This window comes from Pelagimonas varians, from assembly GCF_003208435.1.
GTDB classification, from domain to species: Bacteria; Pseudomonadota; Alphaproteobacteria; order Rhodobacterales; family Rhodobacteraceae; genus Pelagimonas; species Pelagimonas varians.
Map to the genome: position 1 here is coordinate 1 of NZ_QKMF01000020.1, position 57671 is coordinate 57671.

Annotated in this window: 51 protein-coding genes (1 of these 51 running past the window's edge); 20 read left to right on the forward strand and 31 right to left on the reverse strand. The window is 54.8% G+C overall.

What is annotated here, in order from left to right:
- The first annotated feature begins 96 nt into the window (after positions 1-96).
- The 6 genes from C8N36_RS20025 (at position 97) to C8N36_RS20050 (ending at position 7001) form a co-directional block, all read left to right on the forward strand.
- Positions 97-783 carry an adenylate kinase gene (locus C8N36_RS20025; RefSeq protein ID WP_097806497.1) on the forward strand — a complete coding sequence of 229 codons (687 nt, stop codon included), beginning with the start codon at positions 97-99 and terminating at the stop codon, positions 781-783.
- A gap of 94 nt (positions 784-877) precedes the next feature.
- Positions 878-1165, forward strand: a complete 288-nt coding sequence (locus C8N36_RS20030; protein ID WP_097806498.1) for a DUF4212 domain-containing protein — start codon at positions 878-880, stop codon at positions 1163-1165.
- 5 nt (positions 1166-1170) lie between these two features.
- Entirely contained in the window at positions 1171-2955 is a 1785-nt protein-coding gene (locus tag C8N36_RS20035) for a sodium:solute symporter family protein (RefSeq protein ID WP_097806499.1), read from the forward strand.
- A gap of 200 nt (positions 2956-3155) precedes the next feature.
- A complete protein-coding gene (locus tag C8N36_RS20040) occupies positions 3156-4979 on the forward strand; it encodes a DUF294 nucleotidyltransferase-like domain-containing protein (protein ID WP_097806500.1) in 1824 nt (607 codons plus the stop codon).
- 110 nt (positions 4980-5089) lie between these two features.
- Entirely contained in the window at positions 5090-5590 is a 501-nt protein-coding gene (locus C8N36_RS20045) for a hypothetical protein (RefSeq protein ID WP_097806501.1), read from the forward strand.
- A gap of 1 nt (position 5591) precedes the next feature.
- Positions 5592-7001: a 3'-5' exonuclease gene (locus tag C8N36_RS20050; RefSeq protein ID WP_097806502.1), complete on the forward strand. Its 1410-nt coding sequence runs from the start codon at positions 5592-5594 to the stop codon at positions 6999-7001.
- A 66-nt stretch (positions 7002-7067) separates the two neighbouring features.
- Here C8N36_RS20050 and C8N36_RS20055 read toward each other — a convergent pair whose 3' ends face one another.
- The 10 genes from C8N36_RS20055 to rocF all read right to left on the reverse strand — a co-directional run bounded on the left by C8N36_RS20055 (position 7068) and on the right by rocF (position 17579).
- Positions 7068-7829 carry an SDR family oxidoreductase gene (locus tag C8N36_RS20055; protein WP_097806503.1) on the reverse strand — a complete coding sequence of 254 codons (762 nt, stop codon included), beginning with the start codon at positions 7827-7829 and terminating at the stop codon, positions 7068-7070.
- Between the two features lie 51 nt (positions 7830-7880).
- The gene (locus C8N36_RS20060; protein WP_097806504.1) at positions 7881-9197 is read right to left on the reverse strand and encodes a TRAP transporter large permease; all 1317 of its coding nucleotides are present in this window, start codon (positions 9195-9197) and stop codon (positions 7881-7883) included.
- Positions 9194-9787 carry a TRAP transporter small permease gene (locus tag C8N36_RS20065; protein WP_176527120.1) on the reverse strand — a complete coding sequence of 198 codons (594 nt, stop codon included), beginning with the start codon at positions 9785-9787 and terminating at the stop codon, positions 9194-9196. Before C8N36_RS20065 ends, C8N36_RS20060 begins: the two co-directional genes overlap by 4 nt.
- A 119-nt stretch (positions 9788-9906) precedes the next feature.
- Positions 9907-10734, reverse strand: a complete 828-nt coding sequence (locus C8N36_RS20070) for an HTD2 family dehydratase (RefSeq protein ID WP_097806505.1) — start codon at positions 10732-10734, stop codon at positions 9907-9909.
- Positions 10735-10739: 5 nt separating this feature from the next.
- Positions 10740-11780: an aromatic ring-hydroxylating dioxygenase subunit alpha gene (locus tag C8N36_RS20075; protein ID WP_097806506.1), complete on the reverse strand. Its 1041-nt coding sequence runs from the start codon at positions 11778-11780 to the stop codon at positions 10740-10742.
- A 121-nt stretch (positions 11781-11901) separates the two neighbouring features.
- Positions 11902-12135, reverse strand: a complete 234-nt coding sequence (locus C8N36_RS20080) for a hypothetical protein (RefSeq protein ID WP_097806507.1) — start codon at positions 12133-12135, stop codon at positions 11902-11904.
- Positions 12136-12327: 192 nt separating this feature from the next.
- A complete protein-coding gene (locus C8N36_RS20085) occupies positions 12328-14874 on the reverse strand; it encodes a hybrid sensor histidine kinase/response regulator (RefSeq protein ID WP_097806508.1) in 2547 nt (848 codons plus the stop codon).
- A 115-nt stretch (positions 14875-14989) separates the two neighbouring features.
- Positions 14990-15517, reverse strand: coding sequence for a DUF2478 domain-containing protein (locus C8N36_RS20090; protein WP_097806509.1), 528 nt, complete (start codon positions 15515-15517; stop codon positions 14990-14992).
- Between the two features lie 74 nt (positions 15518-15591).
- The gene (locus C8N36_RS20095) at positions 15592-16641 is read right to left on the reverse strand and encodes an ornithine cyclodeaminase (RefSeq protein WP_097806510.1); all 1050 of its coding nucleotides are present in this window, start codon (positions 16639-16641) and stop codon (positions 15592-15594) included.
- Between the two features lie 8 nt (positions 16642-16649).
- The gene (gene rocF / locus C8N36_RS20100) at positions 16650-17579 is read right to left on the reverse strand and encodes an arginase (protein ID WP_097806511.1); all 930 of its coding nucleotides are present in this window, start codon (positions 17577-17579) and stop codon (positions 16650-16652) included.
- A gap of 211 nt (positions 17580-17790) precedes the next feature.
- On the opposite strand from rocF, the gene C8N36_RS20105 reads away from it, so the two are divergent.
- Together C8N36_RS20105 and C8N36_RS20110 are read left to right on the forward strand one after the other, a co-directional pair.
- Positions 17791-18216 (forward strand): Lrp/AsnC family transcriptional regulator, encoded by a 426-nt coding sequence (locus C8N36_RS20105; RefSeq protein ID WP_097806512.1) that lies wholly within the window; start codon positions 17791-17793, stop codon positions 18214-18216.
- Positions 18217-18436: 220 nt separating this feature from the next.
- Positions 18437-20359, forward strand: coding sequence for a DUF3604 domain-containing protein (locus C8N36_RS20110; RefSeq protein WP_097806513.1), 1923 nt, complete (start codon positions 18437-18439; stop codon positions 20357-20359).
- Positions 20360-20505: 146 nt separating this feature from the next.
- Here C8N36_RS20110 and C8N36_RS20115 read toward each other — a convergent pair whose 3' ends face one another.
- Positions 20506-21081, reverse strand: coding sequence for a Crp/Fnr family transcriptional regulator (locus C8N36_RS20115; RefSeq protein ID WP_097806514.1), 576 nt, complete (start codon positions 21079-21081; stop codon positions 20506-20508).
- Positions 21082-21159: 78 nt separating this feature from the next.
- Between C8N36_RS20115 and C8N36_RS20120 the strand changes: the two genes are divergently transcribed.
- A complete protein-coding gene (locus C8N36_RS20120) occupies positions 21160-21708 on the forward strand; it encodes a hypothetical protein (protein WP_110767969.1) in 549 nt (182 codons plus the stop codon).
- 936 nt (positions 21709-22644) lie between these two features.
- Positions 22645-22893 carry a peptidase gene (locus C8N36_RS20125; protein WP_097806516.1) on the forward strand — a complete coding sequence of 83 codons (249 nt, stop codon included), beginning with the start codon at positions 22645-22647 and terminating at the stop codon, positions 22891-22893.
- A 216-nt stretch (positions 22894-23109) separates the two neighbouring features.
- On the opposite strand, the gene C8N36_RS20130 is transcribed toward C8N36_RS20125, so the two are convergent.
- Complete coding sequence (locus C8N36_RS20130; protein WP_170125937.1) at positions 23110-23562, reverse strand: DUF302 domain-containing protein; 453 nt, start codon at positions 23560-23562, stop codon at positions 23110-23112.
- 103 nt (positions 23563-23665) lie between these two features.
- Between C8N36_RS20130 and C8N36_RS20135 the strand changes: the two genes are divergently transcribed.
- Complete coding sequence (locus C8N36_RS20135; protein ID WP_170125938.1) at positions 23666-25159, forward strand: winged helix-turn-helix domain-containing tetratricopeptide repeat protein; 1494 nt, start codon at positions 23666-23668, stop codon at positions 25157-25159.
- Between the two features lie 291 nt (positions 25160-25450).
- Here the strand turns inward: C8N36_RS20135 and C8N36_RS20140 are convergent, their stop codons facing one another.
- The gene (locus C8N36_RS20140) at positions 25451-25837 is read right to left on the reverse strand and encodes a DUF302 domain-containing protein (protein WP_097806518.1); all 387 of its coding nucleotides are present in this window, start codon (positions 25835-25837) and stop codon (positions 25451-25453) included.
- A 450-nt stretch (positions 25838-26287) separates the two neighbouring features.
- Between C8N36_RS20140 and C8N36_RS20145 the strand changes: the two genes are divergently transcribed.
- Positions 26288-26980 carry a nitroreductase family protein gene (locus C8N36_RS20145; protein WP_097806519.1) on the forward strand — a complete coding sequence of 231 codons (693 nt, stop codon included), beginning with the start codon at positions 26288-26290 and terminating at the stop codon, positions 26978-26980.
- A 349-nt stretch (positions 26981-27329) separates the two neighbouring features.
- On the opposite strand, the gene C8N36_RS20150 is transcribed toward C8N36_RS20145, so the two are convergent.
- Positions 27330-28976 (reverse strand): sulfatase-like hydrolase/transferase, encoded by a 1647-nt coding sequence (locus tag C8N36_RS20150; protein WP_097806520.1) that lies wholly within the window; start codon positions 28974-28976, stop codon positions 27330-27332.
- Positions 28973-29482, reverse strand: coding sequence for a MarR family winged helix-turn-helix transcriptional regulator (locus C8N36_RS20155; RefSeq protein ID WP_170125939.1), 510 nt, complete (start codon positions 29480-29482; stop codon positions 28973-28975). Before C8N36_RS20155 ends, C8N36_RS20150 begins: the two co-directional genes overlap by 4 nt.
- Before the next feature lie 139 nt (positions 29483-29621).
- On the opposite strand from C8N36_RS20155, the gene C8N36_RS20160 reads away from it, so the two are divergent.
- The 6 genes from C8N36_RS20160 to C8N36_RS20195 all read left to right on the forward strand — a co-directional run bounded on the left by C8N36_RS20160 (position 29622) and on the right by C8N36_RS20195 (position 38023).
- Positions 29622-30677, forward strand: coding sequence for a TAXI family TRAP transporter solute-binding subunit (locus C8N36_RS20160; RefSeq protein WP_097806522.1), 1056 nt, complete (start codon positions 29622-29624; stop codon positions 30675-30677).
- Positions 30678-30734: 57 nt separating this feature from the next.
- The gene (locus C8N36_RS20165; RefSeq protein ID WP_097806523.1) at positions 30735-33035 is read left to right on the forward strand and encodes a TRAP transporter permease; all 2301 of its coding nucleotides are present in this window, start codon (positions 30735-30737) and stop codon (positions 33033-33035) included.
- A 1214-nt stretch (positions 33036-34249) separates the two neighbouring features.
- Positions 34250-35197, forward strand: coding sequence for a homocysteine S-methyltransferase family protein (locus C8N36_RS20175; RefSeq protein ID WP_097806525.1), 948 nt, complete (start codon positions 34250-34252; stop codon positions 35195-35197).
- A 24-nt stretch (positions 35198-35221) separates the two neighbouring features.
- Positions 35222-35851: an MSMEG_1061 family FMN-dependent PPOX-type flavoprotein gene (locus C8N36_RS20180; RefSeq protein ID WP_097806526.1), complete on the forward strand. Its 630-nt coding sequence runs from the start codon at positions 35222-35224 to the stop codon at positions 35849-35851.
- 220 nt (positions 35852-36071) lie between these two features.
- Entirely contained in the window at positions 36072-36590 is a 519-nt protein-coding gene (locus C8N36_RS20185) for a hypothetical protein (RefSeq protein ID WP_097806527.1), read from the forward strand.
- A gap of 1241 nt (positions 36591-37831) precedes the next feature.
- The gene (locus C8N36_RS20195) at positions 37832-38023 is read left to right on the forward strand and encodes a site-specific integrase (protein WP_097806528.1); all 192 of its coding nucleotides are present in this window, start codon (positions 37832-37834) and stop codon (positions 38021-38023) included.
- Positions 38024-38135: 112 nt separating this feature from the next.
- On the opposite strand, the gene C8N36_RS20200 is transcribed toward C8N36_RS20195, so the two are convergent.
- The 5 genes from C8N36_RS20200 to C8N36_RS20220 form a co-directional block, all read right to left on the reverse strand.
- Positions 38136-38993, reverse strand: coding sequence for an alpha/beta fold hydrolase (locus C8N36_RS20200; protein WP_097806529.1), 858 nt, complete (start codon positions 38991-38993; stop codon positions 38136-38138).
- Positions 38993-39817 (reverse strand): sulfite exporter TauE/SafE family protein, encoded by an 825-nt coding sequence (locus C8N36_RS20205; protein ID WP_097806530.1) that lies wholly within the window; start codon positions 39815-39817, stop codon positions 38993-38995. The genes C8N36_RS20200 and C8N36_RS20205 overlap by 1 nt, the downstream gene beginning before the upstream one ends.
- Positions 39814-41301: a tripartite tricarboxylate transporter permease gene (locus C8N36_RS20210; protein WP_097806531.1), complete on the reverse strand. Its 1488-nt coding sequence runs from the start codon at positions 41299-41301 to the stop codon at positions 39814-39816. The genes C8N36_RS20205 and C8N36_RS20210 overlap by 4 nt, the downstream gene beginning before the upstream one ends.
- A gap of 7 nt (positions 41302-41308) precedes the next feature.
- On the reverse strand, positions 41309-41767 hold the full coding sequence (locus tag C8N36_RS20215) for a tripartite tricarboxylate transporter TctB family protein (protein ID WP_097806532.1): 459 nt from the start codon (positions 41765-41767) through the stop codon (positions 41309-41311).
- 68 nt (positions 41768-41835) lie between these two features.
- Positions 41836-42786: a tripartite tricarboxylate transporter substrate binding protein gene (locus C8N36_RS20220; protein ID WP_097806533.1), complete on the reverse strand. Its 951-nt coding sequence runs from the start codon at positions 42784-42786 to the stop codon at positions 41836-41838.
- A 42-nt stretch (positions 42787-42828) separates the two neighbouring features.
- Here C8N36_RS20220 and C8N36_RS20225 point away from each other — a divergent pair, with 42 nt between their 5' ends.
- A complete protein-coding gene (locus C8N36_RS20225; RefSeq protein WP_097806534.1) occupies positions 42829-43923 on the forward strand; it encodes a LacI family DNA-binding transcriptional regulator in 1095 nt (364 codons plus the stop codon).
- A gap of 1479 nt (positions 43924-45402) precedes the next feature.
- Here the strand turns inward: C8N36_RS20225 and C8N36_RS20235 are convergent.
- The 11 genes from C8N36_RS20235 to C8N36_RS20285 all read right to left on the reverse strand — a co-directional run bounded on the left by C8N36_RS20235 (position 45403) and on the right by C8N36_RS20285 (position 57538).
- The gene (locus C8N36_RS20235) at positions 45403-46953 is read right to left on the reverse strand and encodes an acyl-CoA dehydrogenase family protein (protein ID WP_097806536.1); all 1551 of its coding nucleotides are present in this window, start codon (positions 46951-46953) and stop codon (positions 45403-45405) included.
- Positions 46954-46956: 3 nt separating this feature from the next.
- Positions 46957-47421 (reverse strand): DUF3237 domain-containing protein, encoded by a 465-nt coding sequence (locus C8N36_RS20240; protein WP_097806537.1) that lies wholly within the window; start codon positions 47419-47421, stop codon positions 46957-46959.
- On the reverse strand, positions 47421-48293 hold the full coding sequence (locus C8N36_RS20245; protein WP_097806538.1) for an amidohydrolase family protein: 873 nt from the start codon (positions 48291-48293) through the stop codon (positions 47421-47423). The genes C8N36_RS20240 and C8N36_RS20245 overlap by 1 nt, the downstream gene beginning before the upstream one ends.
- An 11-nt stretch (positions 48294-48304) precedes the next feature.
- On the reverse strand, positions 48305-50122 hold the full coding sequence (locus C8N36_RS20250; RefSeq protein ID WP_097806539.1) for a feruloyl-CoA synthase: 1818 nt from the start codon (positions 50120-50122) through the stop codon (positions 48305-48307).
- Positions 50123-50124: 2 nt separating this feature from the next.
- On the reverse strand, positions 50125-50607 hold the full coding sequence (locus tag C8N36_RS20255; RefSeq protein WP_097806540.1) for a MarR family winged helix-turn-helix transcriptional regulator: 483 nt from the start codon (positions 50605-50607) through the stop codon (positions 50125-50127).
- Between the two features lie 4 nt (positions 50608-50611).
- Positions 50612-51379 carry a crotonase/enoyl-CoA hydratase family protein gene (locus tag C8N36_RS20260; RefSeq protein ID WP_097806541.1) on the reverse strand — a complete coding sequence of 256 codons (768 nt, stop codon included), beginning with the start codon at positions 51377-51379 and terminating at the stop codon, positions 50612-50614.
- Between the two features lie 11 nt (positions 51380-51390).
- Positions 51391-52155 carry an SDR family NAD(P)-dependent oxidoreductase gene (locus C8N36_RS20265; RefSeq protein ID WP_097806542.1) on the reverse strand — a complete coding sequence of 255 codons (765 nt, stop codon included), beginning with the start codon at positions 52153-52155 and terminating at the stop codon, positions 51391-51393.
- Between the two features lie 49 nt (positions 52156-52204).
- Complete coding sequence (locus tag C8N36_RS20270; protein WP_097806543.1) at positions 52205-53518, reverse strand: TRAP transporter large permease; 1314 nt, start codon at positions 53516-53518, stop codon at positions 52205-52207.
- Positions 53515-54090 carry a TRAP transporter small permease gene (locus tag C8N36_RS20275; RefSeq protein ID WP_097806544.1) on the reverse strand — a complete coding sequence of 192 codons (576 nt, stop codon included), beginning with the start codon at positions 54088-54090 and terminating at the stop codon, positions 53515-53517. Before C8N36_RS20275 ends, C8N36_RS20270 begins: the two co-directional genes overlap by 4 nt.
- Before the next feature lie 76 nt (positions 54091-54166).
- Positions 54167-55207, reverse strand: coding sequence for a TRAP transporter substrate-binding protein (locus C8N36_RS20280; protein WP_097806545.1), 1041 nt, complete (start codon positions 55205-55207; stop codon positions 54167-54169).
- Positions 55208-55603: 396 nt separating this feature from the next.
- Positions 55604-57538, reverse strand: a complete 1935-nt coding sequence (locus C8N36_RS20285) for an FAD-dependent monooxygenase (RefSeq protein ID WP_097806546.1) — start codon at positions 57536-57538, stop codon at positions 55604-55606.
- 95 nt (positions 57539-57633) lie between these two features.
- Here C8N36_RS20285 and C8N36_RS20290 point away from each other — a divergent pair, with 95 nt between their 5' ends.
- Positions 57634-57671, forward strand: the 5' portion of a protein-coding gene (locus C8N36_RS20290; protein ID WP_097806547.1) for a MarR family winged helix-turn-helix transcriptional regulator. The gene runs 400 nt beyond the window's last position; 38 of the gene's 438 nt are visible here — the first part of the coding sequence; it begins with the start codon at positions 57634-57636; the stop codon falls past the right edge of the window.

Below are 57671 nucleotides of genomic sequence, written 5' to 3' on the forward strand. Positions count from 1 at the left end.
AACGACTTTGGCGCGCTCGGCGACACATCAACCCTCGCCGATCCGTCCGTCGTCGACGACCTCGTCGAAAATCGCATGAACCGGGAGAGCTGAACCATGACAACTGGTACAACGACTCTCGCCGCTCCTGTGTTGATCTTGCTTGGCCCCCCCGGGGCCGGCAAAGGCACCCAAGCGCGGATGCTTGAAGAAACCTTCGGCTTGATCCAACTGTCGACCGGCGATTTGCTGCGGGCTGCGGTTGCGGCCGGCACCGATGCAGGCAAACGCGCCAAAGCGGTGATGGAAGCGGGCGAATTGGTCAGCGACGACATCGTCATTGCCATCCTGCGCGACCGTTTGAATGACAGTGATTGCGCCAAGGGGGTCATCCTTGACGGCTTTCCACGCACCACCGTCCAAGCCGAAGCCCTTGATCGCCTGCTGGAAGATTCCGGCCAGCGCATCAACGCTGCAATCAGCCTTGAGGTTGACGACGCCGCGATGGTGACACGGATTTCGGGACGCTACACCTGCGGCGCATGCGGCGAAGGCTACCACGACAGCTTCAAGCAGCCAAAGACCAGCGGCACCTGTGACAATTGCGGCGGTACGGATTTCAAACGCCGTGCTGACGACAATGCCGAAACAGTGGCCAGCCGCCTTGAGGCATACCACGCCCAGACTGCTCCATTGATTGACTATTACCAAACCCAAGGCGCGCTCAAAAGCGTTCCAGCCATGGGAGCTATCGACGATATCGCTTCAGCAATGAGCGCAATTGTTAAAGAGGCTGTTGCCTAAGGCACAGCCATCTGGCGCCCCTTCCCCATCCGGGGCGCAATTCATGCCCTACCCCCTAGCGGGGGTAGGCAAACGGAGGAAGAGGAGGACCCGCATGACGGATCACACATCTCACAACGCGCAAGACGCCAGTAAGTCCGATAAGGGCTATTGGGAAGCAAACGTGCGTATCATTCTGATTAGCTTGGTTATCTGGGCTCTTGTCAGTTTCGGCTTTGGCATTTTGCTGCGCCCTGCCCTTGCTGGTATCAGCGTTGGCGGCACTGACCTTGGCTTTTGGTTTGCTCAGCAAGGCTCGATCATTGTCTTTTTGGCTCTGATCTTTTTCTACGCCTGGCGCATGAACAAACTCGACCGTGAATACGGCGTCGAAGAGGAATAAGCGTAATGGATCAGTTTACAATCAACCTGCTGTTTGTTGGCGCGTCCTTTGCGCTCTACATCGGCATCGCGATCTGGGCCCGCGCGGGCTCCACATCGGAATTCTACGCGGCTGGCCGCGGCATTCACCCCGTCACCAACGGTATGGCGACAGCCGCTGACTGGATGTCGGCAGCCTCGTTCATCGGTATGGCCGGTCTCATCGCTTTCACCGGTTATGACAACTCGACCTTCTTGATGGGTTGGACTGGTGGCTATGTTCTGCTGGCTCTGCTTCTTGCCCCTTACCTGCGTAAGTTCGGCAAATTCACCGTGTCGGAATTCATCGGCGACCGTTTCTACAGCCCCACCGCACGCGTTGTGGCCGTGATCTGTCTGATCGTTGCATCGACCACATACGTTATCGGTCAGATGACCGGTGTTGGCGTTGCCTTTGGTCGTTTCTTGGAAGTTTCAAACACAACCGGTCTGCTGATCGGTGCATGTGTGGTTTTCGCTTACGCTGTTTTCGGCGGCATGAAGGGTGTAACTTACACTCAGGTTGCTCAGTACTGCGTATTGATCATGGCCTACACCATCCCTGCGATCTTCATCTCCCTGCAGCTGACCGGCAACCCCGTTCCAGCTTTGGGTCTGTTTGGTGATCACGTTGCTTCTGGTGAGCCTCTCTTGCAGAAACTCGACGCTATTGTGGCCGAGCTTGGCTTTGCCGAGTACACGCAGCATCACTCCGACACGCTCAACATGGTGCTCTTCACCCTGTCGCTGATGATCGGTACTGCGGGTCTGCCCCACGTCATCATGCGTTTCTTTACTGTACCAAAAGTATCTGACGCACGTTGGTCTGCTGGTTGGGCACTGGTCTTCATTGCCCTGCTTTATCTGACAGCCCCTGCGGTTGGTGCCATGGCCCGTTTGAACATCACTGAACTGATGTGGCCAAATGGAACATCTGGTGATCCTGTGTCCGTCGAAATGATCGACGGCGAGCAGCAGTATGACTGGATGGCGACTTGGGAGAAAACCGGCCTTTTGGGTTGGGAAGACAAGAACGGTGACGGCCGTATTGCTTACTTCAACGACAAAAACGCCGACCAAGTTGCCAAAATGGAAGCTGCTGGCTGGGGTTCCGAAAACGAGCTGACCAACTTCAACCGCGATATTCTGGTTCTAGCGAACCCTGAAATTGCGAACCTGCCTGGCTGGGTTATTGGTCTGGTTGCCGCGGGTGGTCTTGCGGCTGCTCTGTCAACGGCTGCTGGTTTGCTTCTGGCGATTTCGTCTGCGGTTTCGCATGACTTGATCAAAGGTTCGATCAACCCGTCCATCTCGGAAAAAGGCGAACTGCTGTCGGCACGTATTGCCATGGGTGTTGCCATTGCGGTTGCGACTTGGCTCGGTCTGAACCCTCCAGGCTTTGCGGCGCAAACTGTTGCCTTGGCCTTTGGTCTGGCGGCGGCGTCTATCTTCCCTGCACTGATGATGGGCATCTTTACAAAGGTGAACAACAAAGGCGCGGTTGCTGGTATGCTGGCAGGTCTCATTGTGACCCTGATCTACATCTTCTTGCACAAAGGTTGGTTCTTTGTTGCAGGCACCAACAGCTTTACAGATGCAGATCCTTTGCTGGGTACAATCAAATCGACTTCGTTCGGTGCGGTTGGCGCAATGATCAACTTCTGTGTGGCCTTCACAGTCTCCAAGTTCTCTACACCTATCCCGAAAGAGATCGAAGAACTGGTCGAAAGCGTGCGTATCCCACGCGGTGCTGGCGAAGCCGTGGACCACTAAAATATGATTGCCCTGCTGTTTCCCATTCAGTCGGGCAATTCATAACCAATCGGGGCACCCACGCGGTGCCCCGATTTTTTTGATCAAACGGTACGAATGACAAAGGTTGTTCTTGCCAACCTTGCTCCAAATCAAGGCAGCAATTAACCAATGCCGCGTAGAAACGCATGTAACTGAATTCTATAAAATGAGCCTGATTGATGCCTCTGGACACTGCCGCCCTTGCCCGTTTTCTCAGCGCTGTGCATCCCTATGATGCCCTGCCCCAAGAGGCGCTCACTGCATTGCTGCCCCGCTTTGAAACGCGGCTGTATTCTGCGGGCGATGAAATTTATACCTTGGGCGCAGAGCTGGAAGGATTGTACCTGATCCATGAAGGTCAGGTTGAAATCCGCGACGAAAACGATGTAGCGGTGTCGCTCTTGGGCCGACGTAATTCCTTTGGCGAACGCGGGCTGCTGCGCGAAGGCGTGTCTGTCACATCAGCGCGGGCCCTCGACGACAGCCTTATGGTAATTTTGCCCCGCGATGCATTTCATGACCTTCTGAAACAAGAAGAAGCCGCGCGCAAATTCTTTGACCGCACCCGCACCACCAAACCGCGCAAAGCCGATCTGGCCACCAGCCGGGTTGAAACCTTGATGGCGACCAACCCGCTAACCTGCGCCCCGGACGCAACAGTCCAAGAGGCGGCAGTCTTAATGCGGGACACCCGCGTGTCCTCAGTCTGCATCACGATTGATGGGCAACTCCAAGGCATTGCAACGATCCGCGACGTATCTGGCAAAGTCGTTGCCGGTGCCTTGCCCTTTGACACCCCTATATCCCAGATCATGACGGCCAATCCGTTGACCTTGCCACCGTCGGCCATTGGCTCGGATGTCTTGCACATGATGATGGAACGCCGCTTTGGCCATGTTCCGGTGACCGACGCAGGCAAACTGGTTGGCATCGTGACACAAACCGATCTGACCCGATTTCAAGCCGTCAGTTCTGCAGAGCTTGTCTCGGAAATTGCCCATGCCAGAACCGCCGCTGAAATGGCTGTTGTGACCGCCCGCATTCCGCAATTGTTGTTGCAACTGGTGGCGGGCGGCAACCGCCACGAAGTTGTAACCCGCCTGATCACGGATATCGCCGACACGGCGACCCGGCGCCTTCTAGCCTTGGCCGAAGAGCAATTCGGCCCCGCCCCTGTGCCTTACTTGTGGTTGGCTTGCGGCAGTCAGGGGCGCCAAGAACAAGCCGGCGTATCCGATCAAGACAATTGCCTGATCCTGGACGACGCTGTCACCGATGAACAGATGGCGTATTTCACACGGATGGCCGATTTTGTCTGTACCGGTCTGGACACCTGCGGCTACATCTTTTGCCCCGGCGACATGATGGCCACCAACCCGCGTTGGTGCCAACCTGCCCGCGTCTGGCGTGACTATTTCCGCAAGTGGATCAACAAACCCGACTCCGAAGCGCAAATGCTTGCCTCGGTGATGTTTGACCTGCGGCCCATCGGCGGCGCTGTGTCCTTGTTTGAGGACCTACAAGAAGAGACACTTAAGGCGGCTGCCAAGAACTCGATCTTTGTGGCCCATATGCTGAGCAACTCGCTCAAACACACTCCGCCCTTGGGTCTGCTGCGCGGTTTCGCAACCATTCGGTCGGGCGAGCATAAGAACCAGTTGGACTTGAAACACAATGGCGTGGTGCCGGTGGTTGATCTGGGCCGGATCTACGCCTTGCAAAGCAAACTACCAGAGGCCAATACCCGCGCCCGTCTGGAAGGGGCAATGGCCGCAGGTGTGTTGAGCCAATCGGGCGGGCAAGATTTGCTTGATGCCTATGACCTGATTGCGGAGTCGCGGTTGGAACATCAAGCTGCGCAAGTTAAGGCTGGACAGGCACCGGACAACTATCTGGCACCGGCGGACCTGTCCGACTTTGAACGCAGCCACCTGCGCGACGCCTTTGTGGTGGTAAAATCGCTTCAGTCTGCAGTTGGACATGGAAAAGGGATGCTTGGGTGAGGCAGCCAAAATTCCATACATGGAATTTGAAAAACTCTTGCAAGAGTTTTGGCAGCGCATCCGGCGAGGGAACGACATAAAACACCCGTAGGGTGTGTTGGGGAGAGAACATGTTTTTGGAATTGATCGCGGTCTTTGTTGCCGGGTTTGCTGGCGCGGGCGCAATAATGCTACTCAACAAAACGACCGGTGGGCGTTTGCCAAAGTGGCTTATCCCGCTCGGTGCTGGCGCTGCCATGTTGGCCGCTGGGATATCCAATGAATACAGTTGGTATAGCCGGACATCAGATAGTCTTCCCGATGGGATCACCATCGCCCAAACCATAGACAACAAAGCCTTTTGGCGACCTTGGACATATGTTTTTCCAATGACCGACCGCTTTATTGCCGCCGATACCGGCAATATGGTCGCCAACACCGAAGAACCGGGGTTGTATTTGGCCGATCTGTATTTCTTTGGCCGCTGGAAGACCGTTCAAGTTGTCGAAATCATGGCTGATTGCAACAGCAACCGCCGTGCAGATCCAGCCATGGGCGATGGATCAGAGCCGGTTTGGCGCGATGTCGGCCCTGATGATCCGATTGTCAAAACCATTTGCAACGGAGGCTGATATGTTTACCAAACTCAGCCTTCGACTACGGATCTTCTTGTTTTTCTGCCTGATCGCTTTGGGCGGCACCACCTTGGTTTTGATTGCTCTTTGGCTAGGTCATGGCCGTGCCACTTCGACAACTGTGACCGATGGGTTCGTCTTTGCCGGTGTGATTGCAGTGCTTGGAACCGTCGGTTTAACCGCCGGTATCTGGCTTTTGTTCGATGAAAACGTCGCCAAACCGATTGAAAAGCTGGCTGCGGAAATGCGCACTCGTGCCCATGCCGGTGTCGGAAGCCATGTCGACACCGATGCCGCCCGCTACCTCGGGGATCTGGCCCCTGCGGCCAGTGCCGTGACAACAGCGCTCTCCGACACGGCCCTGTTGACAGCCCAAAAGGTTGCCTCGGAAACGGAACGGCTGGCCAATGAAAAAGCCCGGCTCACCGCGCTGCTGACGGAAATTCCGGTGGCGATGATCCTTGTAAACCCGCGCGATCAAATTGTGCTCTACGATGGGCAGGCCGCCGAGGTGTTATCGCAGTTGGGGACCCCGCGCCTCAACGCCTCCATGAGCGACTATTTCGACAATAATTCGATTGGCGTAGCTCGTGCAAAACTGAATAAAACCGGCAAGGAAGTCAGCTTTTGCGCTCAGGGCCGACACCATGACCAAAGCTTTGACGCGCGGATGAAGCCGATGCAAGGCGGCGGCTACATGCTTATGATTGACGCGGAACATGTGAATATCTCCCCCGAAGCTTCGCGGCCTTTGGTCTATGATTTCGACCTTATGGAGGGCCAAGATCTGGGGACAGGCGCGGACACACCGTTGCGTCATCTGACATATGCCGTCTTTGATACCGAAACCACCGGTTTGCTTCCACACAAGGACGACATCGTCCAAATCGGTGCCGTGCGCGTCCTCAACTGCCGTATTGTTGCGGGTGAGCGGATCAACCAACTGGTCAATCCGGGCCGCCCGATCCCGCCAGCCTCCACCAAAGTGCACCATGTGACGGATGCAATGGTGGCAGATGCACCGGACATCGGAACGGCTGGGGCCATGTTTCACCGGTTTGCCAGCGGTTCGGTGATTGTGGCGCACAATGCCCCCTTCGATATGGCGTTCTTGCACCGCGACAAAGACCGCATGGGCGTTGATTGGGATCATCCGATTTTGGACACTGTGCTGTTGTCAGCAGTCCTGTTCGGGGCCTCGCAAACCCACACGCTGGACGCCTTGTGCGAGCGTCTGGATGTGACCATTCCGCCAGAACTGCGCCACACAGCGCTTGGAGATGCCCAAGCCACCGCCGAAGTGCTGGTACGGATGCTGCCAATGCTGGAAGCGCGCGGGTTGGTCACCTTTGGTGACGTTCTTGAAGAAACCAAACGCCATGGCCGCTTGCTGGAAGATTTGAACTAACAGGCAAACATCTACGGGACGGTGGGTGGGGCGACGCTTTGCAAAAGCCAGCGCCTCCCCCGTCATTTAACGCTGCGGCAGCCGAACCGCGCCGTCCAAGCGGATGGTGGTTCCGTTCAGATAAGCATTTTCACAAATCTGGCAAACCATCTGCGCATATTCAGCCGGATCACCCAAGCGGTGCGGGAACGGAATATTCGCAACAATGCCCGCTGTGACCTCATCGGGTAGCCCTTCCATCATCGGAGTGCGAAACAACCCCGGTGCAATGGCCATAACCCGAACACCTTGCGCAGCCATTTCGCGCGCTGCTGGCAGGCACATGGACGCGATTGCCCCTTTCGACGCAGAATAGGCCGACTGACCAAATTGCCCGTCTTCATAGGCGATCGAGGCCGTGTTAATCACCACGCCGCGCTCTCCGCCGTCAAGCGTCTCCTGTTCCATCATGGCGCGGGCCGCGTAGGACATGACATTATACGTCCCGATCAGGTTAACCCGAATGGTGGCTTCGAAGGCATCGACAGACAAGACACCCTCGCGGCCTACAATCCGTTTCGCCGGTGCAATACCAGCGCAGTTGACCGCAATCCGCGGTTTTCCCAACTGGTCGATCACTGTGTCAAACGCAGCCGCAACGGAGGCCTGATCGCCCACATCAGTATGAATGGCGATTCCACCGATTTGCATAGCCATCTTTACGCCGCCTTCGGCATCAAAATCCAAAATCGCAACTTTGGCCCCTTCGGCTGACAAACGCTGCGCTGTTGCTGCGCCCAAACCGCTGGCCCCGCCGGTGACAACGGCCACTTGCCCTTTGATGTCCATGAAAACCTCCCTTTTTTCGTTCCGTCACGAGGGCTGAGCCCCCTTGCCACCCTAGCCAGGTAACAAAAACAAAGTGATTGCTGGGAACGCCACCATAAGCGCCACCCGCAGCAAATCTGTGCCCACAAACCATAACACCGATTTATAGGTCTGTATCATTGACGTTCCGCCATCCATCGCATTGATGACAAAAAGATTCATCCCTACCGGCGGAGTAATCAAGCCAACTTCGACCACAATCAGCACCAAAATACCGAACCAAATGGCCACTTGCTCGGGGCTTAGACCGAAATCCAGCGCCGAAATAACCGGAAAGAATATTGGAATGGTCAACAGGATCATCGATAGGCTGTCCATAAAGCAGCCAAAAATGAGATATAGCACCAAGATCGCCGCCAAGACCAAGACCGGTGACAGCCCCAAATCCACCACCCAAAGCGACAGTTCTTGCGGAACGCGGGTGCGCGCCAAAAAGCCGTTATAAAACGCCGCGCCCAATACGATGAAAAAAATCATGGCCGAGGAACGCGCCGTATCCGCGAAACTGGCAAACAGCGTCCGCCAATTCAAACCGCCATTGGCAAAGGCCACCAATCCGGTTCCCATCGCGCCGACAGCAGCGCCTTCGGTTGGGGTAAAGACCCCGCCGTAAATCCCGCCCACAACCGTCACAAACACTAACAACACCGGCCAAACCGCCCGCAACGCCCGGAACCGTTCTGCATAAGGCACCGCCGGGCGCACTCCGGCGGCGGTTGGATTTAGCCGCACATAGATCGAGATCGCGATCATATAGCCCAGCGCCGCCAACAAGCCCGGTACAAAGGCCGCTAGAAACAGCTTGGCGATATTTTGTTCGGTCAAAATCGCATAGATCACCAAAATCACCGACGGCGGGATCAAAATTCCCAATGTGCCACCTGCGGCCAATGTGGCCGTGGCAAAGCCGCCATCATAGCCATAGCGTTTCAGCTCTGGCAGGGCGACACGGCCCATGGTGGCGGCCGTCGCCAGAGACGATCCGCAGATCGAACCAAAGCCCGCACAGGCCCCGATTGCTGCCATGGCCACTCCGCCCTTGCGGTGGCCCAACCAGCTTTCGGCGGCGCGAAACAAGGCTTGGCTCATCCCGCCCAAAGTCGCAAAATACCCCATCAGTAGAAACATCGGCACAATCGACAGCGAATAGTTTGAAAATGTCGAATAGCTTTCGCTTTTCAGCCGCGCCAACGCGAGGTTGGGTTTGCCTGTCAGCACCCACATTCCGACGAAGCCGGCAATAAACATCGCCAGCCCGATCGGCACCCGTAAAAAGATCATCACCAGCAATGCCGGAAAGGAATATAGGCCAAGTTCAAGCGGGGTCATACATTCGCCTCTGAATGGAGCGGCACCACATCCCGGCCCAGCGCAAGCTCTGCCAAACGAAGCACGGCCATATAGATCGCCGTTAGCGCCGCCAAAACGGCCCCAATCAAGCTGGCCCCATAGGCCCACCATATCGGCATCTGCAAAAGCTGCGTGGTTTGCCCGGACCGAAGTTTGCGTTCAAACCCTGCCTCTAGCTGAACAGCAATCACAACCAAAGCGACGGCGAACAACAGCTCGCCTATAAATACCAAAGTCCGGTTGGCGGGCATCGGCAAGGCATTGGCCACAATATCGACGGCAGCATGGCCGCTGGTGACTTGGCAGTACGGAAGAAACGCAAAGATACAAAACGCCATCCCTGCTTCGACCAGTTCAAAGTCCCCCTGTATCGCGCCAATCCCTAAATCACGGGCCCTTGCGGTAAATCCGGGCATCAAAGCCACCATGATATCGGAGTAGAGCGCGGTGCCAATCGCCCGCCCCGATACGGACAGGCAGGTCATGACAATCAAAGCCAGCAACACCAGCCCGCCCAGCACCGCCATAGCCCAAGCCACCGATGTAACGCCTTTATGGATGCGTCTCATATTTTCGTCTCCGGCTTTGCCGCCTTGCTCATCCAATTTGGGCAAGTTTATTCAGCGCCGTGAATGGCCAAAGCCTGCCTCGGGGTCAATGCCCCAAGCGCTAACAGGTCACGATAGGTTCAAAACGAGGCCTCTGCCTGCATAGCCAACGCACCATCCGCCCGGCGCGCCCAAAGACGGCGCTGCGTGCCCACGCCATTGGCTTCGATATGAAAGGCAGACATGCCCGAAATCGGGGCCAATCCGCGAAAGGAAAAACTCTTGGGCAGTTTGCCCGCGTCACGGGCAGCAAGATCGACCAACAGTGTGGCTGTAAGCGGACCGTGAAAGACCAACCCGTCGTAACCTTCGGTCTGGCGGGCGTAGTCCACATCGTAGTGAATGCGGTGCCCATTAAACGTTAGGGCTGAATAGCGAAACAGCAGCACTTGGCTGGGCTGGACGGTTTCACAGACATGGGCACCGCCGGGGGCAGGTTTGGCAACCGGTGCCGGCGCATCCGGTGCAGGGTCTTCGCGGTAGACAATGTCATGCTCTTCGCTCAGTGCAAGACCGTCGCCTTGGAACAGCTCATGGCGGACGGTTACGAAACACAGCGCACCGCTGCGGCCAGACTTTTGCGCAACATTGACAACGGTCGACCGTTTCAAAGTCTCCACACCGAGCAGCAAAGGCGCATGGAACGTAAACCGCCCCCCTGCCCACATGCGGCGCGGCAGATCGACAGGAGGAAGAAAGCCCCCCTTTTGCGGATGACCATCGCGGCCCAGCGCCGCCATCGGTTTCGCCTCCAGGAAATAGAGCCAATGCCAAAGCGGCGGCAGCGGGCTATGCGTGCTAAAACGATCATCGCGCCCCATAGTGGCTGCCATGAACTGAGCAGGTCCAAGACCAAGCACTTCACAGCGCTCTTCGGTCTTACCAATCCAGTCAGAGAAATCTCCCATGCGTCTTATCCGTTCATCTGGGCGTCTACCTGCGCCTCTTCGTTGATCATGGCCTGTAACTGTCGGCGAAACCGCAGTTGCCCGCCGTCAATCGGCAAATCGATATGCGGCGAGGTCTTTTCGTCCATGCCAATCTGCACCGCGTCCAACACGGCCCGATCTTCTTCAAAGGCCTTACGCACGTCCTCGGACATCATGGCACTCAGTGCCTCATCATCAGGCCGGATGTTGCGAAGTTGGAACCAGTAGTACCGCGTCTCGCCCTCTGATGTGGGCGTCATGAAGTTATAGCTGTCCATAATGAACGTATCGGGATGCAGCGGGCCCTCTGGGCCGCCCGTCCCCGCAGGGGTGAACACAGCACGGATCAATGCATGTGAGGGATAGCGCACCTCATAGTGCTGTAACCGGTCAACCTTTCCGCCAAAGGGCAATACTTTGGCATAGAACGGAGCTGCGTCCACATCCATCATCCAGCGATGCACAATGACGCCGCTTTCTGTCTTGGTCACCCGCAGCGGGGTGTCCTTGGTTGCAGCTTGTGCAAAACTGCCCTCATGCACCCAAGCGACATGGGTCGGGTCCAACAGGTTGTCCGTCATATAAAGATAGTTGCAGGCCAGCTCCATCGCTGCGCCGCGGTTGATCCCCCAATCGGGATTGTCGAAATTCTCGATTTCGAAGATCTCGGACGGGTCAGCGATGGTGGCATTGCCCATCCAGATCCAGACCAGCCCATATTTTTCATGCACCGGATAGGCACGCACCTTTGCCTGTGACGGGATACGGCCCGTACCCGGTGCCCAGACACATTGCCCAGCGCAATCGAAGGTCAGCCCGTGATACCCGCATTCCACAGTATCCCCTTTGATCCGCCCCTTGGACAGCGGCAGTTTGCGGTGGGGGCAGGCATCTTCCAGAGCAATCACTTCACCCGCTTGTGTGCGGAAAACACAGATCTTTTCGCCTAGCATTTTGATTTGCGCCAAATCGCGTGTCACCTCGTCGGCCCATGCCGCCACATACCAAGCGTTCTTAAGAAACATTGTATTCCCCTGTCAGTGTCAGGGGCGACTTTGGCGTGCCATTTTGCAAAGGTCAAAGCCCGTCTTCCCCCCCCTGTCGCCGCAATAGCGCAAAGCGTTACCGACGGCCCAAGGCAAAGGTTTAATCAGATAGAGATTTGGAAATGCGGTCCAACTGCTGCGATATCAGCATCAAGTGTGTCACCTGCCCACCCGACACCTCACCTGCCAATGCGATAGCCGCATTTTCAATCATGCGGGCAGCATCCATTAAATCGGTCGCTACATCTTTCACTGCCCCTACAACATCTTTTACACCTGCGTCAGCTTCCTGAGCGTCTTCACCCAGAAGGGAGTTTGGGGCCTTTGCGTGCATTTCATGTCCCGTAAGTCGTTTAACCGCGTCCTATGGAAATCAGTTGGGTGACCGTGCGAGGCACAGACAGAACCAATCCCCTATAGTTTGAGTAGCGGTGAAAAATTATTCCATCAAGAATAAAATACACGCATAAGGTGCATTTTTTCAATTCGTAATGCTTTAAGAATATTTCCTATGCTAAATAGTCGCTTACTCGGAGTGACCGCGCGTCGACAAAAGCCCTTCGATTGCTCTTAACAGATCACGTTTTTGCACTGGCTTCATCAACCGCACGTCCTGAGGACGTAGGCCGTTTCCATGAACCGTCGCCTCATTTGCGTAGCCTGACATGAAAGCCACAGGCAAATCTGGTTGGATCTCCCGCAGCTCCCGCGCCAGCATTGTCCCTTGCAAACGTCCGGGCATGACAATGTCGGTCAACAACATGTCAAAACCGGGGTCTGCCTCAAACACGGCTTTCGCGGCATCCCCCGAGGATGTTGCCCTAACCTGATACCCTGCCCGTGTCAGGATTTGCACGAGAACTTCAAGAACATCGGATTGGTCTTCGGCAACCAATATGCGCGCGCCCGATGCGTGCTGGGCGGCCCCATTGGACACAACTGCCGCTTCCGGGATATCTTGCACGTCGGTGACAGGGAAAAACAACTTGAAGGTGGTTCCAACTCCCGGCTCGGAATAGACGCGGACCGCACCGCCTGATTGCTGCATAAACCCCTGCACCATGGACAAACCCAACCCTGAACCAGCCCCCGGAGCTTTGGTGGTGTAAAACGGCTCAAACACAAAGGCGAGCACTTTGGGATCAATCCCCGAACCTGTGTCGGATACAGCCAGCAAGACATAGCATCCCGGCTCCAAGGCATCTGTGCCCGGCCCCCCATAATCATGGTCAATCCGCACATTGGCGGTTTCCAATGTCAGCTGTCCACCATCAGGCATAGCGTCACGGGCATTCAAAATCAGGTTGAGCAATGCGCTTTCAGTTGAGGCGCGGTCTGCCTCAACGGGCCATAGCCCCTCCAACAGAGGCGTTTCGATATTGATTGTGGCAGGCAATGTCCGCCCGGCCCAATTTTTGGTTTCGCCCACAATCTCGTTGAGGTCGATGGCCTGCGTTTCCAGTTGGGACCGTCTGGCAAAAGCCAGCATTTTGCGCGTCAGGTCTGCACCCCGAAGGGCCGCCCCGACACCGCCATTTATCATTTGAAGATGATCTTTGTCCTCGATCTCTTCGCCGAGCAGTTCGAGATTTCCAATGATAACCGCCAACAGGTTATTGAAATCATGGGCAACCCCGCCGGTGAGCTGTCCGATACTCTCCATCTTCTGGGCCTGTGTTGTCAGGGCGCTTTGCTCTCTGAGTTGGCCTTGTGCCAACACTTCGGCGGTGACATCCAAAATGATGCTGTCAGTACGAATGCACGTGTCATCAATGCGTACCGAGTTGCCATGATAATCAAGCCACTTCACCGTTCCGTCTTTGGTTGTGACTCTGCACCGGCGCTGCAACTTTCCAAGCGCATGCGTCGCAGCGCTCAAGTCAGCGATTAGCGCGTCCCTTTTGTCAGGGTCCAAGGTGGAAAAGATCAACTCAGGGTCTTCGATGATCTCCTGATTTGAATACCCCCAGATTTCCGCACAGTAGTCACTGACATAAACCAGTCTTGGCGGCGTCCCTTTCTTTTTTTCGGCCACCATAACGGCACCGGGCAGGTTGGAGGCAATGGCCGCCAGCCACTGTTCTGCATTGGACTTCCCGCGCTCCGACCGCCGTATTTCCGACATATCCACATGCACACCCACCAAACGTACAAAATCACCGCTCGGTCCGCGTTCAGTCACCCAATGGGCTTGGAACTCATTGATGCTCCCGTCCGGCATCACACCGCGAAATTCGATTTGATCTTGATCGCTGCCGTCAACGACGACCGATTTGATCGCCTCCATGAGCTTTGACTGGTCCATGGGATGAATTCGTTCGATCCAAACAGGCAGGGGCACATCCCTCGCCGCACCGTTCAACTTGAACAACCGCATCATCCCTTGATCAAAACTGACCCCCTGTGCGGTCTTGCTGAATTCAAACACCCCCATCCGGCCGGTTTGGGTCACCATGTTCAGGCGGTAGGCAAGTTCAGTCGCCCGTTTTTTGGTGGCATAGACGTAGTCGGACACAGCGATAACCGCAGCTGATGCCAATAGAACAATCGTGCCAAACACCAAACAGACCAGCAGGTCCGGCACAGGTTCGTCCGTGTACAAAACGGCCTGAGCGACTGTGGCAAGACCATGCCCCAAAGCCAAAGCGCCCACCCCGGCAAAAACCGCATACCGAGAGATGTCGTTGTCCCGTGCCCCCTGATGCAACCGATGCGCCAGAAAGCCAAAAAACACAACGCTCAGATACAAGCTGGCGCTGAACAGCGGCACGTCAGAGGCATCCAGCATCAGCACAAAGATGCTGGCCGTTGCCGCAATGAACGCGCCAAGCGCGCCGCCCAGATAGCCCGCAAAAAACAATGGGCCCAATCCTGCTTCGAAATGCATTGAACCGGTCGAGACTTGCGACGTGTTGGTTGATATCAAGACAAAGACACTGCCAAAAACCAACCCGATCAACAGCTGTTTCAGGGCTGGTTTCTGCTCAAGAGTGAGTGAAGAACGGATTGCGTATAATCCAACACCGCTGAGAGACAGGAACGAAAAATCCTGCAACACTTGAAACAATAACATGCAAGAACCCTTCTTCAATGTAGTCAGGCTAGCGAAAAAATCCTTTTTGGCAAATACTTCAGGGGGAATCCAAGTTTAAACATTCAACCTTGGCCAATCCCCCCTTCCAAAGAAATCATTTGCGGTGCGCGTCCAAGCACCACGCGACAATTGCATCGACATCCGCGGGCAAAGCTTCTGCCAAACCGGCGGAAAATTCGGCAAAGGCTGTTTTATTGTCAGCGCCGCCGCTCATCCCGACCAAAACCGGAATATCTTGTTCCAGTGCGGTCGCAATGGCCGTGCGGAATCCGCGACCTTCGGATTCTTCCGGGCCGAATTTGTTTAAGACAAACAAATCCGCTTTGTCGCTCAAGCCCGTGCAGGCCTCCGCCTCGACGGAAGCGACGGCATCCGCAATGGCGGCGGGATTTAACCGGCACCCTGTTGACCCCTGCCCCAAAGATTGAGTGATCCGAATTGTTTTGTCCGACGGCAAGACCCGGACATCCATGTCACAATGATGGCTGCCTTCCGGTTGATCTTGCAGCACCTTGATGATGCCGCTCAATCGCAATCCCTCTTCTTCGAGGCGTGCAGCGGCCTGCGAGATAAGTCGATCCGTTTCGCCGCGCCCCTCAGCGCCTACTGTTCCGATTTTCATAGCGCACCTTTTGGCTTGATGAATTGGGGGCAGCCTACGCCTGCATTCCCATCCATGCCATGCGGCGGTTTGCACTAGGGGTTCGACCGTTGCAGCATTCCGAACAAATCGCGCGGATCATCGGGATCAGCCAGCATATCCAGTTGCGTATAGAAACCCGTCCCTTGTATCGCCCCCAAGATATAGCGCAGTGCGCTAAAATCCTCGATGGCAAAGCCGACGCTGTCAAACAGGGTGATTTGCTTGTCATCCCTGCGGCCCTTGGTTGCTCCGCTGATCACTTGCCATAGCTCGGTGATCGGATGGGTTTGATCCAGCTGTTGGATTTCGCCTTCGATCCATGTTTGCGGCGGGTATTCGACAAAGATGTCTGCCCGCAGCAGGATATCGCGGTGCAATTCGGTTTTACCCGGGCAATCGCCGCCTATGGCGTTGATATGCACCCCCGCCCCAATCATGTTGTCGGTCAGGATGGTCGCGTTTTGCTTGTCTGCTGTGCAGGTCGTGATGATCTGTGCGCCTTCCATGGCCTGTTCGCCCGACGTGCACGGCACCACCTTCAATCCAAGGCCAGCCAAATTCCGCGCGCATTTGGCAGTTGCCGCCGGATCATTGTCATACAAACGAACCTCGGTGATGCCGCAGATCGCCTTGAACGCCAGACACTGGAATTCCGACTGTGCACCATTGCCGATCATCGCCATGCATTTCGCCCCCCTCGGGGCCAAGTGCCGAGCAGCCATAGCGCTGGTCGCGGCTGTGCGCAGCGCCGTCAACAAGGTCATTTCAGACAGCAGTTTCGGATAGCCGGTGTCAACATCGGCCAGCAGCCCAAAGGCCGTGACCGTTTGCAAGCCGTCGCGCGTATTCTTCGGATGGCCATTAACGTATTTGAAGCCGTACATCTCGCCGTCAGATGTCGGCATCAATTCAATCACCCCGACATCGGAATGCGACGCGACACGCGGGGTTTTGTCAAACAGCTCCCAGCGTTTGAAATCTGCCTCGATGGCGGTTGCCAAATCGCGCAGGACGGTTTCAATGCCGATGTGATGGACCAGACCCATCATATGTTCGACTGATACAAACGGGACGAATGCAAGTTCGGAAGGTTGCGGTGCCATATCGGGCCTCAATAGCTGCGGGTGACGCGGTCAAGAACGCGGCGGCCAAACAGGCTTGCCGTGAGATCAACCATCAGGCGCGCGGTGCGGCCTTTGTCATCCAGAAACGGGTTAAGCTCGACCAGATCGAGCGATGTGACGCGGCCGCTGTCATGGAGCAGTTCCATCACGTGATGGGCTTCACGGAATGTGGCACCGCCGGGGACCGTGGTTCCGACTGCAGGCGCGATATCAGGTTCCAGAAAATCCACATCCAAGCTGACGTGCAAAACCCCGTTAGCGGCAACGACACGGTCTAAAAACGCCCGCAGCAGCGGTGCAATTCCGATTTCATCGATGGCCCGCATATCATGCGCTGTCACAGCCGTAGCTTGCAGCAATCGCCGTTCCTCACCGTCAACGGAACGCAGCCCCATAATACAGACATTGGCCGGATCGACAGGGGCTGGCACTGGCCTACCAAGATAGCAATCAAACCCCGACATGCCGCAGGCATAGGCCAGCGGTGTGCCGTGCAAATTGCCACTGGGAGACGACCCGAGAGAGTTAAAATCCGCATGCGCATCCAGCCAGAGCACAAACTGCGGCCGCCCCTGCTCTGCCGCGGCAGCAGCATGGCCAGTCACTGTCCCAGCTGACAGCGCGTGATCCCCCCCCAAATAAATCGGGATGTCCTTGCCCGCTGCCAAGGTTTTTGCCTGCTTGTGCAAAGCGCGCGTCCAACCAGCAACAGTTTCAACCTGTTTGAGATGGCCGTAGCCGGTTTCGACCGGCGCGACATCTTCGGGTACTGCGTTTCCCAAATCGGTGACTGTGTGGCCGAGCGTCTCAAGCTCTTGTGCCAAACCGGCTGTTCGATAGGCATCAGGCCCCATCAAACATCCGCGGCGTCCGGCCCCTGCTTCGATGGGGGCTCCGAGCAGTGCAATACGGCTCATGCCTCTGTCCCAGCTGCGCTTTGGGTGAGGTTCGGGGCAATCATTTCCAAAGTCCAAGGCGTATGACGTAGACGCTGGCGCATGTCTCATTCCTAATACTGATTGAAGATACATCAAAATAGCACAGGAAAATTAGCAAATTATATAGACAAGAAGCACATATCTACCATTCACAATTGACACTATGTGTATTCCCACCTAACAGATCGCCATGCAAAACCTTGATGACCTTGATCGCCGCCTGATTTCTATCCTTCGTGAAGACGGGCGTGCCCCCATCTCAAAATTGGCCACTATTCTGGGTGTGACACGGACCACAGTGCAGGCACGGCTTGATCGGCTGCTAGACAGCGGGGCCGTGCTGGGCTTTACCATTCGGGCCCGTAAGGAACATGGTCCCGACGGTGTCCACGCCATCATGATGATTGAAGTTTCAGGCCATTCAACCAGCGCGGTTATTCGCCGTTTGCGCGGGCTTCAAGAATTGCGGCAACTGCATTCCACCAATGGAAAATGGGATCTGGTTGCACAGCTCACCGCTGACAGCCTACCCGATTTTGACAGGGTGCTGCGCGAAGTCCGGCAGGTCGAAGGCATAACCAATAGCGAAACCTCGATTTTACTTAGCTCAGCGTGACGCGGCGCAAAACACTGGGAATACCCGCCCACCGCCCGTTTGGATCGCGGCCCTAGCGGGCCCAAATGGCTTTTTTCGAACCAAACCAATTGCCAGAAAAATGCTGTCAGAATACCGTGCAAGCAAGACCTATCAAAAAATCGGGCGGATGCTTCCAAAGCAGCTCGCCCATTGCCATGGATCTAGAAGACATCAAATTTATACTCTTCGGGGAAAACCAATGAAAAAACTGCTTTTGGCCACGGCCGCGATCCTGACGATTCCACACATCGCCAGCGCTGGGGATTCAACCAGCTTGGACGGGTTGCCTCCGGTTTTCTCACCGCGTCCGTATTCGCCCTATGCTGAACGGGCCTTTCCCGAACACGTCTATTTTGGCGACACGCATGTGCATACCGGCCTGTCAGGCGATGCCGGCGGCGGCGGCACCCGATTGATGCCGCGTGATGCCTATCGTTTTGCACGCGGCGAAGAGGTCACTTCAAACACCGGTCAGCAGGTTAAACTGCGCACACCCTTTGATTTCTACATGATTACCGACCATTCCGATGGCATGGGGGCGATCACGGACATGATCGCCGGCACCCCGAACATATTGGCTGATCCGGACGGCAAAAAGTTTCACGAAGGCTTTAGCGCCGGTGGCCAGCAAGCACAGGAAGCCGCCACCGAGCTGGTTCGACAGTTTTCACAAGGGGAGCTGTCCGAAGCCCTGAACTATCAACCGGGAAACCCCGCCTATAAACGTGTCTGGGACGGGATTATCCAAGCCGCTGAAGAATTCAACGATCCGGGCCATTTCACCACCTTTATCGCCTATGAGTGGACGTCGCTGGAAAAAGGAAACAACCTGCATCGCAACGTGATTTTTCGCGATGGGCCTGAACGGGCCGGACAAATTGTGCCCTATACCACCACACCGCCACTCGGCAGCCCAGATCCCAAAGATTTATGGAAATGGCTGGAAAACTACGAAGCCGCAACTGGCGGCGATGTGACCGCGATCCCGCATAACGGCAATCTTTCCAATGGTATGATGTTTGCCTTGCAAGACGATTTCAATGGCGGGGCCGCCTATGATGCCGACTATGCCCAGCAGCGCAACAAATGGGAACGCCTGTACGAGGCCACTCAAATCAAGGGTGACGGAGAGGCCCATCCAATGCTGTCCCCAGATGACGAGTTCGCCGATTTCGAAACGTGGGATTGGGCAAATCTGGATGCCTCCGAAGCCAAAACCCCCGAGATGTTGCCGGGCGAATATGTCCGGTCCGGTTTGCAACGTGGATTTCAGCTTGAAAACACATTGGGCATCAACCCGTTCAAATTCGGCCTTGTTGGTGCGTCCGACACGCATACGGGGCTTTCGACACCGGACAACGACAACTTTTTCGGCAAATTTACGGCCTATGAGCCAAGTGAGCATCGCGCAAATCACCTGTCGAAACGCAATGAAGCACTCGATATCGAATATCATTCCTGGCGGTATATCACCGGCGGTTTGACCGCCGTTTGGGCCACAGCCAACACCCGCGGTGCCATTTTTGACGCGATGGAGCGGCGCGAAGTCTATTCCACCACGGGTCCACGCATAAGAGTGCGTTTCTTTGGCGGATGGGATTTCACGGCGGACGATGCGAACCGGCGCGATCTGGCCGTGGTTGGATACACCAAAGGCGTGCCAATGGGGGCCGATTTACACCCCAGCACATCGCAAGCACCTTCATTCTTGGTCTACGCGCTTCGGGATCCACAAGGCGCAAATTTGGACCGCGTGCAAATCGTCAAAGGATGGCTGGATGCAGATGGTAGCCCGCGCGAACAAGTGTACGATGTCGCATGGTCTGACAATCGGGTGCCGGGCAGCGACGGCAAGTTGCCTGCCGTCGGGAACACCGTTGACCTGTCCGTTCCATACTGGACCAACACAATTGGGGCAGCCGAACTGGGAACCGTGTGGCAAGATCCTGATTTTGATCCGTCACTACAAGCGTTCTACTACGCCCGTGTGATCGAAATTCCGACTCCGCGTTGGACGGCGTATGATGCTGTGAAATTCAATCTCACTTTGCCAGAAAAGATCCCTTTGACCGTGCAGGAACGCGCCTATTCCTCCCCGATCTGGTTCAACCCAGAACCCTGAACTGTTCCGGCTCTGTCGGACTGTATGCGGCCGCACCTTTGGGGCGGTCGTCCAAGCTGCACTTATTCAATCGAAAATATTCCAGCCAGCACAGACTTCGAACCGGATGCGCCCTGTTCAGATACTTGGGCACCGTCGCCCGTGTTCTATCTGTGTTTGTCGCTGGCGCGTAAGCGGCTCATTGTGACCGGCGTGATCCCCAAAAATGATGCAATCAATGAATGTGTAAAAATATCTTCATAGCCGGGAAAAGTTTGGCGAAACCAGTTTAGCCGCTCAGCCCCGCCAAGGGCTGCGAGGCACCACTCTCGGTCGGCTTTATCGCTTAAGGCGTCACGCAAAACACCATTGGCCCAATTCCGGATCGGCTCGGACGAGATCATCAGGTTTGAGAGCAGTTCATTGTCGATCCGAACAACCGAAGCATCCGTCGTTGCCACAATAGACACGAGAGACATACCGAGCCGCGTTCGGGCAATATTTGGCGTGACGACAACGGGGCCCACATAAAATCCGACACAAATCTCTTTGCCCTCCTGGTCACAAATACTGCTTGCCAAACACCCTTCCAATAGAATGAATTCGTCTGTTTCGGGCTGCCCTTGCTGTGTCAGGTACGAGCCTTTGTTCAATTGCTTGCCTGTCCAATCAGACGCAAAACCGCCCGCCCCAGCCATGTAACCAAGATCGGACGATTGTGTAAGAAAGGTTCGTAGATCCATCTTGGCGTACCTTATCAAATGATAATGCGACTGACTGCGTCAACGACCATGTGTGGCACAGCACAAGGAGATTGCAAAATGCCGAAAAGAATTCAGTTCAAACACATCGGATGGATCGCGATTGGTGCGGGCGTAACAGGCGTATCAATCTATCTGCTTATGATCAATGTAACGCTCGCCCATATCGAAGCTGTCTCTGGCCAGATCCCTTTTGACATGCGCCCTTTCGGGTATGCCCCCGCAGATGCCGCGATGATGCTTGATGCCTTGGGTGCCGATGGCCGCAAATACTATCTCAGCCACCAGATCTTGCTGGATACCATTTATCCGGCCATGCTCGCGCTGACTTTGATCGCTACCATTTGTTGGTTTGGCCAACGCATGCCAAAAAGCAAACTTGTGCGCGCAGGCATCGCCGCTTCGGTTGGGGCCGCTCTGTTCGATTATGTCGAAAACCTTGGTATCGCGGCTATGATTTTGAACTGGCCAGACATTTCCGCACCACTTGTTTTTTCGGCGAGCGCAGCGACAATTGTAAAGTCGTGTCTTACAACTGTGGCTGTTTCAATGGCGTTTCTCATCGGAATAATCTGGACGCGATTGCCAAAAGAAGACCTAGGGCGATAGGCAGCCAACGGCACATTCATCCGCTTGGCCGGCGTTCGACCCACAAAAAGGCTGCACTCAAGCTCGTGTCAAAGCCGGCACCCATCACACCCAGCGTAGCAGCCGGTATTGGTCCGATGAGTATCACAAAAGGCTGCGTCGGGATGGCTTCAAAGTCTCCCCTCCCATGCATGGAAACATGCTCTTGCAGGCAATAGATGGCGGCAAGGGTAATTGGTCAGTGCTGCCATCTGGACCTGACAATTCGATCACGTAGATATCGGCACGTTCTGTTTCCAACCAAAGCATTCCGTCCGGAATAATCGAGACGGCTCACCTGAACAGCCATGAAATTTTTCATCGTCGCAGCGGTCGCTTCAAAATTCGCTCCACCCGGTTTTTTCGTCGTGTTTTTGAACAGATTTGCGCTGTGTCGATGGTAGTGTCCTAGGATAGTCCAGAAATGGATGGGGGCCGCAACAAGCGATCCCCACAAATATCGGCGCGCAGCATTGAGCCGCGCCATCGGTCGCAATGGACACACTTCGGTTTCCTCCCCGAGCACAGGGTCGCAGGCACAAGTCAGAGCGGTTTCCATTCGAATTTTGAGGTCAACCTTGTTGAATGTGACTGGGAACTAACCCGGTATGCCCCACCATTCGTGGCCTCGCTTCTTTTGAAGGCTGTCTAGTGCGGTCTGAATGGCAGCACAAAAACCCGAAAATTGGAGTGGCATTAACCCCTCTCGCCGTCCTGAAGCTTTGCGGCGCACAGGGTTCGCTTTTCCCGGATCGGCGGGTTTTTCAATTTCTGCTTTGGGGTGACATGTGAGCACCTGTATCTCCGCAAGGCAGATTTGAGCCCAAGGCACCCGATATTGCAGGGCGCTTCGAAAGTCGCTAACAGTGGATTTAGCAGAACGCCGGGTCAACGGCGCTGTTTACACCGAGACCTTCTATGACATTCTCAAAGATGGCTGCCTATGAGCAGCCACTCAAGTGGCTGGCTGTTGCGCTGGGGCTTATGAGCACCGTTTCTATCGTTCAAGACTGGCAGCTTGCTGCAATGATGTTTGGATTGCCGTTCTGTTTGATATGGATTTATTGTGCATGGCTACGCACCGAGCCACAGCTGAAGTACATCAACATAGTTTTCACGCTGCTTTATATTTACGGGATAGCGCGATATTTTTTGATTGACGGATGACACTTGAGATTGGTGCCCCGTGTGAAAATGCACGTGAGCCAGATCCGCTTCGCTGCCATCTGCCCAACACTACACTGTAAGACACACAAAACCCTGATGATCATACGCGGTTTCAGCGCCTTCCCGCGATATTGAGGGGCTGCTGCGCTGGCTCTGTCCTGCGCAGCAGCGCGATGATAGCGCGGCATGCTGTCCGCGCCCATCGCGCATTCCCAGCTATAGCCCGGCTGCGATGGCCGAAAACTTTTCTAGCGCGCCCTGCATCCGTAGAACGGCCGGATTGTCGGAGGCTAAACCATGCGACGGTGCAATCGCCGTCGGTTCATCATATGTGGCCCATGTCTGTCCATTCACGTCTTCGAAAAACAAAATCCGCAAAGGCAGGTAGAGTGCCATGGTTTGCCCCTGTTGCAGCGCCGTCGCCCCGATTTTAGGACTGCCAAACAGAACAACTGTCGTTGGGCGCAAGGTTTCCCCGACCGACGCATTGCCCTGTGCAAAATCGACGATTGTGAATACCCGCGCTCCGGCGGCTTCTACGGCACCTGTCAACCTTTCAACAGATGTCTCAACGCTTGCATTGCTGGCGATATTGATGCGCTCTGCCATGGCTGTACTCGCTGCAAGACCAATGAGGATTGCGGTTCCAAGTGTTCTGAAGTTTCCCATTTCCATCTCCGATATGTTTCAATGCTCGATTATTGCCGGATCTACGGTCATAGTGCTTGGGCGGGGCTGGCCCGTTTCTGGAGGATTTTGGGAGGATCGACTTTTGGATACTGCTCATCCCGAGATTTGGCGCTTTGAACCGTTTGTTTTGAACATGGCCGCCTCCGAATTGACCCGCGATGGACAGGCCGTCGGCATCGAGCCACAAAGCCTGCGCATTTTGGCCTATCTGATTGCCAACCGGGACCGAGTGGTCAGCCGCGATGACCTGATCGAAACGATTTGGCAAGGACGCTCCATTAGCGATTGGGCGGTGTCCGGTGCAATCAAGGCTGTACGGGCGGCCCTTGGCGATCAGGGCAAGGAAAAGCAATTTGTTCGAACCATCCATTCGAGGGGCTATCGGTTCGTTGCCGATGTCATCCCGCAAGTTCAAAACACACCAAAGCCGACCGTGCTGGTGCGCCTGTTTCGCGTCCCTCCAGACGTCGAGAGCGCGGCCTATTTGGCCGATGGCCTAACGGATGATCTGATCACAAGCTTGTCGCGCCACCATGGTTTGAAAGTAATGTCTTACAATTCATCACGGGCTCTTTCGGATAAAGAGCCGCCCAAGGACATCGGAATTTCCAATATCGTCGACGGAAGCCTGCGCCAATTTGGCGACATTATCCGCATCAATGTATCGGTTCTAGACAGCACAGGGACGGATCAAGTCTGGGCAGAACGGTTCGATCTGACCAGAGCAAGCCTGCTGGCAGGGCATGACCGGATCGGGGATCGTTTGGCCGATGTTTTATCGCCAGGCCGGCCAGTGGCGCACCCTTTGCAACACGGAACCCGCAATCCTGAGGCCTATGACCAATACTTGAAGGGGCGCTATGCCTACTTTAGATATGAACCCGCCGCATTTGCCGAAGCACTGGATCATTTTTCCCGCGCAGCCAAGCTTGACCCGACATTTGCCGATGCCGTCGCCCAACAGGCTTATTGCCGAAACACTCTCTATGTCTTTGGGTTGCCGGGCGCTGACAAGACGCTCGACGCGGCCGAAGCGCTTGCCAGACGAGCGATCCAACTCGATGATGGATCGGCGCTAGGATACGCGAAATTGGGCTGGGTTTTGGGCTATCGCGGACAACCCGACGCAACCATTGCAGCGTTTGAGGCCGCCCTTGCGCGAAATCCAGACAGTGCTGAAGTCTACCATTCCTACGGCGAAACGATGAACCGTTTGGCACAACCCGACCTTGCCGAACCGCTGCTCCGAACCGCGTTCTCCAAAGACAGCTATTTTCCGCCAAGCTGGGATTTTCCGCGCGGACACACAGCACTTCTTTTGGGGGAACATGCCCAGGCGATCGCGCAATTCTGCTCTGTTCTCGAAAAAGTTGACCGTTTTATTCCCGCTCGTGTCCAACTTGTCCGGGCATATTGTGAGGCTGGAGACCGTGAAGCGGCGGCCGCTGAAGTCGCAAAGATCAAAACCATCGCCCCGAAGTACAGTCTCGCACACGCAGAACGCATGTTTCCCTATCCGGTCGCCAAAGTCCGTGACGGCCTGATCGCCGCGCTGACCGGAGCGGGCATGACGTAACCCGGTACGCGCAAAGAATTTCTGCGGCTAGGCCTTAAAACCGGCCATCCGGCTTTGCCAGACGGACCGATGGCAGCGCGTTTGAAATGAACCAAACCGAAGCTGACGAACATGATTGCGATACAGGTTTTTAACACAAAACCTTTCCACATGAGGTTTGAAAGGGGATCCTCGGATTCCAAGGGCGAAAGCCATAGGGATTGATATTGACGTCACATTGGAAGCGCGAAGCTTTGCGCCGATCTCAATCGTGGTCAGTTCAAGGTCAAGTCTGGTCCGCCTGCCCCCACTTCAAACCGCAGCTATGGCATTTTTCAGCAGTTGGCGCACATTGTCCGCAACGTCCTTGAGATCATCGTTCGGGATCGCCTGCATCGATGCGACCGGATCCACGGCGCTGATTTCGATCCCCTCTTCGGTCTCGCGCAGGATAACGTTGCAAGGCAACATCGCGCCGACCCGAGGCTCCATGCCGATAGCTTCCCAAGCCATGGTAGGATTGCAGGCCCCCAAGATGCGATACGCTGCCATATCCTTGTCGATCTTCTTCTTCATAGTCGCTGCAACGTCGATTTCCGTGAGGACACCGAACCCGTTTTCCGCCAACGCATTGCGAACCCGCGCATCGACATCATCAAAGCTTGCGTCTTGGATAATGCGATTGATTGTGTAGGTCATGAAGAACTCCCTCGTTTCAAATATTGATCTTTCAAAATGCAAACCGCCGAGCATTGCGCGAATGGCAGCTGCGGCAGGTTATTGCGTGGCGCGCTGCAGTTACGCTGCACTTCAACATCGTGCAGTCACTAAAGACCGGCCCCAATTTTGATTTTCAATAGCTTCAGAAATCTCCAAAGCGCCGTCAAGCTCTAAGCAGTGATGCCGTAAAGTGATTTTCATCCTCGTATGGTACAGCGGGTTGCCGCTGCCCAGCGTGCCAACATCTGCGCAGTCTACGGATTGCCGGTTTCTCGATCCGTGGGACAAGGCCGCGACCAATCGGAAAACCTGCCGCCATACGAAGCCCCTTGCCTTTGGAAAACGCTACCGATTAACTGAAGCTACCCCTGCCCCGTAATGTAAGTGCGACGGGGCCTGCCGTCGAATAAAGAAAGAGAGACTTGGGAAATGTTTGCGCGAGAGCATATTGAATACAAAGCCTTGGACCTGCCGGATCGCGCAGACCTAACCGACGAAGAGATGCTTTCGCAGGCTCGGGAATTCTACGATACAATGAAACGCCGCCACACGGTTCGCCACTTTTCTGACCGGCCAGTGGCACGAGATGTAATTGAGAAGTGTATTGCCACTGCAGGGACAGCGCCTTCTGGGGCAAATCATCAACCTTGGCATTTCGTGGCCATCTCGGACCCCGAAATTAAAAGACAAATTCGCTTGGCCGCCGAGGAGGAAGAACGCAAGTTTTATGAAGGAGCCGGTGGTGATGAATGGCTAAAAGCGTTGGAGCCACTTGGCACAAATGAAGACAAACCGCATTTGGAAAAAGCGCCTTGGTTGATCGTGATATTTGCGCAGCGCTGGGGGCATTTTGACGACGGCACCCGCTTCAAGAACTATTACGTGCCAGAAAGTACCGGCATAGCCTCAGGAATCTTGTTGACCGCACTGCATCTCGCTGGGCTCGTTTCATTGACGCACACGCCCAACCCGATGAAATTTTTGACCCAATTGCTCGGGCGTCCAGATCACGAAAAACCGATCATGATTGTCGCGGTTGGTCATCCAAGTGCAGATGCGAAAATTCCGAAAGTGGCCAAATTGAAAAAGCCGCTCACCGAAATCATGACCCTTTTGGAATAAGCCACCGTCTATGACGAAGTTTGTGCGCTTTTTCGCAGTTGTTGGGCTGCATCCGGCGCGGTTAAGCTGTTCATTGCACCAGATGACGTCGGTGTTTATTTCAACGTTGTGCCAACTGCCCGTGGCTGGTGATTGTCCCCCGAGCTGGGCCCTTGCGCAACGCGACACCGTTCGAGTGGCTGATCTTGTTGATGATCCTCCACACTGCCCCTGAAAGTCATCGTGAAGCCCCGCGGCAGTAATCAGTTGTCCTGAGCGCTTTTCGAAAGGCCTTGCCCCAGACCGGATGACCGGTGCCGGCCCAAACCGGATGTTAGAAGAAAGGCAGCGCACTGCCTTTCGGGAAGACTCAGTTTCGACCGATTGGTGTCAAAGCATCAAAAGGCTTGCCGACAGCCTCCAAGTATTCGGATTCGTCCCAAAACCCGATCAAGATACCCGTTTCAGCGGCTTTTTTCTGGCGGGCCAAAACCTCTGGTGTCGCTGTGATGCGGGTGTGATGCTGGGTTGCCCATTTCAAAAGAGCGGCCTCCATCCTTGCCCGTGTCGCAACGTGTTCGTCTGCTGGCGATGTACCAAGATCGATCACCTCATCGGGGTCGGTTTCGAGATCAAACAGCACCGGATCAAACCCTTCGCAGCGTATAAACTTCCAGCGTCCATCAAAAATCATCGTAGTATGGGCTTGATCCTGCGGCTGTTTCAATGTTCGTGCCATGTCAGACCAGTGGTAGTCATGCTCACTGATCACATATTTCCGATCGAAGCCCACAGTCCCCTGCAACAGCGGACTCAGGTCACGACCTTCGATAACCTGAGGTTTATCCGGGCAGCCCAGCGCCTTCATAAACGTGGGGGCCAAATCGATCATCTCGACCAAAGCATCCGAGGCTTGGCCGCGTGTTATGTCTGCTGCGGGCCGGGGGTCAGAGATGATAAGCGGCACTTTCACTGCCATCTCGTGGTAGAAATCCTTGTCCCCCATCCAGTGATCGCCCATGTAATCGCCATGGTCAGATGTAAAGGCGATCATCGTATTGTCACTCAGGCCTTGCGCATCCATCCATGCGAACAGACGCCCCAGATTGTCGTCCAGCTGCTTGATAAGCCCCATGTAAGCCGGAATCACATGTTCGCGGACGTGGTCCCGCGCAAAGCTTTTGCAGACCCGCGCGCCTAGGTAGGCTTGCATCAGTGGATGTGGCGTTTCCTTTTCCGCCAACGACCGGATAGGCGGAATGATGTGTGTTTCATCATACATATCGTGATAGGGTGCAGGCACGATGTAGGGCCAATGTGGTTTGATGTAGGACAGGTGACACACCCATGGTGCATCCCCCTTGGCGGCGTCGGTCATGAATTCCATAGCGCGGTTGGTCATATACGCGGTTTCCGAGTGTTCCTCGGGGATATTCGCCGCAAGACGCGAATTTTTGAGAAGCCAAGCCGAAAGAAGCTCGCCGTCCTCATCCAGCCCGGAATTTGCGAAATCTTCCCATGGATTGTCTGATGCGTACCCATGTGCCAATAGATAATCGTCATAGTTGGACCAGTTTTGCCGCGCGCTGTCAGGGTGCAACCCGTCATCGCGATCAAACGGTTCAAACCCACATTCCGAGACACGGACTCCGATTTCGCTGGCCGGATCAATCCCAAGCCACGCCATGCCTTCGACATCTGCGGTCATATGGGTTTTACCGACCAGAACTGCACGTGCACCTGCGTCGCGTAGATGGTCGCCCAGCGTTGGTTCGCCCACCCGCAACGGCATGCCGTTCCAGGTTGATCCATGGCTGCGAACATAGCGTCCGGTATAGGCCGACATTCGCGACGGACCACAGACAGGTGATTGCACGTAGGCATTATTGAACTGAACCCCACGGGCCGCCAGCGCGTCGATATGCGGGGTATGTAGATGCGGGTGGCCGTAGCAGCTCAGATAATCGAACCGCAGCTGGTCTGCCATGATCCATAGTACATTCGGTCTGTTTGTCATTCCGTCGGCTCCTTTGCTGCGATGTCGCTGGCAGGTCGATGTGCGAATTCTTCGAACCGGTCAAGAAAACCGACGAAGGTTACAATCTCGTCTTCTGTGAAGACATCGCGCAATGCTGCGCGTCGACGCCCCATCACCGGCGCAGCAAGATCATAGGCTCTGCGCCCCTCATCCGTGAGCGTGACGATCGTCTGCCGCCCGTCGTCGGCAGCCCGCCGCATGTCCACAAGCCCTTTTTCCTGCATTCTCGGCAAGGCCCTGCTGAGCAATGAATGATCCGCGCGCTGGGTTGATGCCAGATCGCTGATTGTCATCGGTCCAGCCTCATGCAGGTCCCAAATCGTGCGCCATTCGACAATGGAAATCCCCCCGCCCCCCTTCAGCAATCGTTGGGCTTGTTTGCGGGATGCCGCATAGATAGAGGCCAGCCGCGCAAAGACGTTGGTGTCTTCTCTGGCTTGCCGCGCTCGGATGCGGGCTACGTCGCGCTCGGCACTCTTGGTCATGGTCTGTCTCCTCCTATGTGATAAAGCCCCAAAAAAAATTGCGTGACAAGTCATATATTTTCCGCATACCTTTAAAGAGAGGCCTCGCGTTGCGAGAACCTCCGCCCTTGGGAGGGGGCAGATCATTTGGGAGGATACTATGATCAAAAAAGCGCTATTGGGTGGCCTATTGGCCCTCGCTCCATCGCTTGTCGCTGCGCAGGCAACGCTGACCGCTGAAACAACATCGCCGGGCTCGACCCCGCACTATGTCGACACAACACTGGCTGCTGTTCTGGCCAGTGCCGGTGTGGCCAACTTGCAAATCACCGAAGGGGCAACGCTGACCAATTCGGTTGAAGCTGTGGCTGATGGGCGTCTGGACATGGCTCCTGCACCACTCATTTTACCATTTTTGCTGTCGCGCGGCATCGGCCCCTATAGCGGCGTCGGCCCGGAAAAGGGCGCTGAAGCGGCCGGAAATATCCGCGCTTTGTTCTTCCAGGTGGCCTCGGCGCAAATGTTCGGCCACTACAACAGCAATCCGATTGAAAATATTCGCGACCTTAAGGGTAAGCGCATCTGGAACGGTCCACCGCGCGGCGCGGCACTGACCTCTGGACGCGCTATGATCCAGCTTCTTTCGGGCCTCAAAGAGGGTGAAGGCTATGAAGGCGTTCAAAGCCCTTGGCCTGACACAGTGTCCAGCATCACTGGCGGCGCAGTTGACGGATGGACAATTCCCGAGGGGTTGCCATCGGGCCGAGAGATTGCCATCGCAGCTGCCGGTGGGATCACCATCTATGATGTTCCATCCGATCTATTGGCAAGCAAGTTGGGCCAGCAGATCGTGGCGGCCCCAGGCCACGCGCCTTATTCTGTCCCAATTGATGACTTCCGGGCGGCTTATGCGGGCAATGACATCACCGTCGTCACCGATGATGACAGCTTTGATACGTTTGCTTTGGCCTTTGCGCAGATCGTAACTGCATCCATGGATGAGGAATTGGCCTACAAGATCACCAAGGCCTATCTGGAAGGCGAAGACCGCTTTTTAACCGGATCGCCACGCGGACCCTTTTTGGGGCTAAGCTTCGGTGATCTTGATGGCAAAAGCCAAGGCGTCTGTGGCGCTGTCCAAATGAAGATGCATCCCGGCGCGATCCGTGCCTACGAAGATGCTGGCCACTCGGTTGCGGATTGCTTGCGCCCTTAATCCCTAAAATCAAGCGGGGTCGGCACTGACCGACCTCGACTTTGGAAGGCAGACCTCATGTCACATCCCGCTGATGCCACTGGCATAAGCCGCCCGATAACTATTGCCTTGGGCTTTATTCTTGTTGTCGTTGGCATGCTCAACACAATGCCGGAAATCCCCGGTTTGCAGGCATGGGCACGAGACATAACTGGGCAAAGCACTTTGCGGGTCTCTGGCTTCCCCCCCGAATTCTTCTACCCCCCGGTCTTCTTGCTGATGATGGTTATCGTGGCCCTTGATGCCAGCGTGTACCGGGCTTGGAAAACCGACAAACCGCAGTTGGCCTGGCTTGGATTGCTATTAGACTTCGGTCTTGTTTTTGCCGCCTTCCTCGCGTCCTTGGGCTATCTTGTCGAAATCGACTCTGTCTGCCTTATCGATCAAATCACCGGCGAACGCGCACGCCTTATCCAAGATGCAGCCGAGCGGTCTGCCGGTGTTATTCCCGGCATCTCGTTTGACGCTGAAGTACCGGCTTGTCAGGCGCGATTTGGCGTCTGGATCATCCCGCTTTTGTTCACCATCATCACTCTGTTTTTCCTCTACAATGTGCGGGTATGGGGCATTCCGCTGGTAGCCGTCGCCAGCATTGTCGTGATCTATACGGTCGGCACCGCGCTGATCTGGATGTTTGACCTGAGCGACAACAGTTTCTTGCTCACGAAACTTGGGGCTGACGGCGGCGATGTACAGGCCGCTGCAATCCAAAAAGCAACCAATGTGTTCATCACGCCGGACGGTTTCATGGGCCGGTTCATGGACATTATCGTGAACCAAGTGTTTCCCTACGTGATCTTGGGCGCGCTGTTTGGCACCTCGGCTGGCGGTACTTCCTTGATAAAACTGGCCGTTCGCGCCACCCGCAATCTACGCGGCGGCCCGGCACATGCGGCCATCGTCTCCTCTGCCATGTTCGGCACAATTACGGGCGGACCGGTGACCAACGTGTTATCAACAGGCCGCCTGACCATTCCAATGATGAAGCGCAACGGATTCTCACCTCAGTTTGCCGGCGGGGTCGAGGCAGCGGCATCGTCAGGGGGGCAAATTATGCCGCCCGTCATGGGCGTGGCCGCCTTCGTTTTGGTTGCTTTGACGGCAGTGCCCTACACCAAGGTCATCACAGCGGCTTTTCTGCCTGCTATGTGTTTCTTTTTCTCGATCTTTTTGGCGGTCATGTTTCAAGCGCGGCGCGAAAAGATCGAAACCATGCGCGAAGTTCCCGATGATCTGGTCATGGACCGCCAAGACTGGCTAAACCTCGTTATTGTCTTTGTGCCGATTCTGACCATTTTGTTTTTGCTTTTGGGCAGCAAGGACATCGTCAGCACCGGTTGGATTTCCAGCATTATGCCCGCCTTTGTGACACAAACCATTGTCAATTCGACCGGTGATGCAACCTCGGCGGGTTGGTGGGCTGTCGCTGTGTTACTGCCGCTGTTGTTCCTTGACCCGCACACACGGGCCAAACCGTCTAAAGTGATCGTGTCGCTGGCCGAAGGCGGCATCTTGATATCGCGCCTTTTTCTGCTGTTGTTTGCGGTGTCGATCATCTCGGCTTTCCTAAACGAAAGCGGACTGACCGGAGAGCTGACCCGCGCCGTGACCTCGTGGCTAGAAACGGCGCAAGCCCTGCGGATTTTTGGAATGGAGATCAAGATCGTCGGCGGTGTCTACCTGATGCTGGCGCTGACCTGTGCCATGCTTTGCGCCATTTTGTTGGGCATGGGGATGCCAACTGTGCCCGCCTATGTGAACGTGGCGCTGCTGCTTGGGCCGTTGCTGGCCAATCTTGGCGTTAGCTTGTTCACGGCACATATGTTCGTATTTTACTTTGCTGTCGCATCGGCCATTACTCCGCCTGTGGCCATTGCTGCATTCGCAGCGGCCTCCATCACCCGTACGGAACCCATGCGCACCGCCATCTCGGCTGTTCGCGTTGGGATTGTCATGTTCACCATTCCCTTTGTCTTCGCATGGTATCCGGAACTGCTCCTGATCGAAGAAGCAGTGACGATTACAGACAGCACCGGCCAAAGTGTCCTGATCGACGGCTACAGTGGCACAGTAGATTGGCCCGCACTGTCGATGCTGGGCGCACGTTTGGTTTTGGCGCTGTATCTGATTGCCTCAGCATTGGCATTTTTTGACCGCCATGCCCTTCGGGGTTGGGAAGTCGCCCTAAGACTTCTGGCTGCTGTGCTGGTTCTTTGGAAAACTGTGACAGTGATGTGGATCGGGCTGGTCTTGGCTGCCTTGCTGATCGGGCTTCATTCCGCATTCACGCGGTCCGATCGAAACACAGCCCCCGAATAGAGGGCATTTCGGGAAAACCGACCACGCCAACTGTACGCCATGCCGCAGCATCTCATGCTATTGGCGGTCATGACATCTGGCGGCACAGGGCCAGCCGCCTTGTTCGCTGCCCGGCAGGGCATTGCGCAGAAATGTCCCGAATGGGTGTGTTGATCCAAAAGCTGCCCGACCCGCCGGAAGACCTGTCACCAAGGCCGACGGTTCGGATGATGAGTGGCACAATAGAAAGCCGACGACGAATTCCTATCGCCCCTGTTCAAGCTCAACCAAGAGCGCGCAAAGGCTAAGGCCAACACAAACGGTTTTGTCAAAAAGCTCCAAAAGGTGTTCAAGCCAAGCGTTTGGGCTGGCACAGGGCTTGATGCGCTCCTTTTAAAAGCGCTTAAGGTTGAAATCATGGTGCATATCGCGGCCATATCACACTGGCGCAAACGGTTGAGCCCGCCAGCCACAGTTGTGCCCACGGGCACCGGGCCGGTCCCTCTCATGTTGGAGCGTTCCGGGCAAACCGACGATGCGGTCTGTCTTGGCAGCTTTGCGCAGCTACGTACAAATCAGCCGCAATGAACAACGCAAGCTCACCATAGGAAACACGTCTGGTTTGGGCTAAAATACCCTATTCAATCGAACACCAAGCGTGGGCACGGATATGAGGTTGGAAAACGGACCAAGCCTGTTCCGCCACGAAATCGTGCCCTTGGCTTACATCGGCGGGGCACCGGTTATCAAACGGGAGGACCGCGGTACGTCATCCCTTTCGGCTCTACGAGAAACAAACTTTTGCGACGTCAATGTGAGGGCAGCTTGGAGATTTTGAATCGGACGCCTTTCCATTGGCAGACTTGGGTTCCAGTCAAGCTCAGTATCGCGAAAAAGGTGACGCATACCTGAAAATTGCCTAAAGCTTACCACAGCATACTTCTACAGCGGCCCACAGCCGACCTTGACCTGGCGCTTGGATGCAGCGCCGCAGTTTCCCAGAAACAGCCATTGGTCCAACAGTGCAGCATTTTGCTGGTCGGAAATCTGCTCTGCGGGACAAAGCGCTTTTTCGCTGCGTTGTCTCCAATATTCGCTCTAGGTGTTTCATCAAGGAGGTGCACCTGTCCTGCTCTCAAAATCCTTTTGCCTCAACGTCTTTTGAGAGCCGTTAACAATCGCTCCCCGCAGCTCTGTTACAATGTGCTACAAGTAACGAAGGGGGATTTATTTCAATGTCCATTCATCGAAGCAGTTTTCCGAATGTCCAAGTAGATCTGCTCTTGGCCTATGCGGGGATGGAGACCGACCTGATGTTCACGCATGGCATCGACCTACCGGGTTTTGCCTCTTACCCGCTCTTGGAAACGGAAGACGGTCGCGCACTTATCCAACGGTACCTGAAGGATATGATTGCGTTGGGCGACGCGAGCGGCACCGGCGTGATTTTAGAAAGTCCGACATGGGTTGCAAACCGAGACCGTGGAGCCGCCATCGGCTACTCCCCTGAACAGCTCAAACAATTAAACCAACAGGCGATAGCACTGATGGCAGAACTGCGCGCGGAAGCTGGTGACGTACCGACCATAATCAGCGCCAACATAGGGCCGCGCGTTGATGCCTATGCTCCAAAAGATCAAATGAATGCTGACGAGGCAGAACGCTATCACTCGGAACAGATCTCGGCTCTGGCCGAGACAGAAATTGATATCGTCAGTGGCTACACGCTTGCCTACAGCACCGAGGCGATTGGCATTGTCCGGGCGGCGCAACGGTTCGGACTGCCCGTCGTAATCGCGTTCACCGTCGAAACTGACGGACGGTTGCCAACCGGTGTCCCTTTGGAGATCGCTATATCGGAGGTGGATGCAGCTACCGACGAATACGCCGCTTATTTCATGATCAATTGCGCGCATCCCGACCACTTCGCTTCCATCCTTGAAGATCGTCCCTGGATTCAACGGGTCATGGGCATAGTGGCAAATGCCTCGCGTTGCAGTCACGCTGAGTTGGACGAAGCAAAGGCGTTGGATGACGGCGATCCGGTTGAGCTTGGAAAACAGCTATCGGATATCCGCCACAGGTTTCCTCATATACGTGTTTTTGGGGGATGCTGCGGGACAGACATGCGGCATATGAAACAAATTGCAGATGCTTCCAATGCCATGAGACCAAAAGTCTAAACGCCAAGTGAAGGAGGGAGCCAATTGTTAGATATTGATGAACAAATCGAAAGTGTCGAACGGCTTAGAGAACTTCTTCCTACAGAAGGGTTTAAGAATACTTTCCTCAAAGTGACTGATCGGTTGAACGATGTTGCGCGGAAATTCATTGCGCATGCGCCTTTGGTCATCGTCGCAACAAAAGCGTCCGAGGGCCTAATCGACATTTCACCCAAGGGTGATCCTGCTGGGTTTGTCGAAATCTATGATGACAAGACCCTGATCATCCCGGACAGGCTTGGAAATCATCGGGTAGACGGTTTCCAGAACCTTCTTGAAGATCCCAATATAGCGCTCCTTTTTGTTGTGCCTGGCCATGGGGATACGCTGCGTGTCGCGGGCAAAGCACGTATCGTCCGGGACGCGGCGATCAACAAGCGTCACACGATCAATGGAAAGTCACCGCTGCTGGCTCTCGTGATCGACGTCGAAGAAGCCTTCATGCATTGCTCGAAGTCGGTTGTTCGCTCTCGTTTGTGGCAACCGGATCATTGGCCTGAGCGAAAGTCAGCCCCCACACTCGCAGAGTGGGTGATCGCCACCGTGGATCGAGAGCAAACGCTTGATGAGGTGCAGCAGGACCACACTGCAGATGAAGGAACGCGACTTTATTAGAACCCCGTAAACATCGGTCGTCAATCTGGCGGAGCATTTGACGGTTTGGGCTCCAAGCTGCCTTGCGGCAGTGCAACGCTCGATTGGACGCCTGAGTACCGGTCTGAGCGGTCACGAGCAGGCATTTGCCACCAATGGCGGCATGAGCGCAGACCACCATGCTGCAAAGTGCATGAAGGGCCGCTATGCTTTGAGAAAGTGATGTAACCAAGGTGGACGTATGGCCAAAAATGCAAAGCGGGAAGCGGCTAGGCGGGAGCTGCTCCGCCTGCTGGAAGGATTGGAGTTCTATCGGGTCTGGAGAATTTCATGCATAAAAATGGTTAAGGGAACAGTTCTGCAAGAAGACCTTAACGAGATCGTTGAACCCAGCATGGTATTCCTCGAGGAATTCGACAACGCCGGCGGACAATACAACCAAATTCTGCAAGCGGTAAAACAGTGGTATTCGTTCACATACTCCGATTTTTGTTATTTGATGAACGCGGGGAATGAGGCGGGTTCCGCTGGAATTCGTCAGTTCCTGAAGGATTTTCGAGACGAAATAGGTTTTGATTTCCAATCTGAGGCAGGGCTGGTTGCGGAGACGATGAAAAAGGCTCTCAAAATCGGTAGAATTGCCAAGGAGATCGATTACTTTGTGCTCAAGGAACTTGAGGACGCCGCGGATCACGCCATTATGGGAGGCCGTGAACGAGCGCAAGTTTTCGCAATGCTTCGCGACTTCGAGGCCCGATGAAAATGCCATAGATCCGGCTTGAAGATTTTAGGGCACCCTATACGTGACATCACCGGTCGGTCGTTTCCCGTAGTTTCTCGGGGTTGGCCTCTGTCTTGGGAACGCCCCGTTGGCGCGCCCGCAGCACAAAAGCTCGCGTTGTCAGCACTGCCGACATAAGACATCAACGATTTGGCCCACCAAGTTTTTTAGATGCCCGATACAAGCCAATAGCGCAAAATCCTTCGCTGTGGCTCGGCAAGCAGACCCGCCATTCATACTGGCTGCCGCACGGACAAAGGGTCGAACACACAAACTGCCGTACGATTTGCGGACATTCAGCAAACAGACTTTTCAGTCAGCTTTTTGTTTCCCAGCGATCAGTCTTCGCCTTTTAGGTAAAAATGAAAACGCCATGTCGCAAGCCCAGTCGAAAGGCCGTGTTTCTTTTTGGGTGCAAGTGCGTTCAGGCGTCGAGGACCGCGACGATGACAAAAAGGAGCAGAAAGCCAGCCGCGGCCCATATGAAGGAACTTGACCATTTCGATGACAGATCAAGAAACAAATTCGCCGTTGAAGGAGCGCATAAATCTGGCTTGAAAGCTGTTTGGTCTCTAAAAACCAAAACCGGACATGCCCATCATGCGAAAAATCATCATCGCCTGATAGTTAACGGCGAAACCCGATGCTGCGATTGCATTTCCGAACAGGCACATTTGGGTAATTTGTTTCACGGCGCTTTCAACACTTGAGACGCGTCTTCATCGCTAGCCGTCGATGACATTGATCAGTTTGCAAAGCTGGTGTCGGTTTCACTAGAGACTGGTGTTGAACGATCCCGCGCCCGGCCTTTGAAGCAGGGGGCTGATGTCTGGGCATGGAGGGAGGATTGGAGGACTTAGTATGCCTAGCGTCCAACTTCCCGCAGTGACCCTGAATCGTAAAGCCTGGAACAAGGGCCGGACCACCGGACAGAAACGACCGCTGTTTCCCAACTTGTGTGGGCTATCCGCACGCGTCTTGAAATTGCAGGTTATCTTTGTGACCTTGCGCTGTTCAACGTTACGGTGGACAGCGAGTTGCGAAGCGATGATCTCGTCACACTCGCCGTGACCGAATTGGTCAAAGAGGGACGCAGTCGCGAACGGGTTTCGGTGGTTCAGAGCAAAACCAAGCTTCCGGTTCAGTTTGAACTGACTGAAAACACAAGAGACACCGTCATTGCGTGGGGGGATCTCCAAAGATGATCGGCTGCCATTTTCATGTTCCCTAACAGCGTCCATGACCATGCGCATTTCGCGGCGCGCCAGTATGGTCGCCTTGTTCCAGATTGGGTGACCTCGATCAGACTTGCCCCGATCAGCTATAGTAGCCATTCGCTGCGCCGGACCAAAGCTGCAGAAATCTACCGTAAGGCTGGCAACCTTCGCGCCGGGCGGCTTGATTTGCATTGACGTCACTGCCCCAAACCTTGTGCCCCGCCCGAAGCCCTCAATGCTCAATGCTCAATGCCAAAACCCATTGATCCAAGGCCCATGACAGGACCCATGACTGCGAGTTTCTTAATTAGGTGATCTCTACCATTGAACGATCTGCGTGTTGGGCGAGGAAAGACGTGACGGTTTGGAGCACCTTTGGGTCAGAAAAAAGAACCCCGTGTCCGGCATCGTATTCTTGGAATTCAGACCGTGGAAGCGCCTCGCTTAGCACGCGTTGCGCGTCTGGATGTGCCTGCCTGTCGTAGCGACCCGCGAGGATGAGGGAAGGTATCTGAATCTGCGCCACGCTGTTGGTACAATCATGGTCGCGCCGTGCATCAAGCAGACGCGCATAGCCGCCGTTTGCAATTGATGGCGTAGCAAACTGAACCTCAAAGGCCAGTCGCGCCGCAAGTTTTTCGCCGAAAGCGGCCGGGTCTTCTTCGGCTAAGGAGGCGTTTCTGTTGTCTTGCAGTTTCAGTGATGCGGTGGCGGCCTCTTCGCGTGACAAGGTCAAGAATTCCGAAATGTCGTGAGAGTGATGATCCGGTCCGCCTGCGGTGGCCGATGCAATTGTAAGGCTCTTGACACGCTCGGGTGCAACCGTTGCCAAATGGAGGGCCGTCATACCACCAAAGCTTTCGCCAATGACATGTGCATCAGGCCAGTTCAGCGCATCAAGACAGCTAATTGCATCCTGTGCGTAGTCCAACATGTCCCAGTCACCCGTTGGCTGTTCCGTGCACCCGATTCCGCGGGGTTCATAAGTGGCGAAGTCGAACTCTTGGACAAGCGGGGTTGCCAGAAAGGCCCGTTTGAGCCGTAAATCAAAATTGGACCCGCCTAGAAACAGGACACGGGGCAGATTGCCACTATGGGAATTGCGCAAGTGATAAAGACCCAGCCGCTCAGTGGTGAGCATCGATTCAAAGATCCCGCCGCTCATCAAAATACACCGGACAACATACGCAGGCCACTGATGCCCAGAAAAATCGCGAAGGCGATCCGCAACCCGCGGGCATTCAAACAGTGCCCAATTTTCACACCAAAAGGTGCGCACACGAAGGTCGCGCATGAAATGATGATCGCTGCCGGTATATTGATATAGCCGACAGACATTGGCAGCAGGCCGGGAATATCTTGGCCCGCCAAGGCGTAGCCGACAATTCCGGGGATGGCGATGATCAAACCGAACAAGGACGCTGTGCCAACGGCCCGATGCACCGGAAAAGACAGCAAAGTCATGGTCGGCACTGAAAGAGTACCACCGCCAATTCCCATCATTGCAGAAAACATCCCAATCGGTCCGGCAATAGCGGCCCGCGCGGCCAAGGATTCGGGCGGAGCCTCTGCCAGGGTGAAGGGTTTGGGGTTCAACATGTTTATCACCACAATGATTGCAATCACACCGAAGACAGCGGCAAGTGCGGATGAGTCGATGCTGGCTGCAAGAACCCCTCCAATCAAAGCCCCCGCAGTCATGAACGGTGCCCAGCTTTTGAACATGCTCAGATCAATCGACCCTTTTTTGTGGTGTGCCCGCGCGGACGAGATCGAGGTGGGAATAATGGTCAGTAGGGACGTTGCGACCGCAAAGTGAACCGCGACATCCGGCGCAACATTCAACAATCCAATTCCGGTCAGCCAGAACAAGACTGGCACGATGACAATACCACCGCCAACTCCAAGCAATCCGGCAAGCGTGCCTGCAACTGCTCCCACGAACAAGAGGATCGGAGTGATCAATAGCCAGTTGGTTGGTTCGATCATGCTGTGCCTCTTTTCTGCAAACTACGCACGACGGGCAACAGCAAGGCCGCAACAGCCGTAATGCCCAATACCAGTGCAATCGGATGACCCGTGAAGAACGCCAAAAAGTTCCCATCAGTCAGGATCAGCCCTTGGCGCAGAGTTAGCTCAAGCGTTGGGCCCAACACCATGCCGATCACCAGCGGTGCCATAGGAAATCCCTGACGGCGTAAAAGAAAACCAATGAAACCCGCGCCGCCCATGACCAGCAGGTCAAATACGTTGCCGCGCACAAAATAGATACCAACCGCACAAAGGATGACGATGGCCGTCATCATAAACGCCTCTCGCACGCGCAAAATCGGGGCCGCAACGCGAGAGAGCAACATGCCAAGCGGCAATAGCAGGAGGTTGATAACGAAGAACCCCGAAAAGATCGTCGCGATAAGCACCGGGTTGTCTTCGACCAATTTCGGGCCGGGCGTGATGCCATGTAGCGTAAGTGTCGCCAGCATCACGGCAGTAATCGCATCACCAGGAATACCCAAGGCCATTGTGGGCACCAAAGCCCCCCCCGTCACGGCGTTGTTTGCCGCCTCGGATGCAACAATGCCGTCTGGTTCGCCTTTGCCGAAACCGTCACCGTTGGGGGATGACCTGCGCCCTTCTGCATAAGAAACAAAAGCCGCTGTCGCAGCGCCCGTTCCCGGCAGCACCCCAATCACGTTGCCGATGGCCACGGATTTCGCGAGGTTCTTGAAGCGACCTTTCCACATGCTCAGGCTTGGCAAGACGATACCGTTGAAGCTTACCAACTCGGAAACCGTAGATTGCTTGGTGCTTGCCCGCATAAACACTTCAGAAAGCGCAAAGACACCAATGACGACGGCCAGCAAATTAAATCCGGCAAACAACTGCCAATTTCCAAAGGTAAAACGCATTTCGCCAAGGATAGGATCACCGCCAACGGTGGATAGAAAAATACCGATCATCCCGGCCATCAAGCCTTTTACGACCGACCCGGTCGACACAGAAACGATACAGGTCATGCCAAGAAGAATGAGCGCGAATGTCTCAATCGGGCCAAACTCTAGCGCGAAAGCAGCCAGCTGCGGGGCTGCAAATATCAAGACAACTGCCGAAACCAACCCGCCAATCACAGAGGCGACGGTTGCCCAACCAAGAGCCAGTCCAGCCTCTCCGCGTTGCGCCATGGGATAGCCGTCGAGACATGTCGCAGCCGATTGAGGTGTGCCCGGTGTGTTGATCAGGATGGCGGCAATAGAACCGCCGTAAACGGAACCGGCATAAACGGCCAGCAGCAAGATAATCGCCGGGGCTTGCGACATAGTGAGAGTGAAGGGCAGCACAATCGCCACGGCGACTGTCGACCCGATCCCCGGCATTGCGCCAAGAATAATCCCAAGGATGGTGCCGACCACAAGAACGAGAAGTCCTTCGAGGCTCAACAGAATGGCAACGGCTTCAGGCAAAGAAGAGAGCATAGCGGCCTCAGAAAAAATAGGAAAAACGGGATGTTGGCAAAGGCATGCCCAATGTGTGATTGAACAGCAGGACGAGAGAGCCCGGAACAAGCACCGCAAAAAGGAGCACCAAGATCGGATTGCGGATGCCGAAAGCCAAAAGACTGATCACAGCAAATCCAACCGATGGGATAAAGAACCCTTCAGAACCAATAAGGTTGGTATATATCAAAGCAGCGACCAAAACGATTCCGATACGCGGCCAACTCGCAATCTGACGTGTTTTTTCATCTGATTTGAACGATTGGATCAGAGAAATCACGCCCAAACCGATCCACAAAACAAGAATTATCCTAGGAAAAAACATCGGCGATTGTGCAAGATCCGAGGAAGAGAAACTTTGACCAAACGTCGACGCGAAAAGAGCGACCGCAACAATAAGAAGTCCCACTTGCACCAGAATGCGTTCGCTCACGAAGCGCTGCATGATTTGTTCCTTTAATCAGAAGAATGAAGGTGCACCTGCGGATCAATCCCGCAGGTGCGATTGGCGAATTACAGACCTGCAGCTTCAATCAAAGCCGCGTTCGCGTCGTATTGCGCGCGGTAGAAGTCATTAAACTCTTCCGCTCCACGATAGTTAACCACAGTACCCGAGTTTGCAGCAAACTCTTGGAAACCTTCGGATACAACGGCGGCTGCACAAGCTGCTTCGAGCTTTGCAGTCACCTCCGGCTCCAAACCTGCTGGTGCAAAGAGACCGCCCCAAAGGTACAGCTCGTTCAGAGGCGCTTCGATTCCGACTTCTGTTGCCGTTGGAACATTTGGAAAGTTCTCGACACGCGCATCATTGAACACCACCAACGGGCGGAAATCACCACGTTCAACTAGTAACTCCGTATCGCCGAAGAACTGGATGTTGCCTGCTGTCAGTTCCTTGATGGCTGGGCCGGACCCCTGGAATGGCAGGTGTTTCATGTCATCAATAATGCCAAGACCTGCAAAGGCCGACACCATCGTCAAATGCGTGATCGCGCCCGGACCGGATGACCCATAGACCAGCTCGCCGGGGGCTGCCTTCACCGCAGCGACCACATCGTCCATGTTTTGATAGGGGCTATCACCAGATACAAAAAGCATCGTCGGAGACGCCGCGATCGAACAGATCGGCGTCCAGCTGTCGATGCCGTAAGGCACATTCTTGATTTGTGGCTGAATGGTCGAGACGGTCACCGACATATAGGCCAACTGATAGCCATCAGGGCGCTGAGCCTGCAAAGCAGAAGCCGCGACCGTACCGGACCCGCCTGCCATGTTGGACACATAAGCGTCAGAGCCGATGGCTTCGGCGAAATGCGGTGCCAAACCGCGCAACAAAAGATCTGTGCCCCCGCCGGCATTGAACGGCGCGATCAGGTTGATTGGACGCTCAGGAAAGCCCTCAGCAGAGACGCTGCTTGCCGCAACGACTGCAGCAGCCGCCGCAATAGAAAAAATCTTAAGCATCTTAGTTTTCCTCCCATAGAAAATCATCTTGGTAACGTTGTCATGCAATTGACAACGTTGTCAATCAATAATGATAGCGTTGTCAATTGCCCGCGCATGATCTACAATCTCTCCATGACTAACGGTTCCAATCTGCGCTTCCACAAGCCTGCACGCGCTACTCTGAAAGACGTCGCCAACTTGGCGGGTGTGTCTGAAATATCTGTTTCGCGGGTGATGCGTGACGCGCCTAACATCTCGGCATCATTGCGCGAAAAGGTCATGACAGCTGCGAATGCTTTGAGCTACACGCCGAACCGTCTTGCGGGCGCTCTAAAGAGCCAGACCAGCAATCAAGTTGCGGTAGTTCTTCCCTCGATGAGTAACATTGTCTTTTCATCAGTGCTGGATGGTATTGAGTCAGTCTTAAGTAAACATGGTCTGCACGCGGTCCTTGGTGTGAGCGAATACGATTCGCAACGAGAGCTTGAAGTCGTTCGGGAACTGCTGGCTTGGTCGCCAATGGGGATCATTCTGACCGGCCTGCACCAAGATCCGGCTGTCGCCGGAATGATCGGTCAGCTGGACATCCCAGTTGTCCAGATCATGGACATTGATGGCTCACCTATCGGCTCGGCCGTTGGCATCTCTCAAAATGAAGCTGCAAGTGCAGCGGCAGATTACTTGTACGCGAAAGGCTATCGCAACATCGGGTACGTCGGTGCGTGGCGTGAGAAGCCTGACAGATCTCGTGCGCGCAGACTGACTTTCGAAAAGCGGTTAGCGGCGCTCGGCTCACCACTGATCGGGTCATACATATCTGATGATCGATCTTCGGCCAGCGTAGGGTCATCTGCGACGGCGAAACTGATCGAAATGCATCCCGAACTGGATTGCATTTTCTACGCAAATGATGATCTCGCGCTGGGTGGCCTGTTTTATGCCATGCGATCGGGGATCGACGTGCCCACCGAATTGGGAGTGATGGGGTTCAATGGTATCGACATCGGCAAGGCTACGCCTCTGTTGCTATCAGGGGTGGAAACACCGCGCTACGAGATGGGGCAAGAGGCCGCGCGCCTGCTGTTGTCGTCGAAATTCGAAGGGCCGCAAGTCAAAGATTTGTCTTTCAAAATCATCGATGGCGAAACGACCTGACCTTGCTTTTGATGCCGCACACCAGGGCGGAAAATTGATCTGGATCTGCAACATTTTGCCGATTGTGTTGCATTCAACATCTTGATGTTAGCTGTTTGAACGGTGAGGGAAAGCTTGCGTTTGTGTAGCAAGGGTCGGCGATCCATGGTTGTTCATCATCTCCTTCGCAGCCGCGAAGCCCGCACAGCAACCAGTTCATGAGCGGCACCAAAGTCTCGCATCCGTTTCGACCGAGCATGTTGCGTTGAAAAACTGGTTTCAAGCCCATCAAATCCGACAACAATGAACGGCCTACTTCAGTGAACAGACTGCAACGCGGCAAAAATTCTGCTGCTGGTACGAAGACATGCTTCGCAAGCAAAGGCCGCATTCGCAAAAGCCGCTGCGGCGCTCAGCCGTCCTCCACCCGAACTTTCGTTGCCCAGCCCATCAATGTCCGGTTTTCTCACAGTGTTGCAGCGCGCCTGTGTTGATGCCTCAGGATGACGGTCTCCTATGACAACTCCGCTATCTGCGTATTGCTGTTTTTTTGGCGTGTGCAGCCAGATGGTTGGCTTAGGGACAGCTACTGTGGAACCCTTCGAACACTTTCTGGTTGATCTGCCAATATCTTGTGTAGATGGCACTTGCGTAGCAGGATATTTTGATCAGATTTGTGCATTAGTCAGAAGTAGTCATGTGTTCCCATTGCCGGCAGGCGATTTGCATAACAAATCTGTCAAGAGCGGCCTGCTTGAGCGGTTTTGACCGCTGACCCTCCCTCTCGGGCTGTGTGGGGCGTGTCAGGCTCGTTTCGGGTCACACCTGAACCAGTCGGCTTGATGCCGCTCCTTTGCTGGCCAAGCGCTGCGGATGCCCAGTCAGCCGATATATCTGCATCCGAATATCACAGCCCCTGTAATGGAATACAAACGGTTCCAAATGCGTAAGAACGTGAGGCTTTGATCGAGGGCAAGTCATTAGTTGAGCATGCCAAGTAACACCCAAGGCTGGCGGCGATCCGCTTGCACCCGATTACAACAATGGATATCAAATTGCCAAAATCAACAGCAACCATCACCCACTGTTTGTGCATTCGTTTGCGTGTTAGGGCGGCGACCCGAGCACCAAATACAAACTTGTGAATATACCGTATGCCAACCTTGCCGCCCCGTGCTTACCCCGTTGTTACCAATGAAATATTTGCTTTACCAAGTGACCACAAAAGGATCGCTCATAAGGTTATTGAGGTGCTGTCTATTGGTGATCGGCTCGCACACAGACCAGAAACGTTTCATCGATAAACAGCGCAGCGCTGGGGCGACTGCCTGCCTGACTCATTAAGCATGAAGTCTACCTGTGGACGGGCGCTCGCATCCTTTTTTTTCGCGACGAAGAGGGTGGGTTTGCAAACCAATGCGCCCTACAGCCCAATAAGGGGGTCATCCGGTGCCGCGCCAATCCAGACCGGCGGTAAGGTCGGTCTTTTGCGATATCGCTCTAACAACAGGCGCGCAGAGTCGTTACGGCCCGAACAATCCTTGCAGGGTCGTTATGGTGTCCAGCGGCTTGGATCAAACGCGCACTCAGACAGGCTTGAAGCAGCGCAATGCTGGCTTTCATAAACCGATCTGCCAAGGCGGATGAATCGGCTGCCTCTTTCAATTCCTTACGCAATTCACCCCAAGTCTGCAAAGCTTGCACAATGTCGTCGTCCTCCCAGAGTTGGGCCTCTTGCATGGCAAAGGCTTCGAATGCATCCCCTGCCGGGCTATGGGCCAACCGGGTTGCCAATACGCGCGCATGAATTCCATTGGCCCCTTCGTAGATCGCAGTGATCCGCGCATCTCGGTAGGTTTGTTCCAACCGGTATTCCCGCAAATATCCGTATCCACCAAGCACTTGAATGCCAATGTCGGCTCCACGTATTCCGGCCTCGGTGCAATAGACTTTGGCCACAGGCGTCAGAAACTCTACAAGGTTCGGGGCATCGCCACGTTCCATCGCTACAAAAGCCAAATGTGCAATTGCACGTCCGATCAAAGCCAACCCGTCGATTTCATCCAACATGCGGCGCACATCCGCGTGCTTGTCCAAAGTGACCTGCGCGCCATCCGCCCCACGGCCCTGCACCCGGTCCACAGCATAAGTGGAGGCAACATCATAGGCACGAGCAGCATGGGCAACCCCCTGCAGCGCAACATCCGCGCGCGCGTGGTTCATCATGGTAAACATCGCGGCAAGACCCTTGCCCTCGTGGCCAATCAATTCCCCCTCAGCCTCGTCAAAGACTAACTGGCATGTGGGGGACGCATGCAGCCCCATTTTTTCCTCAATCCGGGCTACGCGAACCGCATTTCGGCGGCCATCTTTTCGGGTACAAGGGCACAAAAAAAGCGATAACCCTTTGACACCACTTCCAGATGATCGAGCCAACACCAGATGTAAAATGCGATCACTCATGTCTTGATCGCCGCCTGAAATGAATATCTTTTCGCCACTGATTGACCAGCCATTTTCGTTGGGCTCGGCCCTGCAACGCACCCGGCTCAAATCAGACCCGGCACCAGATTCAGTTAAGCACATGGTCGCAAGTGTCTCACCCGAAGCCAGCGGTGGGATGTGGCGGGCTTTTTGATCATCGGAGCCAAATCGCAGCAAGGTTCGGATCGCACCAGGAACCAGCCCCGTCACCATCTGCATGCTGTGATTAGCCCCGGAAAAAATCTCCGAAGTGATTGCAAGCATCAGTGTCCCCATCCCCTGACCACCGAATTCCTCGGGGGCTGTTAAAGACGGCCAGCCCTGTTCAGCATATTTTTTGTAGACCTCAACAAACCCATCCGGCATGGCCACCCGACCACCTTCAAGGCAACACCCCTGCAAGTCTCCAGCTTCATCCAAAGGGGCGATTTCCCCTTCGGCAAAGGCCGCGAAATGCGTGCCCAACTCTGCTGCAAACGCAGGGTCCCAATCAGGAAGGTCAGAGGCGCGGGCCACATGCGTCAAGGAAAACAGGATGTCATCCAGCGGTGCTCGGAAAGGTTTCATTGGCTATGTCACTTTGTAGTAGGCAATTTCAACGGCATCTGCGCGGCGAACACCAGCGCAGACAAATAAGGTGTGATTAACCCATGAGTAGCGATCGCTACCGGTTTCCAGACGGGCAGCGGTGCGCATGTAATAGCTGTTAGGGTCAACGTCTTCGCCTTCGGTCAAGCGTTTCAGGACAGTTTCCGGACCGTGGCGCACACCGATATTGACGATCTCAATAACCGCACCATCACCTGTGCGAAGGGCATAGCGCGTGTCCAAACAGGCCGCACCATCCGCATAGATCGTTTGCCAATCTGCGCCAAGGTTCAAAATTTTACCTTTAATTTCAGGGCCCAAGGCAACACCGCCGACAATCGGAATGATCCGTCGCTGCCCGCCCCGCCCCTGCCCCATCTCGATTGGGGTCGACAGTTCAACCCGCAACGAAAAGGAATGGTGCAGCGACGGGACCGGAATTTGCACTATTCGAAACCCAGCAAACGGGCAGCATTGCCTTTGACAATATCTGGGCGAATGTCGTCTTTGATATTGATTTTCTCGAAGTCAGACAACCAGCGTTCAGGGGTGATCATCGGCCAATCGGACCCAAACAAAACCTTCTTTTTTAAGATCGAGTTACAGTATTTCACCAAAATTTCGGGGAAATATTTGGGGCTCCACCCGCTTAGATCTATGTAGACATTGGGCTTGTGTTGAGCAACGGCCAGCGCTTCTTCCTGCCAAGGAAAGCTGGGATGCGCGAGGATGATTTTCATGTCTGGAAAATCCACGGCGACATCGTCCATATACATGGGGTTGGAGTATTTCAGCCGCATACCATTGCCAGCACGCATGCCCGACCCAACACCGGTTTGCCCTGTATGAAACAAGGCAATTCCACCCTCCTCGGCAATGGCTTCGTATAGCTCATAGGCCATGCGATCATTGGGGTAGAACCCTTGCATGGTAGGATGGAACTTGAAGCCTTTGATGCCAAAATCCTTCATCAAGCGGCGCGCTTCCCGCGCGCCCAACTTGCCTTTGTGCGGATCGATAGATGCAAAGGGGATAAGGACATCGTCATTTTCAGCAGCCAATTCAGCTACTTCTTCATTCTTGTAGCGCCGGTAGCCGGTTTCACGTTCTGCATCAACGGGGAAGATCACCGCGGCGATGTTTTGCGCGCGGTAGTGGGCCGCAGTTTCCGGGATTGTTGGCGGGTGCTCCCATGGTGCGCGAAAATATTTGGCCATAGTCGCTTGCAAATCGTCATAACCATCATCGGTGTGACACCCACAAGGTTCTTCGGCATGGGTGTGAATATCGATCGCACGGATTTTAGAAATATCAACCATTGCGTTTCCTTTCAGAGTTTCGCAACGCCGCTATCGGCATCGTCATACAGGCGTTTCAAAAGTGCCTCCCGGCGGGTCAGCACCTTGCGAAAGTTGAGGTTGCCCTTTGCGGTGACCTCGGCTTCGGTCAGGGACGGGGCTTCAGCCAGAACAATGGCACGCGTAACGCGGGTTGATGACCCCGATATCCGCCCTGCCCGTTCGTTTAGTCGGTGGTGCAATTCCGCCAATAATTGCGGGCAGGCCAGCGCACCATTGTCTTGTTCGTCCGAATAGCCAGCCGCCTGCAATGCATCCCGGTTTGGGAAAATCATCACCCCGATTTCGTTGCGGTCTTGCCCCGTCACAATTAGATCAGCGGCCAAAGGTGCCAAGGCCGCCAGCATATCAATCCGAAGACCCGCTGCCCGCACCCAAGTGCCGGATAGAAGTTTGAAATCTTCGGACATACGTCCGTCAAAACGCATGCCTTTGTTCAAATCGTCCTTGTCGACAAAAACCATCGCGTCGCCAGTGATAAAAAACCCTTCATCATCAAACGCGTCTGCGGTCTTTTCCACGGCTTCGAAATAGCCCGGCATGACGTTGGGGCCTTTGACCCGCACTTCACAGCGCATGTCACTGTCCGGGATTAATTTTAACGTGATGCCTGTCATTGGCACCCCAACAACCCCGGATCGTTCCGTCGGCTCTTGTTGCATCATCGTTGCAGGGGCGGTTTCGGTTAGACCCCAACTTGATGTCATTAAAGGAATCTCACCTTTGACCTCCATCGCCATCTGTTCAAAGCCCTGCCAAACATCCTGCGGAAGCGAGGCCCCAGCGTAGAAAATCAGATCCAGTTCCTCAAAGAAGCGGTGTTTCAATCCGTTGTCTTTTTGCAGCGCATCCAGCAGCATGGAAAAACCAAGGGGCACATTGAACACCAGTGTTCCGGTTTCCATCGACAGGTTTTCCAACGTCCGATCAAACAGGCCTTTCACCGGCTTGCCATCATCAATGAAAAAGCTCCCGCCATTGGCCAGCATCATGTTGAAATTATGCGAACCTCCAAAAACATGGTTCCACGGTAGCCAATCCATCACTCGCGGCGGGCGCTCTCGCAGAAACGGTAGGGAATCTGCCAGCTGGGTCTGGTTCACACACATCATCCGCTGGGTCGTCATCACCCCTTTGGGTGCCGAAGTTGACCCGCTGGTCATAAGGATCTTGGCGACGGTATCAGGTGTCACTGTGCTGTAAGCACCGTCAACATCAACGCCGGTGTCCCCCTTGAGCAAGTCATCAAATGCGGTGACCTTGGTGTTGCTACCCGGACGAGACGCAACAATTTCTACACCGTTTAGCGCATCAAGTTTTAACGCTTCCCCATATTGATCCGCGTCGACGACATAGGCCATTTTAGGGTGTATGAGTTCAATCGCGTGTTGTAATCGGCCATGCGCCCCGTGAATCAGTGAATACTGTTCCGCAACAGGGGCGGTCCGAATACCAACATATTGCGCCGCCAGGGACAGCAATCCGTGATCAACACCGTTTCCCGACATGATGATGATCGGCGTATCCGGCCCCATGCCGCGCGCCAACAACGAGGCCGCAATCACGCGGACTTTTTGCAAGGTTGCGGCATAGCTCTCTTTTCGCCAGCCTGCCCCGTAGCGTTCGGCCAGGAACACGCGGCTCGGAGCTTGATCAGCCCACGAATGTAGCCATTCACCGGTGTTCTTGGCCACCGGCCCCAATTCATAGTTCGAGCGCAACAAAATTGTGCCATCAGCACCGCTTTCGCTGGCCACCGAATGCGGTAGAAACTGTTTCGTTCGTATCATGATTACCCCCTACCTGCGCCTTTTTCGATCAGCTTCATGGCCGCTTCCACAGCGGCGCGGGCGTCTTGGTCCAGATGTTCAAGCAATCGGTTTTCATGCGCCGTGACCGCAGCAACGGCCTTGTCACACAACTGCCGTCCAGCCAGTGTGGGCGCGAGCGCATAGGCGCGCCGATCGGTGGGAACCCGTTCGCGCAAGATCAGTTCGCGTCGTTCCAATTCGTCGAGGATGACCACAAGATTGGGGCGTTCGATATCCATCGCAGCCGCGAGTTGCGACTGACGCAGGCCGGGATTGTCGGTGATCAAAACCAACGCAGTATAGGTCAACATCCTCAGCTCAAAGGGCTTGAGCGTGCGAAGTAGATCAGCCTGCACAACGTTAAAGGCACGCTTCATGTGATAGCCCAGAAACTGGCGCAGCGTGGCGTCGTTCACCCTTGTCACGTCGTTGTTGGTGGGCTGGATTTCCATAGGTTTCTTCATCACATCACCGGAACTTTGGAGCACGTTTTTCGAGGAAGGCACGCAGTCCTTCTTCGGCATCTGGCGTGGTTTGGGACAGCGCCGCAGCCAAGGACTCCGTGAACAACCCGTCGCTATGCGACATGTCGTTGATACGTGAAATTGACTGCACCATCAGATAGTTGGACATTGGTGCGTTACGGGCGATCTTGCCGGCCAATGTTTGGGCCAGTTCCAGCGCCGTGCCATCCCCCACTGAATAATGCGCAAGACCCAAGGACAGACCGTCATCTGCGCCATATTTGCGGCCTGTCAGCATCATTTCAGTCATCCTGTCGGGGCCAAGTAGACGCCCAATACGGGCTGTTGCCCCACCGCCGACAAAAATCCCGCGCCGCCCCTCGGGCAGCTGGAAAATGCACGAGGCTTCGGCGATGCGCACATGGGTGGACGCGGCCAATTCCAGCCCCCCACCAATCACAGCGCCAAACATTGCCGAGACAGTGACCAAACCACCAAACTGGATCTTTTCCATCACCCCGTGCCAATGGCGTGAATGGTACAGGTTTTCCTCGGCGGAACGATGCACATGCTCGGACAGATCGAGCCCGGAACAAAAATGCCCTTCGACACCCGTGAGAACAACCACGCGTACCCCGTCTGGGGGCGCAAAATAGAAGTCGTGAATAGCAACCAGCAACTCTTCGCACATGGCGTTGCGCTTGTCGGGGCGGTTCATGGTCAACGTGGCGATAGGGCCGTTGATTTCGACCTTTAGCATGGGGTCAGACATACGTGACTTCCTTAGCGCGGCGGTAGGCGTGTAGCGCCATCCAGCCGGATTGTGGTGCCGTTCAAGAACGGGTTTGAAACGATTTGCGCCGCCAAAAGCGCATATTCATACGGTTTCCCCAAGCGGGCCGGAAACGGAATATTGGCGGTGATTTTAGCGGTGACCTCATCAGGCAACCCTTCCATCATCGGCGTGTTGAACAGGCCCGGGGCGATTGACATGACGCGAATGCCAAGCTGCGCAAATTCGCGCGCCGCAGGCAGACACATGGCCGCAATCGCGCCCTTGGACGCCGAATATGCTGCCTGCCCAAGCTGCCCGTCTTCCCAAGCCACTGATGCGGTGTTGATCACAACGCCCCGTTCACCATCCTCTAAGGCATCCAGTTCGGCCATACGGCGTGCGGCATGGCTCATCACATTATAGGTGCCAAACAAGTTCACCCGCAGTGTCTTTTCAAATACGTCGAAAGACAGCTTGCCTTCACGGCCAACGATACGGGCGGCCATTCCAACACCGGCACAACTGATCGCGATACGTGGCGCGGAACCAAAATGCTGTTCTACCTTATCCAGCGCCGCATTCACCGCGGCCTCATCGCCAACATCGGCTTGGACCGCGATTCCACCGATTTCCTCGGCAACGGCGGACGCACGCGTGCTGTCGAAATCGAGGATCGCGACCTTGGCCCCCAATGTTGAGAGATGCCGCGCCGTTGCTGCCCCAAGTCCGCTGCCGCCACCGGTAACCAATGCGATCTTGTTTTCTATCTGCATTGAAATCGCTCCTTTGAAAGGTCTGTTGTAATTCCGTCCCTGATCTTGGTTAGGGAATTAGGAAGAGTGTGATTGCCGGGAAGGCGACGAGGATCACCACACGGACGATGTCCGAGGTTACGAACCACATCACGGCTTTGTAGGTTTCGACCATCGGGGTAGACCGGTCCATAGCGTTGATAATGAACAGGTTCATACCTACCGGCGGAGTGATTAGGCCAACCTCGACCACAATCAGCACCAGAATGCCAAACCAGATCGCCACATGTTCAGGTGACATGCCAAAATCAAGTGTTGATATCACCGGAAAAAAGATCGGGATGGTCAGCAAGATCATCGACAGGCTATCCATCAAGCAGCCAAACACCAGATAGAACGCGAGGATCAAGATCAGCACTGTCCAGCTGCTAAACCCCTGCCCTATTACCCATTCTGACAACTCCTGTGGCACCTGCGACAGCGCCAGAAACGAATTATAAAACGCCGCTCCGAGCACAATAAAGAAGATCATCGCAGTCGATGTCGCGGTGGCGATGATGCTTTCTTTGAAAACGTCCCAAGACAAGTTTCCGGACACCAAAGCAATCGCACCTGTACCCGCCGCACCCACGGCAGCACCTTCGGTTGGAGTGAACCAGCCCAAATAGATGCCGCCAACCACCAAACCAAATACCACAACCACCGGCCATACATCGACCAAGGCTTTGACCCGTTCGGGCATAGGAACCGGCGCGCGGGTGCCCGCACTTTCCGGATTGACGCGAACGTAAATTGAGATGGTGATGATATAGCCAAGTGCCGCCAGAATGCCTGGAATAAAGGCCGCCAAGAAAAGCTTGGCGATGTTTTGTTCGGTCAGGATCGCGTAGATCACCAAAATCACCGAGGGTGGGATCAAAATGCCCAGCGTACCGCCTGCCGCCAATGTTGCCGTCGAAAATCCACCCGCATATCCGTATTGGCGCAGCTCTGGCAGCGCGACCCGGCTCATCGTGGCCGCTGTCGCCAACGACGAACCGCAAATCGACCCAAAGCCCGCGCAGGCCCCGACAGCCGCCATCGCCACGCCGCCTTTGCGGTGGCCCAACCAGCTTTCGGCAGCCTTGAACAACGCCGTCGACATGCCTGACAGCGTCGCAAATTGCCCCATCAACAGAAACATCGGGATAATAGTCAGCGAATAGCTGGAAAAGGTCGAATAGGTCTCGTTTTTCAGCTTGGCCAGCACCATGGCACTGCCGCCCATCGAAAAATACAGCCCACCCATACCGCATAGCATCATTGCAAGGCCGATTGGCGCGCGCATAAAGATCATCAGCAGCAGGATCGGGAAGGACACATAGCCCATTTCAAGCATACTCAATGGGATGCTCCTTCGGAGTAAGGGAGAATGTTCCGGTTGGTCAGGGCTTCGGCGATCCGCGCGCCCGCCGTGTAGATGGCAGTGATTGTCGCCACGCAGGCTGCAAACAGACTGGCTCCGTAAGCCCACCAGATCGGAAATTGCAGCAAGAACGTCGTCTCACCGTACTCGAATTTATTCACCGTACCTTCGTAGAAGCGCCATGTGATCAAAATCATCACAATCACAAAGATCACTTCCCAAAAGGCTTGAATGATCTTGTTCAGACTGGTCGACAAAAAGCTGGTAAAAATGTCCACCGTTGCATGGCCGGCATATAGCTGAGCTACAGGTAAAAACGAAAATATCGAAAAGGCAACCCCGGCCTCGACCAGTTCAAAGTCGCCTGTGATTGGGCCAACGCCCGTTGCAATCAGCGCATCGCCCAAGTCCTCGGGCATGAAACCCGCATGACCCAGCGTGTTTAATCCGCGTCCAAAGACGCTGACACAGGTCAAAACAACCAGCACCGTCAGCACGATGCCACCGATGATTGCCATCACCCGCGCAAGGCGTTCCATCCAATTTAACATGAGTATGCCCCCCCTTGGATCGGCAAGGATGCCCCGACAGTACAAAGCCGGGGCAGTCCGATCAGTATCCCAAAATTTACTTGGTGTGCTTCGCGATCAACTCGGCCGCGCGGGCCTTAAGCGCCGTGCCGTCCAGACCCTTTTCGTCCATCTCGGCAACCCAGGCATCGGTGGTCGCAGCAGCCGCCGCTTTCCATTCGTCAACCTGAGCCTCGTCCAACACGATGATGTTGTTGCCACGCTCCATTGCCTGCTTATGGGATGGCGCATCATCTACCTGCATCTGCTTGCCCGCAAAGCCCGAGAATTCCAGACCAGAATTGGCGTCGATCACAGCCTGCAGATCATCAGGAAGTGCATTGTAACGGTCTTTGTTCATCGCAAAAACAAAGGTGGTGGTATACAGAACGTCATCCCCAAACATGGTGTGGTTTGACACCATTTCGTTGACCTTCAGCGCGCCGGTAACTTCCCAAGGAATGATCGTCGCGTCGATGACCCCTTTGGACAGCGCCTCGGGCACAGCCGGAACCGGCATGCCAACCGGGGTCGCACCAAAGTTCGAAAACATCTTGTTGGTGACGCGGGTTGGGGCACGCAATTTGACACCATTCAGATCAGACACGGATGTGATCGGATCCTTGGAGTGGATAATACCTGGGCCATGAACCCACAGGCCCAAAACTTTGACCTGTTTGAAGTCATCGTCAAGCATGCTTTCTTCGGCCAACTCCCAATAGGCGCGTGACACAGCCTCGGCGTTGGTCATGGTGAAGGGCAGTTCGAACACCTCGGCACGGGGGAAACGGCCCGGGCTGTATCCTGCAACGGTCCAAGTGATGTCAGCAATGCCGTCCACGACTTGATCATACAGTTCAGGCGGCTTGCCACCCAGCTGCATCGCCGGAAAACGCTGGATCTCAATCCGGCCTTCACTATCGGCCTCTACCTTGTCGGCCCAAACATCCAAAATGTTTTTGGGAACATTGGCCTGCGCTGGCAAAAACTGATGCAAACGCAAAGTCACCTCCGCCGCGATCGCGCTGCTTGTCAGAGCAAAGATAGAAACGGCAGCCGCCCCAGCGGTCCGCACTATGGTTCTACGGTCAAGTGTCATTGTTTTCCTCCCAGAATGACGTCTGTGTCGATCCACAGGGTCAACACTCCCTTTTTGATTATGATTAATAACCATTATTATGCAATACTTTTTAATCAAGCAATATCAATGCTTAATGGATGAACTTTCGGCCCCACAGCTTCTCAGACAGAGTTTTAGCGCAAACAGTTCCGCCGGCTTTTGTATGTATAAGCCAAGCTTGCTCAAGCCCTCAAAACACTGCCAACACGCCCCGCCTGCACGGTTTCAAAGTTTAAACCTAAAGAACGGCAAGTGGCACATGGGATCCTATTCTTAGGCATTGGATGCGCAGGGCAAACTGGCTGGTTTTCGATCCAAGACGCCCAATGACGTCCAACACAATGGTTGGCTAGTGTGAGAATATGACTTGCCGCACTACGTTTTTCTTCGAAACACGTTCGCAAGCGTGCTGGCAGTTTCAAACTGCCAGCATTGAGACAGCATGAACCCGTCAAAAAAATGGGAAAGCCCTGCCAAATCATTCAATGGTTGAACTTGCGCGATGAACTGATCAGGGCGCACGATCAGCAAAGCACCACGCTCCCGATCTATGCCACGGAGATCAAAGATGTCGCAATCCTTCGCACCATCAGGGCAAAAAACTTTTTCATAGTCGATCAACCCGTAGCGACCTTTGGTCGGCAAAAGTAGCTTTGGCAGGGTCCCGATTTTCAGGTGTCTATGCGAAGATTGTAAAACCGCTCGCACATCAATGACACTGTCGATGTCTTGGCCTTCTGGTGTGTATTTTATAACCGGGCTACTCGGATCATCTATCAGATAGTGGCAAAGCGTGGCCAAACAGCCGCCCTTTTGCCCTTCATCGCCAGCACCCGCAAAGATGATCAAACGCCAGCGGCCATCCGCCTTGATTGTCTGGCTTAACTGCAAGGGTTTGGCATCGCCCAGTCGGATAACAGGCGCAGAATGAAACCGCATGCCTACTTTCAGGCCCGAGGCCAAATGCTGGTGGTCGTTGGGGGACGTGATCAGCGACGGATCGTAACGGGTCTCGACTCCGGCTGTGTAGCGCCCGTGTTTCTTGAAATACGTCTGGAATTGCTCTGCTTCAGCGGCATTTTTGGGTTTGGCACTGAACAGGCGCGCCATATCACGGTCGAAATCAATGAGCTCTTTGGCTTTCGCACGTCGTTCCCGTGAGTAGCTGTGCAAGAGATCGGGGCTGGCTTGACCACGCAACACAGAGGCCAGTTTCCAACCAAGGTTAAACGTGTCAGCCATAGAGACATTCATGCCTTGCCCGGCTTTGGGACTGTGCGTGTGGCACGCATCCCCTGCGATAAACACATGCGGCGTTCGGATGGCGCGCTCTGTGTCGGGCACATCGTCAAAGGCGTCGCAGACACGTTGCCCGATCTCATAGGCAGACCACCATGCCACATCCTTAACGTCGAGCGAATAGGGAGCCAGAATGTCGCCAGCTTTTGCAATCAACATCCCGGCGGTCACACCGCGATCTGCAACGCGTTCGTTTCCATGTAGCGCGTCCAGCTCGATGTACATGCGGACCATATAGCCCCCTTCGCGCGGAATGATCAGAATGCTGCCGCAGTCTTCCGACTGGATAACCGATTTGAGCCGAATATCAGGAAAATCCGTGACAGCGAGGACATCCATCACCCCCCAGAGTTGCCGGGCTGCTTCGCCTTTGAGCGCGTGCCCCATTGATTTGCGCACCGCACTGCGCGCACCGTCACACCCCACAACAAACCGTGCGCGGATCACCTCAACGGTGTCTTTCGCATCGAGGCAACGGAAGACAGCAGTAACGGGGTACTCGGCCTTGGCATCCGTGGTCAGCTCAACCAATTCCCGGTTGTAGTCCGGCACCAGTCGATTTGCCGACCTGTGCATCATATCAAGATAGAAATCATGAACCCGTGCCTGACTGAGGATCACATGCGGCATTTCGGAGAGGCCGGTTTCAACATCCTGAATACGATCAGCACGGTGGAGGCCAGTGCCGTTTTCGTTTGGCCGCCAGAAGGCCACTTCATTCACCCAATACGCTTCTTTGAGAACTCTTTCAGCAAAACCGAACGCCTCGAACATCTCGACAGACCTACAGGCAATCCCATCCGCCTGACCAACTTCCAATGGACCGGATTTGCGTTCCACGATGCGCGTTTTAATGTCAGGAAATGCCGATAGTTGCGCCGCAAGCGTCAACCCAGCTGGACCGCAACCGACGATCAGCACATCAACGATGTCGCTGGCAGTCGGCTCACCGTTGGATGGTTTAGCGATAGCGGGATCACCGATCGAAAAGCCGTTGAGGTGGTATTGCATGTTGCGCCGCCTATTTTTGTATGTACACATACTAAATAGACGGACAAACCGCAGCCTGTCAATAATGTAAGTGTACATACCATAAGGGCGTCAAAATGTCAGAAGAATTGGGCCTTCGCAAACTACCGGGGCA

What these genes read in the sequence shown, in the direction of transcription:
- C8N36_RS20025 (WP_097806497.1), top strand. Translation starts at nt 97, where the DNA reads ATGACAACTGGTACAACGACTCTCGCCGCTCCTGTGTTGATCTTGCTT.
- C8N36_RS20030 (WP_097806498.1), top strand. Translation starts at nt 878, where the DNA reads ATGACGGATCACACATCTCACAACGCGCAAGACGCCAGTAAGTCCGAT.
- C8N36_RS20035 (WP_097806499.1), top strand. Translation starts at nt 1,171, where the DNA reads ATGGATCAGTTTACAATCAACCTGCTGTTTGTTGGCGCGTCCTTTGCG.
- C8N36_RS20040 (WP_097806500.1), top strand. Translation starts at nt 3,156, where the DNA reads ATGCCTCTGGACACTGCCGCCCTTGCCCGTTTTCTCAGCGCTGTGCAT.
- C8N36_RS20045 (WP_097806501.1), top strand. Translation starts at nt 5,090, where the DNA reads ATGTTTTTGGAATTGATCGCGGTCTTTGTTGCCGGGTTTGCTGGCGCG.
- C8N36_RS20050 (WP_097806502.1), top strand. Translation starts at nt 5,592, where the DNA reads ATGTTTACCAAACTCAGCCTTCGACTACGGATCTTCTTGTTTTTCTGC.
- C8N36_RS20055 (WP_097806503.1), bottom strand. Translation starts at nt 7,829, where the DNA reads ATGGACATCAAAGGGCAAGTGGCCGTTGTCACCGGCGGGGCCAGCGGT.
- C8N36_RS20060 (WP_097806504.1), bottom strand. Translation starts at nt 9,197, where the DNA reads ATGACCCCGCTTGAACTTGGCCTATATTCCTTTCCGGCATTGCTGGTG.
- C8N36_RS20065 (WP_176527120.1), bottom strand. Translation starts at nt 9,787, where the DNA reads ATGAGACGCATCCATAAAGGCGTTACATCGGTGGCTTGGGCTATGGCG.
- C8N36_RS20070 (WP_097806505.1), bottom strand. Translation starts at nt 10,734, where the DNA reads ATGGGAGATTTCTCTGACTGGATTGGTAAGACCGAAGAGCGCTGTGAA.
- C8N36_RS20075 (WP_097806506.1), bottom strand. Translation starts at nt 11,780, where the DNA reads ATGTTTCTTAAGAACGCTTGGTATGTGGCGGCATGGGCCGACGAGGTG.
- C8N36_RS20080 (WP_097806507.1), bottom strand. Translation starts at nt 12,135, where the DNA reads ATGCACGCAAAGGCCCCAAACTCCCTTCTGGGTGAAGACGCTCAGGAA.
- C8N36_RS20085 (WP_097806508.1), bottom strand. Translation starts at nt 14,874, where the DNA reads ATGTTATTGTTTCAAGTGTTGCAGGATTTTTCGTTCCTGTCTCTCAGC.
- C8N36_RS20090 (WP_097806509.1), bottom strand. Translation starts at nt 15,517, where the DNA reads ATGAAAATCGGAACAGTAGGCGCTGAGGGGCGCGGCGAAACGGATCGA.
- C8N36_RS20095 (WP_097806510.1), bottom strand. Translation starts at nt 16,641, where the DNA reads ATGGCACCGCAACCTTCCGAACTTGCATTCGTCCCGTTTGTATCAGTC.
- rocF (WP_097806511.1), bottom strand. Translation starts at nt 17,579, where the DNA reads ATGAGCCGTATTGCACTGCTCGGAGCCCCCATCGAAGCAGGGGCCGGA.
- C8N36_RS20105 (WP_097806512.1), top strand. Translation starts at nt 17,791, where the DNA reads ATGCAAAACCTTGATGACCTTGATCGCCGCCTGATTTCTATCCTTCGT.
- C8N36_RS20110 (WP_097806513.1), top strand. Translation starts at nt 18,437, where the DNA reads ATGAAAAAACTGCTTTTGGCCACGGCCGCGATCCTGACGATTCCACAC.
- C8N36_RS20115 (WP_097806514.1), bottom strand. Translation starts at nt 21,081, where the DNA reads ATGGATCTACGAACCTTTCTTACACAATCGTCCGATCTTGGTTACATG.
- C8N36_RS20120 (WP_110767969.1), top strand. Translation starts at nt 21,160, where the DNA reads ATGCCGAAAAGAATTCAGTTCAAACACATCGGATGGATCGCGATTGGT.
- C8N36_RS20125 (WP_097806516.1), top strand. Translation starts at nt 22,645, where the DNA reads ATGACATTCTCAAAGATGGCTGCCTATGAGCAGCCACTCAAGTGGCTG.
- C8N36_RS20130 (WP_170125937.1), bottom strand. Translation starts at nt 23,562, where the DNA reads ATGGGAAACTTCAGAACACTTGGAACCGCAATCCTCATTGGTCTTGCA.
- C8N36_RS20140 (WP_097806518.1), bottom strand. Translation starts at nt 25,837, where the DNA reads ATGACCTACACAATCAATCGCATTATCCAAGACGCAAGCTTTGATGAT.
- C8N36_RS20145 (WP_097806519.1), top strand. Translation starts at nt 26,288, where the DNA reads ATGTTTGCGCGAGAGCATATTGAATACAAAGCCTTGGACCTGCCGGAT.
- C8N36_RS20150 (WP_097806520.1), bottom strand. Translation starts at nt 28,976, where the DNA reads ATGACAAACAGACCGAATGTACTATGGATCATGGCAGACCAGCTGCGG.
- C8N36_RS20155 (WP_170125939.1), bottom strand. Translation starts at nt 29,482, where the DNA reads ATGACCAAGAGTGCCGAGCGCGACGTAGCCCGCATCCGAGCGCGGCAA.
- C8N36_RS20160 (WP_097806522.1), top strand. Translation starts at nt 29,622, where the DNA reads ATGATCAAAAAAGCGCTATTGGGTGGCCTATTGGCCCTCGCTCCATCG.
- C8N36_RS20165 (WP_097806523.1), top strand. Translation starts at nt 30,735, where the DNA reads ATGTCACATCCCGCTGATGCCACTGGCATAAGCCGCCCGATAACTATT.
- C8N36_RS20175 (WP_097806525.1), top strand. Translation starts at nt 34,250, where the DNA reads ATGTCCATTCATCGAAGCAGTTTTCCGAATGTCCAAGTAGATCTGCTC.
- C8N36_RS20185 (WP_097806527.1), top strand. Translation starts at nt 36,072, where the DNA reads ATGGCCAAAAATGCAAAGCGGGAAGCGGCTAGGCGGGAGCTGCTCCGC.
- C8N36_RS20195 (WP_097806528.1), top strand. Translation starts at nt 37,832, where the DNA reads ATGTTCCCTAACAGCGTCCATGACCATGCGCATTTCGCGGCGCGCCAG.
- C8N36_RS20200 (WP_097806529.1), bottom strand. Translation starts at nt 38,993, where the DNA reads ATGAGCGGCGGGATCTTTGAATCGATGCTCACCACTGAGCGGCTGGGT.
- C8N36_RS20205 (WP_097806530.1), bottom strand. Translation starts at nt 39,817, where the DNA reads ATGATCGAACCAACCAACTGGCTATTGATCACTCCGATCCTCTTGTTC.
- C8N36_RS20210 (WP_097806531.1), bottom strand. Translation starts at nt 41,301, where the DNA reads ATGCTCTCTTCTTTGCCTGAAGCCGTTGCCATTCTGTTGAGCCTCGAA.
- C8N36_RS20215 (WP_097806532.1), bottom strand. Translation starts at nt 41,767, where the DNA reads ATGCAGCGCTTCGTGAGCGAACGCATTCTGGTGCAAGTGGGACTTCTT.
- C8N36_RS20220 (WP_097806533.1), bottom strand. Translation starts at nt 42,786, where the DNA reads ATGCTTAAGATTTTTTCTATTGCGGCGGCTGCTGCAGTCGTTGCGGCA.
- C8N36_RS20225 (WP_097806534.1), top strand. Translation starts at nt 42,829, where the DNA reads ATGCAATTGACAACGTTGTCAATCAATAATGATAGCGTTGTCAATTGC.
- C8N36_RS20235 (WP_097806536.1), bottom strand. Translation starts at nt 46,953, where the DNA reads ATGAAACCTTTCCGAGCACCGCTGGATGACATCCTGTTTTCCTTGACG.
- C8N36_RS20245 (WP_097806538.1), bottom strand. Translation starts at nt 48,293, where the DNA reads ATGGTTGATATTTCTAAAATCCGTGCGATCGATATTCACACCCATGCC.
- C8N36_RS20250 (WP_097806539.1), bottom strand. Translation starts at nt 50,122, where the DNA reads ATGATACGAACGAAACAGTTTCTACCGCATTCGGTGGCCAGCGAAAGC.
- C8N36_RS20255 (WP_097806540.1), bottom strand. Translation starts at nt 50,607, where the DNA reads ATGAAGAAACCTATGGAAATCCAGCCCACCAACAACGACGTGACAAGG.
- C8N36_RS20260 (WP_097806541.1), bottom strand. Translation starts at nt 51,379, where the DNA reads ATGTCTGACCCCATGCTAAAGGTCGAAATCAACGGCCCTATCGCCACG.
- C8N36_RS20265 (WP_097806542.1), bottom strand. Translation starts at nt 52,155, where the DNA reads ATGCAGATAGAAAACAAGATCGCATTGGTTACCGGTGGCGGCAGCGGA.
- C8N36_RS20275 (WP_097806544.1), bottom strand. Translation starts at nt 54,090, where the DNA reads ATGTTAAATTGGATGGAACGCCTTGCGCGGGTGATGGCAATCATCGGT.
- C8N36_RS20280 (WP_097806545.1), bottom strand. Translation starts at nt 55,207, where the DNA reads ATGACACTTGACCGTAGAACCATAGTGCGGACCGCTGGGGCGGCTGCC.
- C8N36_RS20285 (WP_097806546.1), bottom strand. Translation starts at nt 57,538, where the DNA reads ATGCAATACCACCTCAACGGCTTTTCGATCGGTGATCCCGCTATCGCT.